Source organism: Streptomyces sp. M-16, assembly GCF_052114405.1.
Classification (GTDB): domain Bacteria; phylum Actinomycetota; class Actinomycetes; order Streptomycetales; family Streptomycetaceae; genus Streptomyces.
In genome coordinates, this window is record NZ_JBFRER010000017.1 from 1 (window position 1) to 54,927 (window position 54,927).

The 54,927-nt window shown below is 73.6% G+C and carries 54 protein-coding genes and 1 tRNA gene (1 of these 55 only partly in view); 26 read left to right on the plus strand and 29 right to left on the minus strand.

Annotation, left to right across the window (positions count from 1 at the left end; translation table 11 throughout):
* Nucleotides 1-409 precede the first annotated feature (409 nt).
* Entirely contained in the window at nt 410-769 is a 360-nt protein-coding gene (locus tag AB4039_RS10565) for a hypothetical protein (protein WP_266844683.1), read from the plus strand.
* 128 nt (nt 770-897) lie between these two features.
* Nucleotides 898-972 (plus strand) — tRNA-Trp (locus tag AB4039_RS10570).
* Nucleotides 973-1,031: 59 nt separating this feature from the next.
* Here the strand turns inward: AB4039_RS10570 and AB4039_RS10575 are convergent.
* On the minus strand, nt 1,032-1,763 hold the full coding sequence (locus AB4039_RS10575; RefSeq protein ID WP_266844684.1) for a hypothetical protein: 732 nt from the start codon (nt 1,761-1,763) through the stop codon (nt 1,032-1,034).
* 355 nt (nt 1,764-2,118) lie between these two features.
* The gene (locus tag AB4039_RS10580) at nt 2,119-3,069 is read right to left on the minus strand and encodes a virginiamycin B lyase family protein (RefSeq protein WP_442270556.1); all 951 of its coding nucleotides are present in this window, start codon (nt 3,067-3,069) and stop codon (nt 2,119-2,121) included.
* Between the two features lie 183 nt (nt 3,070-3,252).
* Between AB4039_RS10580 and AB4039_RS10585 the strand changes: the two genes are divergently transcribed.
* Nucleotides 3,253-5,424: a hypothetical protein gene (locus AB4039_RS10585; RefSeq protein WP_442270557.1), complete on the plus strand. Its 2,172-nt coding sequence runs from the start codon at nt 3,253-3,255 to the stop codon at nt 5,422-5,424.
* A gap of 151 nt (nt 5,425-5,575) precedes the next feature.
* Here the strand turns inward: AB4039_RS10585 and AB4039_RS10590 are convergent, their stop codons facing one another.
* The 6 genes from AB4039_RS10590 to AB4039_RS10615 all read right to left on the minus strand — a co-directional run bounded on the left by AB4039_RS10590 (nt 5,576) and on the right by AB4039_RS10615 (nt 13,732).
* The gene (locus AB4039_RS10590) at nt 5,576-6,247 is read right to left on the minus strand and encodes a TetR/AcrR family transcriptional regulator (RefSeq protein ID WP_266844690.1); all 672 of its coding nucleotides are present in this window, start codon (nt 6,245-6,247) and stop codon (nt 5,576-5,578) included.
* Nucleotides 6,248-6,332: 85 nt separating this feature from the next.
* Nucleotides 6,333-7,535, minus strand: a complete 1,203-nt coding sequence (locus tag AB4039_RS10595) for a cytochrome P450 family protein (protein ID WP_266844691.1) — start codon at nt 7,533-7,535, stop codon at nt 6,333-6,335.
* Between the two features lie 116 nt (nt 7,536-7,651).
* Complete coding sequence (locus AB4039_RS10600; protein ID WP_266844692.1) at nt 7,652-8,887, minus strand: glycosyltransferase; 1,236 nt, start codon at nt 8,885-8,887, stop codon at nt 7,652-7,654.
* A gap of 828 nt (nt 8,888-9,715) precedes the next feature.
* A complete protein-coding gene (locus tag AB4039_RS10605) occupies nt 9,716-11,452 on the minus strand; it encodes an alpha/beta hydrolase (protein WP_442270558.1) in 1,737 nt (578 codons plus the stop codon).
* A gap of 130 nt (nt 11,453-11,582) precedes the next feature.
* A complete protein-coding gene (locus AB4039_RS10610; protein ID WP_442270559.1) occupies nt 11,583-12,425 on the minus strand; it encodes a hypothetical protein in 843 nt (280 codons plus the stop codon).
* A 74-nt stretch (nt 12,426-12,499) separates the two neighbouring features.
* On the minus strand, nt 12,500-13,732 hold the full coding sequence (locus AB4039_RS10615) for an FAD-dependent oxidoreductase (protein WP_266844696.1): 1,233 nt from the start codon (nt 13,730-13,732) through the stop codon (nt 12,500-12,502).
* A 378-nt stretch (nt 13,733-14,110) separates the two neighbouring features.
* Between AB4039_RS10615 and AB4039_RS10620 the strand changes: the two genes are divergently transcribed.
* Nucleotides 14,111-14,341 carry a hypothetical protein gene (locus AB4039_RS10620; RefSeq protein ID WP_266844697.1) on the plus strand — a complete coding sequence of 77 codons (231 nt, stop codon included), beginning with the start codon at nt 14,111-14,113 and terminating at the stop codon, nt 14,339-14,341.
* 199 nt (nt 14,342-14,540) lie between these two features.
* Here AB4039_RS10620 and AB4039_RS10625 read toward each other — a convergent pair whose 3' ends face one another.
* From AB4039_RS10625 to AB4039_RS10640, 4 genes are all read right to left on the minus strand, one after another.
* Nucleotides 14,541-15,911 carry an FAD-binding oxidoreductase gene (locus AB4039_RS10625; protein ID WP_266844698.1) on the minus strand — a complete coding sequence of 457 codons (1,371 nt, stop codon included), beginning with the start codon at nt 15,909-15,911 and terminating at the stop codon, nt 14,541-14,543.
* A 198-nt stretch (nt 15,912-16,109) separates the two neighbouring features.
* Complete coding sequence (locus tag AB4039_RS10630; RefSeq protein ID WP_266844699.1) at nt 16,110-16,274, minus strand: hypothetical protein; 165 nt, start codon at nt 16,272-16,274, stop codon at nt 16,110-16,112.
* A gap of 152 nt (nt 16,275-16,426) precedes the next feature.
* Nucleotides 16,427-16,579, minus strand: a complete 153-nt coding sequence (locus AB4039_RS10635; RefSeq protein ID WP_442270560.1) for a hypothetical protein — start codon at nt 16,577-16,579, stop codon at nt 16,427-16,429.
* 281 nt (nt 16,580-16,860) lie between these two features.
* Nucleotides 16,861-18,510 carry a hypothetical protein gene (locus tag AB4039_RS10640; protein ID WP_442270561.1) on the minus strand — a complete coding sequence of 550 codons (1,650 nt, stop codon included), beginning with the start codon at nt 18,508-18,510 and terminating at the stop codon, nt 16,861-16,863.
* Nucleotides 18,511-18,869: 359 nt separating this feature from the next.
* On the opposite strand from AB4039_RS10640, the gene AB4039_RS10645 reads away from it, so the two are divergent.
* The 4 genes from AB4039_RS10645 (at nt 18,870) to AB4039_RS10660 (ending at nt 22,350) form a co-directional block, all read left to right on the plus strand.
* Nucleotides 18,870-19,403, plus strand: a complete 534-nt coding sequence (locus AB4039_RS10645; RefSeq protein WP_266844704.1) for a cupin domain-containing protein — start codon at nt 18,870-18,872, stop codon at nt 19,401-19,403.
* A 178-nt stretch (nt 19,404-19,581) separates the two neighbouring features.
* Complete coding sequence (locus tag AB4039_RS10650; RefSeq protein WP_442270562.1) at nt 19,582-21,072, plus strand: MFS transporter; 1,491 nt, start codon at nt 19,582-19,584, stop codon at nt 21,070-21,072.
* Nucleotides 21,069-21,668 carry a TetR/AcrR family transcriptional regulator gene (locus tag AB4039_RS10655; RefSeq protein ID WP_266844708.1) on the plus strand — a complete coding sequence of 200 codons (600 nt, stop codon included), beginning with the start codon at nt 21,069-21,071 and terminating at the stop codon, nt 21,666-21,668. Before AB4039_RS10650 ends, AB4039_RS10655 begins: the two co-directional genes overlap by 4 nt.
* A 124-nt stretch (nt 21,669-21,792) precedes the next feature.
* Nucleotides 21,793-22,350 (plus strand): pyridoxamine 5'-phosphate oxidase family protein, encoded by a 558-nt coding sequence (locus AB4039_RS10660; RefSeq protein ID WP_266844709.1) that lies wholly within the window; start codon nt 21,793-21,795, stop codon nt 22,348-22,350.
* Between the two features lie 19 nt (nt 22,351-22,369).
* Here the strand turns inward: AB4039_RS10660 and AB4039_RS10665 are convergent, their stop codons facing one another.
* Nucleotides 22,370-23,257: a LysR family transcriptional regulator gene (locus tag AB4039_RS10665; RefSeq protein ID WP_266844711.1), complete on the minus strand. Its 888-nt coding sequence runs from the start codon at nt 23,255-23,257 to the stop codon at nt 22,370-22,372.
* A 124-nt stretch (nt 23,258-23,381) separates the two neighbouring features.
* Here AB4039_RS10665 and AB4039_RS10670 point away from each other — a divergent pair, with 124 nt between their 5' ends.
* Nucleotides 23,382-23,897: a cupin domain-containing protein gene (locus tag AB4039_RS10670; RefSeq protein WP_442270563.1), complete on the plus strand. Its 516-nt coding sequence runs from the start codon at nt 23,382-23,384 to the stop codon at nt 23,895-23,897.
* A 63-nt stretch (nt 23,898-23,960) separates the two neighbouring features.
* Here AB4039_RS10670 and sigJ read toward each other — a convergent pair whose 3' ends face one another.
* Nucleotides 23,961-24,911, minus strand: coding sequence for an RNA polymerase sigma factor SigJ (gene sigJ, locus AB4039_RS10675; RefSeq protein ID WP_442270564.1), 951 nt, complete (start codon nt 24,909-24,911; stop codon nt 23,961-23,963).
* Between the two features lie 167 nt (nt 24,912-25,078).
* Nucleotides 25,079-25,639 (minus strand): SixA phosphatase family protein, encoded by a 561-nt coding sequence (locus tag AB4039_RS10680; RefSeq protein WP_266844716.1) that lies wholly within the window; start codon nt 25,637-25,639, stop codon nt 25,079-25,081.
* A 107-nt stretch (nt 25,640-25,746) separates the two neighbouring features.
* Here AB4039_RS10680 and AB4039_RS10685 point away from each other — a divergent pair, with 107 nt between their 5' ends.
* The 8 genes from AB4039_RS10685 (at nt 25,747) to AB4039_RS10720 (ending at nt 31,426) form a co-directional block, all read left to right on the plus strand.
* Nucleotides 25,747-26,142, plus strand: coding sequence for a hypothetical protein (locus tag AB4039_RS10685; protein WP_266844718.1), 396 nt, complete (start codon nt 25,747-25,749; stop codon nt 26,140-26,142).
* Nucleotides 26,143-26,192: 50 nt separating this feature from the next.
* A complete protein-coding gene (locus tag AB4039_RS10690; protein WP_266844720.1) occupies nt 26,193-26,579 on the plus strand; it encodes a VOC family protein in 387 nt (128 codons plus the stop codon).
* Between the two features lie 122 nt (nt 26,580-26,701).
* Nucleotides 26,702-27,376, plus strand: a complete 675-nt coding sequence (locus AB4039_RS10695; protein ID WP_442270565.1) for a YoaK family protein — start codon at nt 26,702-26,704, stop codon at nt 27,374-27,376.
* A gap of 39 nt (nt 27,377-27,415) precedes the next feature.
* Nucleotides 27,416-27,970 (plus strand): hypothetical protein, encoded by a 555-nt coding sequence (locus AB4039_RS10700; protein ID WP_442270566.1) that lies wholly within the window; start codon nt 27,416-27,418, stop codon nt 27,968-27,970.
* A 105-nt stretch (nt 27,971-28,075) separates the two neighbouring features.
* The gene (locus AB4039_RS10705; RefSeq protein ID WP_442270567.1) at nt 28,076-28,813 is read left to right on the plus strand and encodes an ArsR/SmtB family transcription factor; all 738 of its coding nucleotides are present in this window, start codon (nt 28,076-28,078) and stop codon (nt 28,811-28,813) included.
* 105 nt (nt 28,814-28,918) lie between these two features.
* Nucleotides 28,919-29,896, plus strand: coding sequence for a DMT family transporter (locus AB4039_RS10710; protein ID WP_442270568.1), 978 nt, complete (start codon nt 28,919-28,921; stop codon nt 29,894-29,896).
* On the plus strand, nt 29,893-30,825 hold the full coding sequence (locus AB4039_RS10715; protein WP_266844729.1) for a 2-dehydropantoate 2-reductase: 933 nt from the start codon (nt 29,893-29,895) through the stop codon (nt 30,823-30,825). Before AB4039_RS10710 ends, AB4039_RS10715 begins: the two co-directional genes overlap by 4 nt.
* Nucleotides 30,826-30,919: 94 nt before the next feature.
* Complete coding sequence (locus AB4039_RS10720) at nt 30,920-31,426, plus strand: hypothetical protein (RefSeq protein WP_442270569.1); 507 nt, start codon at nt 30,920-30,922, stop codon at nt 31,424-31,426.
* 94 nt (nt 31,427-31,520) lie between these two features.
* Here the strand turns inward: AB4039_RS10720 and AB4039_RS10725 are convergent, their stop codons facing one another.
* Nucleotides 31,521-31,868, minus strand: a complete 348-nt coding sequence (locus AB4039_RS10725; protein ID WP_266844733.1) for an STAS domain-containing protein — start codon at nt 31,866-31,868, stop codon at nt 31,521-31,523.
* Between the two features lie 365 nt (nt 31,869-32,233).
* On the opposite strand from AB4039_RS10725, the gene AB4039_RS10730 reads away from it, so the two are divergent.
* Together AB4039_RS10730 and AB4039_RS10735 are read left to right on the plus strand one after the other, a co-directional pair.
* The gene (locus tag AB4039_RS10730) at nt 32,234-32,701 is read left to right on the plus strand and encodes an ATP-binding protein (RefSeq protein WP_266844735.1); all 468 of its coding nucleotides are present in this window, start codon (nt 32,234-32,236) and stop codon (nt 32,699-32,701) included.
* A 173-nt stretch (nt 32,702-32,874) separates the two neighbouring features.
* The gene (locus AB4039_RS10735) at nt 32,875-33,111 is read left to right on the plus strand and encodes a chaplin (protein ID WP_266844737.1); all 237 of its coding nucleotides are present in this window, start codon (nt 32,875-32,877) and stop codon (nt 33,109-33,111) included.
* Between the two features lie 62 nt (nt 33,112-33,173).
* Here AB4039_RS10735 and AB4039_RS10740 read toward each other — a convergent pair whose 3' ends face one another.
* The 3 genes from AB4039_RS10740 to AB4039_RS10750 are packed head-to-tail and all read right to left on the minus strand — an operon-like array spanning nt 33,174 to nt 36,654.
* Nucleotides 33,174-33,527, minus strand: coding sequence for a UBP-type zinc finger domain-containing protein (locus AB4039_RS10740; RefSeq protein ID WP_442270570.1), 354 nt, complete (start codon nt 33,525-33,527; stop codon nt 33,174-33,176).
* Nucleotides 33,524-34,981, minus strand: coding sequence for an ATP-binding protein (locus AB4039_RS10745; RefSeq protein ID WP_266844741.1), 1,458 nt, complete (start codon nt 34,979-34,981; stop codon nt 33,524-33,526). The genes AB4039_RS10740 and AB4039_RS10745 overlap by 4 nt, the downstream gene beginning before the upstream one ends.
* Entirely contained in the window at nt 34,978-36,654 is a 1,677-nt protein-coding gene (locus AB4039_RS10750) for an FAD-dependent oxidoreductase (RefSeq protein WP_442270571.1), read from the minus strand. Before AB4039_RS10750 ends, AB4039_RS10745 begins: the two co-directional genes overlap by 4 nt.
* A gap of 421 nt (nt 36,655-37,075) precedes the next feature.
* Here AB4039_RS10750 and AB4039_RS10755 point away from each other — a divergent pair, with 421 nt between their 5' ends.
* Together AB4039_RS10755 and AB4039_RS10760 are read left to right on the plus strand one after the other, a co-directional pair.
* Nucleotides 37,076-37,480, plus strand: coding sequence for a hypothetical protein (locus AB4039_RS10755; protein WP_266844745.1), 405 nt, complete (start codon nt 37,076-37,078; stop codon nt 37,478-37,480).
* Between the two features lie 340 nt (nt 37,481-37,820).
* The gene (locus AB4039_RS10760) at nt 37,821-38,675 is read left to right on the plus strand and encodes a 2OG-Fe(II) oxygenase (RefSeq protein ID WP_442270572.1); all 855 of its coding nucleotides are present in this window, start codon (nt 37,821-37,823) and stop codon (nt 38,673-38,675) included.
* 22 nt (nt 38,676-38,697) lie between these two features.
* Here AB4039_RS10760 and AB4039_RS10765 read toward each other — a convergent pair whose 3' ends face one another.
* From AB4039_RS10765 to AB4039_RS10805, 9 genes are all read right to left on the minus strand, one after another.
* Nucleotides 38,698-39,360 (minus strand): spherulation-specific family 4 protein, encoded by a 663-nt coding sequence (locus tag AB4039_RS10765; protein WP_266844748.1) that lies wholly within the window; start codon nt 39,358-39,360, stop codon nt 38,698-38,700.
* Nucleotides 39,357-40,274: an NAD-dependent epimerase/dehydratase family protein gene (locus AB4039_RS10770; protein ID WP_266844750.1), complete on the minus strand. Its 918-nt coding sequence runs from the start codon at nt 40,272-40,274 to the stop codon at nt 39,357-39,359. The genes AB4039_RS10765 and AB4039_RS10770 overlap by 4 nt, the downstream gene beginning before the upstream one ends.
* A gap of 7 nt (nt 40,275-40,281) precedes the next feature.
* Nucleotides 40,282-40,995: a sugar phosphate nucleotidyltransferase gene (locus AB4039_RS10775; RefSeq protein ID WP_266844751.1), complete on the minus strand. Its 714-nt coding sequence runs from the start codon at nt 40,993-40,995 to the stop codon at nt 40,282-40,284.
* Nucleotides 40,996-41,089: 94 nt separating this feature from the next.
* Entirely contained in the window at nt 41,090-42,091 is a 1,002-nt protein-coding gene (locus AB4039_RS10780; RefSeq protein WP_266844753.1) for a GDP-mannose 4,6-dehydratase, read from the minus strand.
* 57 nt (nt 42,092-42,148) lie between these two features.
* Nucleotides 42,149-43,612, minus strand: coding sequence for a hypothetical protein (locus AB4039_RS10785; protein WP_442270573.1), 1,464 nt, complete (start codon nt 43,610-43,612; stop codon nt 42,149-42,151).
* A complete protein-coding gene (gene pelF / locus AB4039_RS10790) occupies nt 43,609-45,342 on the minus strand; it encodes a GT4 family glycosyltransferase PelF (protein WP_442270574.1) in 1,734 nt (577 codons plus the stop codon). Before pelF ends, AB4039_RS10785 begins: the two co-directional genes overlap by 4 nt.
* 102 nt (nt 45,343-45,444) lie before the next feature.
* A complete protein-coding gene (locus tag AB4039_RS10795) occupies nt 45,445-47,589 on the minus strand; it encodes a hypothetical protein (protein ID WP_442270575.1) in 2,145 nt (714 codons plus the stop codon).
* Nucleotides 47,590-48,001: 412 nt separating this feature from the next.
* Entirely contained in the window at nt 48,002-48,526 is a 525-nt protein-coding gene (locus tag AB4039_RS10800; protein WP_442270576.1) for a hypothetical protein, read from the minus strand.
* 473 nt (nt 48,527-48,999) lie between these two features.
* On the minus strand, nt 49,000-50,574 hold the full coding sequence (locus AB4039_RS10805; protein WP_266844921.1) for a purple acid phosphatase family protein: 1,575 nt from the start codon (nt 50,572-50,574) through the stop codon (nt 49,000-49,002).
* Between the two features lie 298 nt (nt 50,575-50,872).
* On the opposite strand from AB4039_RS10805, the gene AB4039_RS10810 reads away from it, so the two are divergent.
* The 4 genes from AB4039_RS10810 (at nt 50,873) to AB4039_RS10825 (ending at nt 53,309) form a co-directional block, all read left to right on the plus strand.
* Nucleotides 50,873-51,247, plus strand: coding sequence for a hypothetical protein (locus AB4039_RS10810; RefSeq protein WP_266844762.1), 375 nt, complete (start codon nt 50,873-50,875; stop codon nt 51,245-51,247).
* Nucleotides 51,248-51,488: 241 nt separating this feature from the next.
* Complete coding sequence (locus AB4039_RS10815; RefSeq protein ID WP_266844922.1) at nt 51,489-51,890, plus strand: ArsR/SmtB family transcription factor; 402 nt, start codon at nt 51,489-51,491, stop codon at nt 51,888-51,890.
* Between the two features lie 105 nt (nt 51,891-51,995).
* The gene (locus AB4039_RS10820; protein WP_442270577.1) at nt 51,996-52,556 is read left to right on the plus strand and encodes a DinB family protein; all 561 of its coding nucleotides are present in this window, start codon (nt 51,996-51,998) and stop codon (nt 52,554-52,556) included.
* Between the two features lie 393 nt (nt 52,557-52,949).
* The gene (locus tag AB4039_RS10825) at nt 52,950-53,309 is read left to right on the plus strand and encodes a subtilase-type protease inhibitor (RefSeq protein WP_266844923.1); all 360 of its coding nucleotides are present in this window, start codon (nt 52,950-52,952) and stop codon (nt 53,307-53,309) included.
* 80 nt (nt 53,310-53,389) lie between these two features.
* On the opposite strand, the gene AB4039_RS10830 is transcribed toward AB4039_RS10825, so the two are convergent.
* Nucleotides 53,390-54,292 (minus strand): class I SAM-dependent methyltransferase, encoded by a 903-nt coding sequence (locus tag AB4039_RS10830; RefSeq protein ID WP_442270578.1) that lies wholly within the window; start codon nt 54,290-54,292, stop codon nt 53,390-53,392.
* A gap of 88 nt (nt 54,293-54,380) precedes the next feature.
* On the opposite strand from AB4039_RS10830, the gene AB4039_RS10835 reads away from it, so the two are divergent.
* Nucleotides 54,381-54,927, plus strand: partial view of a TetR family transcriptional regulator gene (locus AB4039_RS10835; protein WP_442270579.1) — the 5' portion only. It continues 59 nt past the right edge of the window; 547 of the gene's 606 nt are visible here — the first part of the coding sequence; it begins with the start codon at nt 54,381-54,383; its stop codon lies beyond the right edge, outside the window.

A 54,927-nucleotide genomic window follows, 5' to 3' on the forward strand; every position in this document is an offset into this window, starting at 1 on the left:
CCCCGACCCCCTGGCAAAGACCCCACCTACTACCGACCCTCGCAGCAGGGGACCCACCGGCCCCCTCCGTCACACCGCCCGGGAGCCGGTCCCGGAGGGTGCGCACGGGCCGTCCGGGTACTACGACGCCGCTTCGTATGTGACCTGGGCCCTATGGGACGGCTCACCGCCGGACCCCCCGAACCTCACCCGGTGTCACCGTGCGCACCCCTGTGCGTGGCGGCGAACCGGCAGGGGCCGCCCCGCCCTCACCACCACAACCGATCGGCCCGGCTCCGCGTCCTACACGCAGAGACGTCCCCGGTCAGCCGGTCCGGGAGGACGCCGACCCTGGAGGGGCATCATCGATACGCTCGCCGCACACCGACCCCATCCGACCGCGGGGCGCCGCCGCAGGGCCGCGATCGGCATGGCGCTGCTGGGCGGCGTGGCGGGTGTCGTGCTGACCGCCGTCGTCATGACGGTCCTGTGGTGGCCGCGGACCGAGGTGACGTACCGCAGCACCGCTCCCTCGGCGGTGCTCTACCAGGACGGGGTACCGCACTCGCTGGCACTGGTGCACAGCCACACCCTGTCCGGGCGGCACTCCTACCGGATGGTGATCGGCAGGGAATCCGTCGGGACCTACGGGCACTGGGTGGACGTCGACACCGCTCTGGGGAAGGACGGAATCGAATCCACCACGTGGACGCAGGACGGGGTGCGTGTCCGTTTCCCGACCGGCCACGAGGTCTTCGTCCCCGCCCGCTTCTTCCTGTACGGCAGGTGACGCGCGGGCTCGGCACCGTCGGGGAGGCGGCAGGGGCGGTGCGGGCCTGCCGGGCGGCCTCGGAACCCACCCTCCTCGGCGGCGCCGGAAGGGGCGGGTCCCGCAGTGGCTTACGATGCCGGACGGACGGGGCCGTAGCGCAGAGGTCGTCGCGCGCGGTCTCCAAAACCGCGAGGACGCCGGTTCGAATCCGGTCGGCTCCGTCCCTCCGGCCGGCCGGGAGGCTTCGCGTCCAAGCTCCCCGGCAGCGGCCGGCCGGCGGTCATGCCGGGGCGTTCCAGGCGGTGGTCAGCCCGTCGAGCCACGCGGGTGGCAGCTCCGCCGCGTCCCATTCCTCACGCAGTTCCCCAGGTACGGTCGCGAGCCGCTCCAGCACCGCGAGGCTCGTGGCGGAGTGGAGGAGCGAGTAGCGGCCGTGCACCGTGATGGCGCTGTCCGGTCCGAACGCCGCGAACATCCGCTCCAGTCGGGGCCGGTGGGCCGCGGCGAACCGCGTAAGCCGCCCGGCGTAGCCGGCCCGCTGGCGGACCGTCATCGTGGCGAGGACGGCGGCGAGCACCTCCTCGGTCACCTCCGGGTCCAGTTCCGAGACCGCGGTGAAGGACAGGTACAGGGGCGTGAGCGCGACGCGTGCCCGTTCCACCTCCATGCGCCCGGCCCGCGGGCGCTCCCCCGCCGGGCCCTGGTGCCCGTCCTGGCCGACGACCCGCTGGAGCGTCCGCTCGGCGACGGCGCCGAGTTCCTCCAGCGTGTCCCCGGCGCCGTCGAGCCAGCCCGTCGCGTACTCCTCGCCCTTGTCCCCCGGAGCCTCGCGGCCGCTGCCGCCGAGCTCCTCGTAGGCCAGGGCGAGGGCGCCCGCCTCCACCAGCCCGATCAGCTCCCGCGCGTCGCCGGAAGGGACCCCTGCCCGCGCGAGGAGCTGCAGCAGCGTCGTGCGCGCGTTGTCGACACTGGCCTCGTCCGGCCACTGCCGTCCCTCGTCGGCCGTGCTCATCGGATCCTCCTCTTCCCTCGGGTGGCGCGGTATGTCCAACGAGACCGCTCCTCCCACGCTCCAACGCCCGACAGCCCGACTGTGCTCCCGCTCGGTCGCCCGGTCCCGCTCGGCGCCGTTGCGGGCGCGAGGGCACGTGGGCGTTGACGACCGGGCCTGTGGCCGGGCACCTGGAGGCTATGACATCAGGTCGTCGGGCCGACGGAGGGAGGTGCCCCCGGGGGAGCCACCCACAGGGCCGGGGCCGGCGTCCCCGTACAGCCGTACGGAAGTACGGCTGTACGAAGGACCGTTGGGGGGCGCCCGCGTCGGCCCGGTCACCCGCAACGGACTCCGCCGCCCCGGGTGATCGGCACTACGGCGCCGGCCGGGCGGAACGCGGAGGGAAGGCGAGGCCGGTCGGGGTGGCCAGGCCGGTGGAGTTCACGGTGGTCTGGGCGCCGTCGGAGAGGCGGACGCGGACGACCCGGTTGTTGAAGGCATCGGCGATGTAGAGGGCGCCGTGGTGGTCGAGGGCGAGGCCGAGCGGGCTGCTCAGGCCGGTGGTGGGCACCGTGGTCTGCTCGCCGGTTCCCGCCGCGATCCGCACCACGCGGTTGTTGCCGCTGTCGGAGACGTAGAGGTCRCCCGCGGCGCTCAGGGTCAGGCCGGTGGGCTGCGAGAGGCCGTTGGTGGGGACGGTGGACTGCCCGCTCCCGTCGGCGGGCACCCTCACCACGCGGTCGTTGACGAAGTCGGAGACGTACAGGTCCCCGTCGGGTTCCAGGGCCAGCCCCCAGGGGTGCAGCAGCCCGCTGGTGGGAACGGTGGTCTGGCCGCTGCCGTCGGCCGGCACCTTCACGACGCGGTCGTTGAAACTGTCGGCGATGTAGAGGTCGCCGGCGGAGCCGACGGCCAGGCCCAGGGGGCGCGAGAGGCCTTCGGTGGGCACGGTGGACTGGCCGCTGCCGTCCGGGGTCGACCGCACCACCCGGTTGTTCCCGGTGTCGGAGACGTAGAGGCTGCCCGTGCGGTCCCAGGCCAGCCCTGTCGGGCGGACCAGGCCGTCCAGGGAGAGGGTGCTCTGGCCGCCCCCGTCGGCGGGCAGCGTGACCACGCGGTTGTTGCCGTAGTCGGACACGTACAGCGGCGGTCCGGTGTGCGGGCCCACGTCGTGGAGCCGGTCGGCGCCGGCCGCTCGCGCGGGCAGCGCGCACAGCAGCAGCGCTCCGGCGAAGGAGGCCAGACGCCGGATCAGCCGCCTCCGGGTGCGGCCGGCGGGCGCCTGGGGTTCGGGGACGTGCGACTCGGCCGTGACGCGTGCCACGTTTCACCCACCTGTTCCGAAAGGGCCGGCCGCGTGTCGGACCGGTCGGGTCGGGACGACCCTAGGCAGCCGCCGCGGGCCGGGCGGAAGCCACGCCACCGGCCGCGCCGCGGGCCACTCCAATGCACGGGCGCGTTCGAAAACGTGTAGGTGTGCCCCGTGCGGTTCTGGGATCATGCCCGGATGATCCACCCCCTCGAACGCCTGGTCGTCCGGCACACCCACCGCCTTCCCGTCCCCCACGGCCCCCTCGGCCAGGGCGGCGGCGCGGCGCGGCAGTTCGACGCCGCGCTGATGTCCGTGGGCTTCAAACTGTCGGGCGCCCTGCTGGAGCGGCTGTCGGGGCTGTCCGCCGAAACGGTCCTCGACACCGCCGCGCGCACCCTGGACACCGTCCGCGAGATGGTGGGCGACCACGTACGGCACAACGTCTACTTCGTGGACTTCCCGGCCAACGTGCCGGACACGGCCGACTTCTGGGAGCGGTGCGTCGCCGAGGCGCTCGCCGACGACGCCTCGCGCGACGGTACGCTCGCCCGGCTCCGCACGGGTGTGGTGGACCTGCTGACCCTCCCGTCGTACGGCAACTACCGGCACACGCATGCCGAGATGCTCGCGGCGCACGAAGAGCTGATCGCCGCCGCGGGCGACCGCGTCACGGTCCTGCACCCGGGCGGCACCCCGGACGAGGAGGTCACCGCCCTGTACCTGGCGCTGGCGGGCAGCACCACTCCGCTGGGCGAGGAGGGCCTGCGCGACCTCGCCGCGCTCGCCGGGCACTGCGTCGACGGCCCCCGGCCCGAGGCGATCCCCGTCCGGGAGAACCGCGCCGTCGTCAACCTGGCCCGCCTCGAAGCCGGCGCGGACCTCCTCGTGGACACCGTCACCGATGTGCTCCGGCTGGCCTGCGCGCTGTCGGGCGGCGACGTGACGCTGGTGGAGCCGACCCGGCTGCGGTCCCTGTCCAGGCCGGTCCGCCGCGCCCTGCTCGCCTGCCTGGACACGGTGGTGGCTGCTGCTCCGGCCAAGCTCGCCGACGTCACCGCGCACCGCGAGGCGTTCAAGCGCCTCGGCGAGCGCCTCCACCCGCACGAGTACCCGCGTTGGCCGCACGCCGGCCGGGTGTTCGCCGTCGCGCGGGGCGAGGAGGAGGCCCGGTCGTTCGACAGCAGGGTCGAGGAGCTGCTCGCAGCGGACGACGTCACCGGGGCGGCGCGGCTGCTGACGGCCGCCCCGGGCCGGCTGCTGCGGTCCCTGGACCGGCTGCTGCGCGCCTGCCGCACCCAGGACGAGCGCGATGCGGTCGTGGCAGCCGTCGAACAGAGCGTTCCGCAGGTGGCCGGACGGGTCCTGCTGGCGGTGCGCGAGCACTTCCACAACCGCGCGGACGAACTCGGCGGGCGCCGTGTCTTCGTCAACCGCCAGGGTCGGGCCTGGGTCGCCACGGACGACCGCGCGCCCGTGCCGTCGCGCGAGCGCGAGCGGCTGATCGGAGTCCTGGACGCCGAGACGCGGCGCCGTCTTCCGCAGGCCGGGCACCTGCTGATCGACCCGGACGTCCTCGACGTCGCGCTCCCGCTCAGCGGCAGGGCGACGGCCGCCGGTCTCGGGGTGCTGCCGCGCGGCTCCCTCTCACCGGTCGACGGGGAACTGCTGCGTTTCTTCGTCCACTGGAAGCAGACGAGCCGCAGCACCGACTACGATCTGTCGGCGCTGATGCTGGACGCCTCGTACGAGACCCTGTCCTGGCTGTCGTTCACCGCCCTCACCGATCTCGGCGGCGAGCACTCGGGCGACATCACGGACGCGCCCGACGGCGCCTCGGAGTTCATCAACCTGCGTCTGGACGCCGTGCGCGGCACGTTCATCGTCCCGCAGGTCAACATCTACTCGGGAGAGGGTTTCGAGGAGACCGAGGAGTCGCTCTTCGGCTTCATGCTGCGCGACGCCGATCAGGAGGGCCGCCCCTTCGAGCCGCGCACCGTACGGATGAAGTCGGAGCTGCGCGGCCCCGGCAGGGTCGCGCTGCCGTTGGCGTTCGTGCGCGGGGACGACGGCCGCTGGCGCGCCAAGTGGCTCCACCTGTACCTCCGGGGGAACCCGAACGCCAACATGGTCGAGGGGAACCGGGTGTCGGTCGCGGTGCTGGTGCGCGCCCTCGTCGAACGCGAGCCCCTCACGGTGCGGTACCTCACGGGGCTGATGGCCGAGGGAGCCACGGCCGTCACGGTGTGGGACGGCAAGACGGTTCCGGACGGGCCGGTCACGTACATCGGCCTGGAACGTCCGGACGGGCTGCACACGGATTCCGTGGTCGTCACGCCGGAAAATCTCCGTGTCCTGATCCCCGGCTGACTGATAGCGTTCGATTCGGCGAGGCCATGGACGGGCTTCCTTCTCCACTACCTGAAATAGCCCCTCCGCTTTCCTCGCCCTCGACGTCGCGCCGGGGTGCCCCAGGGCATCCCGGCGTCGTCGCGTTCGTCCCCCTCCCGGGACCTCCCCCTCAGCCCTGGCGGTGGGGGCCGAGGTCGAGGAGGACGGCGGCCAGGTCCTGCGCGGTCATGCCCGGGGCGGGCAGCTCCGCCGTGGGGCGCTCCCCGGCCCGCAGGCCGTCGAGGAAGAGCGCCAGTTGCCGGCGCCAGGCGTGCGGGGGCCCTGCGACCGCGAGGGAGGGAACGGAGCGTCCGAGCGTGGCCAGGCCCAGGAGCACGTCCTCGACGGTGATGTCGGGGCGCATGGCGCCGGCCCGTTGGGCGCCGTCCACCAGCAGGGTGATGGTTTCGTGGTTGTGGGCGTGGACGGAATCCAGGGAGGTCACGCCCTCGATGGCGGTGGTCATCAGGTCGTTCGCACCGCGGTCGGTGGCCAGTACGGTGAAGACCGCCTCCAGGTAGCCGGCCAGCCCGGCCCACGGGTCCGCCGCGCGCCGCGCTTCGTCTCCGGCCGCGATGGTGTCCAGCAGGGCGTCCTGGAACACCGCGTCGATCAGGGCGGCGCGGGTGGGGAAGTTGCGGTACAGGGTGGCGTTGCCGACGCCTGCCCGGCGGGCGATCTCGTCGAGGGGGATCTCCAGGCCCTCCGCGGCGAAGGCCTTGCGCGCGGCGGCCAGGAGCAGCTCGCGGTTGCGCAGTGCGTCGCGCCGTACCGGCGCGGGCCGTTGGGTGCCCGGTGTCATGTCCACTCCTCGTGTCGCCGGCGGCGCGTACGCATGTACCGGGGATCGCTGTCCGGTACGGATGCTAGCGGCCCCGCGCGGAGCGTCACGCATCGAGCCGCCGCGACCAGCGCACCGGCAGCGCGGCGACGCCCCGGAGCATGGCGCTGGAACGGCGCTCCGGTGAATCGGGGTCACCGGCCAGGGCGAGGTCGGGCATCCTGCGCAGCAGCGTCTCCAGGGCGATCCGGCCTTCGACGCGGGCGAGGGGCGCGCCCAGGCAGTGGTGGATGCCGTGGCCGAACGCGAGGTGCCCGCGGGCCGGGCGGCGGATGTCGAAGCGGTCGGGATCGGGGTGGTACCGGGGGTCGCGGGAAGCCGAGGCCAGGGAGAGCATGAGGCTGTCGCCCGCGGGGATGTGGACCCCGTCGATCTCCACCGGTTCGGCGGCGTGCCGGAAGGCCGCCGCCGCGACGGGCCCGTCGTAGCGGAGCACTTCCTCGACGGCGCCGTCGAGCAGGCTCGCGTCGGCCCGCAGCGCGGCGAGCTGGTCCGGGTGGCGGAGCAGGTTGAGGACGCCGCCCGAGATCAGGTTGACGGTGGTCTCGTGTCCGGCGACGAGCAGGAGGAAGGCCATCCCGAGCAGTTCCTCGGGCGAGAGCCCGTCCTCCTCGGCGGAGGCGCGGACCAGGGCGCTCATCAGGTCCGCCCCGGGGTCGCCCGCCTTGGCTGCGATCAGCGAGGCGAAGTACGCGGCCATCTCCCCGCCGGCCGCGGCGGCCGCGGCGGGCGAGGTCGGCGCCACGAGCTCGGTGGACCAGGCGTGGAAGTGGTGCCGGTCGCCGGAGGGAACCCCGAGCAGCTCGCAGATGACGGTGAGCGGCAGCGGGAGGGCGTATCCGGCGACCAGATCGGCCGTGCCGGCCGAGGGGAAGGCGTCGAGGAGGCCGTCGGCGATCTGCCGGACGCGCGGCCGCAGCGCGTCGATCCGGCCGGCGGTGAACTCGCGTGCGACCAGGGACCGCAGGCGGGTGTGCCGGGGGGCGTCGGTCTGCAGCATGTTCAGACCGATGGCGTTGCCGCCGTCGCTCTCCCATGACGAGGAGTGCCGTATGTCGTTGCGCAGGCGGGGGTCCGTCAGCGCGGCCCGCACCTCGTCGCGTCCGAGGACGAGCCACACGTCACCGGTCCCGGGCACGTGGATGCGGTGGACGTGGCCCTTCTCGCGCAGTGCGGCGTAGGCCGGGTACGGGTCGGCGATGACGTCGACTCCCGCGGGAGCGAGTTCCTCAAGCGTCGGGGCGGGCATGGCAGTTCCTCCCTGTCGGTAAACGGGGAGATGTCCCCGCTTCATGTGGGGAACGGTAACACGAAGCGGGGAGCACTCCCCGGTTAAGGGCGACAGGTCCGGCGGACGCGTGCGGGTCAAGCGGACGCGTGCGGCCTTTCCGGGCCGGCCGCGTCGAGCAGCAGTCCCGCGGCCACGGCCGCCCCGTCGGCGCGGAGGGTGGCGGCCACGGCCCGCGCCCGCGTACGGGTTTCGGGGGTCAGGGCCGTGGACAGCGCGGCGGACAGCGATTCGACGGTCGGCGCCGGGTCGTGGTGGGCCGAGCCGATGCCGAGCTCGGCGACCCGTCCGGCCCAGTACGGCTGGTCCGCGATCCGGGGGACCACCACCTGGGGGGCGCCGGCCCGCGCCGCCGCCGTGGTGGTGCCCGCGCCCCCGTGGTGCACGACGGCCGCCACCCGGGGGAACAGGGCCTGCTGGTTGACCTCGCCGACCACGAAGCAGTCGGCGGCGTCGTCGATGGGGGCGAGGTCCGCCCAGCCGCGGGCCAGGAGCACGCGGCGGCCGTGCGCGCGGACGGCTTCGGTGGCCACTCGGGCGATGTCCTTCGGTGCGTGCGCGGCCATGCTGCCGAAGCCCACGTACACGGGCGGTGCGCCGGCGTCCAGGAACGCCCGCAGCCCTTCCGGGAGCGGACGGCCGTCGGGCAGGATCCACGCCCCGGTCTGCACGACGTCGAGGTCCGTCATGCCCCGCGACGGGCACAGGGTCGCGTCCGCCGCCAGCCACGGCCGGTCGGTGAAGACGTGGTCGCGGACGTTGTCCACCGGTGGCAGACCGATCGACGCCCGATGGCGGGCCACCGCCTCGCCGTACAGCGCGTTCACCCTCTGGGCGTCCTGTTCCCACAGCACCCGGTTGTCGGTCTCGTCCGGCGGGGACGCCGTGCCCGGCCGGGACCCGGGCGGGAAGTGCCGCGACGGAATGCCGAAGACGTGGAAGCAGGCGTACACGTAACGGATGCCCAGCTTCTCGGCCACGTCCCGCGCGCCGGCCGGCATCAGACCGGCCGCCACCAGCACGTCGCACCCCTCGGCCGCCGCGGTCAGGGCGTCGAACCGCGCGGCGACCAGCTCGGGGGCGAGCCGGAACGCGTCCTTCGCCGTCGGCGGCTCCGTACCGGCCACCACCGAGCGCACCGTCGGGCCGAGCGGCACCAGCGGCACCCCGACGCGCGCCAGCAGCGCCGCGAACTCCTCGTCGGGCGGCGCGCACACGCGCACCTCCGCACCCCGCGCCCGCAGTTCCACCGCCAGCGCCACCATCGGTTCGACGTCCCCGCGCGATCCCCACGCCGTCAACAACACACGCACTTCGCGACTCCCGTTTCCGCAGGTCATTGGCTTTCGGCCGCCGATTCTCCGGGATGACCGGGGTCTTGCCGCAAGCCCCCCGGTGCGCTATACGTTGAAGAGGGAGGGGAGTTGGTCCCAGCCACCCTCGCCACGGTCACCCCGGATCCGGGCTCCGCGCCGCGCCTCCGGGACCTGACGGCACCCCCGCGTTGAGTCCGACCGCGGTCGGCGGCATCGCTGGAAGATGCGGGCGCGCGTGTGGTGGGTCAGGTTGTCGAGGATCTCGCGCAGCCCTGTGCCACGGACGGCCGGCAGGCGCACCAGGGTGTGCTCGAACGCTCCCGGGTCGACCCGCAGCGGGTGGTGGGGGCGTTGTGGGGGCGGGTCGTCGCGGTCCCGCGAGGACGGCGCGCCGCACGGGCGGTCCCGCGGGCAGCAGGGCGTCGAGGGCGCGTCGGAACACCTCCTCGACCAGGCCGTCCGGGATGGCCACCGGCCGGCCTTCCGGGGCCGCCAGCAGGTGGGCGGGGGCCCGGCCGGCCGCCGCCTCCCACCGCGGGCTCCACGACCACCAGTGGTTCGACCCCCGCCGCGCTCCCCATGTGGTGATCGGCTCGAACGGGGGCGTGCCCTTCCCCTCCGTCAGCAGCTCCGTCCAGGACAGCGGTAGGGCGTCGGCGCCGTCGACGGGGCGGCGGCGCACGGCGTCCGGGGCGAGCCAGACCGCCTGCCAGAGCGAGCAGTCGTCGATCCGGCTCGCCACGGGCAGGCCGCACGCATCGCAGGCCATGTTGGGGCCGTCGGCCCCGTCGAGGCCGCAGCAGTAGCCCCCGGCCCTCTCCGGGATCAGCCGGGTGCCGCGGGTGTCGCCGGGTGCGCGGCCCGCGGCGTCCACGCACCGGTGTACGCCCTGTCCGACGGCGCGCCCGGCGCCGTCGTCATCGGGGTGGGGATCCTGTCGTGCGTCTCGTCGGCCTCGATGCCCGCGGTGCTGCGGGCGAGCGGTTCCGGGGGCGTCTCGTCCGCGCAGACGGTGCCCCGTGCGGGCAGGGCCAGGGTGGCGAGGTAGGCCGTGACGAGGGTGCTGACGCACTCGCTCCGGTTGTAGGCGGTGTGTCCTTCGGCGGCGAAGGTCAACAGGCGGCCGTTGTCGAGGGTCCGCGCGAGGGCCACGGCGTCCCGATAGGGAGTGTCCGGGTCGCCGGTCGTGCCGAGGACCAGGATCGGGGCCGAGCCGGCGGCGCGGTAGGAGCCCTCGTAACGGCTCGGGCGCTCCGCCGGCCACTGGGCGCAGGTGGGCGCGTGGTTGTGGTCGTAGGTGGGCGGCCCGAGGCCGATGGGGGGTCCCAGCAGGGGGGCGGTGGCGGTGTGGGCGCCGACCAGGGCGCCCAGGAGCGGCCGGCCGGACGGGTAGAGCCGGTCGGCGCATTCGACGGCCAGGTTGGCGCTGAGGAAGTCGAAGGACGCGGGTGAGGGCGGGTTCAGCAGGAACGAGGGCCGGCGCGTCCGGGCCGCCTCCAGGGCCTGTCCCAGGTGGGGCCAGACCTCCTTGCCGGAGTTGATGTTGAACATCAGCCGGTAGGCGAGGGTGTAGCCGGTCGCCCGGCGTCCACTCGCGGTGACGACGGGGTGGGCGTCCAGGTCCCGTTCGAGCGCGTCGAAGGCCCGTCGGGGATTTCCCTCGCCGAATCCGCAGGTGGTGGCCTTGCGCGCGCACCAGTCCAGGAACCGGCCGACCGCCGCGTCGAGGGCCTCGAACTGCGCGGCGTCGTAGGCGTACGGCACTTCGGCGTAGCGCCGCGGATCGTAGGCCCCGTCGAGGACCATGGCGCGCACGCGCCGGGGGAACCGGGCCGCGTACACGGTGCCGACGTAGCTGCCGAAGGAGCGGCCGTAGAAGGTCAGCGTCTCCTCGCCGAGGGCCTGGCGCAGCAGGTCGATGTCCCCGGCGTTCGAGCCGGTGCCGATGAACGGTACGAGGTCACCCGACCGTTGCCGGCAGGCGTTCGCGAAGTCCAGGCCCTGGCGGACGGCGCCCCGCAGGGCCCCGGGGCCGGGTACGCCGCGGGCCGCATCGACGGCGGCGGCGTACTCCCGGTCGTTCCAGCACTCCACCTGTCCGCTGCGCCCCACCCCGCGCATGTCGTACCCGACGACGTCGAAGGCGTCGCGCAGGGAGGCGGGGAGCGCGTCGTAGCTGTCACGGGTGAAGTCGACACCGGAGGTGCCGGGTCCGCCGGGGTGCAGCACGAGGACGCCCGTGCGGTGGGTCCGGTCGGGTGCGAGCCGCCGGGTGACCGCGAGCGGGATCGTGGGCCCGGTGGGGTGGCGGTAGTCCAGTGGCACCCGGGCGGTCGCGCACCGGAAGCCGTCGCCCGGGGCGTCGCCGGCCTCCCCCTCACAGGGGCCCCAGGACAGGGCGGGGACGGGGACGGGGAGGACGGCGGCCGGGGGCGCCGCCGTGGCGCCCCCGGGCGTGCTCCCGAGGAGTGCGGTGACCGCGATCAGGACGAGGGCCGTTGCCCACGCCACTCGTCTGCGCGGGTCATCGGCCGAGCGGGTCTGCGTGCACCGGGTCTGCATACGGCGAACTCCCTCTGTCCTGCGTCGCGACAGGGGCGGCACACGGGATCGGGGGAACGTGTGGCGCCCGCGCTCGACCGAGCGGCAAGGACAGCCTCCCACCGTGGGGCCCGGCGGGTCGGACGGTGCCTCAGCCCGTGCCCTCGTGGGCGCCCACCCTCCGGGCCACCTCGTCGTGGAGCGGCTTCATGCCGTCCACGAGCCGCTGGAAGTCGGCGGTGCGGCCGTCGGACCACTGGCCCAGGGCGACCACCATGACCCGGCCGTACCCCGAGAAGGACTGCACGAGCCCGCTGTCCGCGGGCAGGGCCGGCAGGCCGGAGCCGGCGGGCGGGGCCTGGACCGCCACCTGGTAGTCGTCGAAGGCCATCCCCAGTTCGGTCACCACGCGCAGCGTGTCCCGCTGGTCCTTCATCGTGAAGACGGCCATGTTGAACTGGTTGTTCCGGTCGTCCTTGTAGAAGGCGATCTGCTCGCCGACGCAACCCGCGCCGTCCTTGATCATGGCGGCCAGCCGTGGTCCGACAYTGCCCGGCTCCGTGCAGGATTCCAACGCCTTCGAGCCCAGCCGGGTGAAGGTGGCACCGGAGGCGCCCTTCACCTCCGCGGGGAACAGGTCGGCGAGCGGCGTCATCGGCCGCGTGTCGATGACCGCGGCCTGCGCGCCCCGCTTCGGCGCGGTCGACGGCGCGGCCGGGGCCGCCCCGGTGGGCGTGGACGCGGTCTGAGCGGGCGCGGCGGTGCCCTCGTAGGGGGACGACCCGGTGTACTTCAGCACGGCGAGGGTGGCGCCCGCCGCCGCGAGCGCCAGCGCCAGGTTCCGCGGCCACACCCGCCTGGGCCGGGGCGCGGGCCGCAGAGCGGATCCATTCGTTCCGTCCGCTCCTTCCGCTTCGAACCGGCGGACGAAGTCATTCCACTCATCGTCGTCCCGGCCGCTGCGACCGTTGGGCATCTCATGGTTGTTCGGCACCCATGAACCCTAGTGATCAGCCCGCGTCGACTGAATAGCCCCAGGTCACAGCCTCATTACTCTCTTCGTTGGGTTCAGCGGAGCGATTCCTTCGGGGGGCGCTCGCGCAGGGCTCCGTATCCGATGAAGTAGGCGGGGATCCGGTTCAGCCACCGCGAGTCGGTGACGAGCTCCGTCATCCGTTTGGCCCGCCGGGGATCGCCGAACGCGGTGCGGCCCGCCAGCAGCGGTTGGATGACCTGGGCGTGGGCGAGGCGCTGGAGGCCTTGGGTCGCCACGGTGGTCGGCCAGCGACGGAGTTGGACGCGGCGCACGTCGTGGAGTCCTACGGTGCCCTCGCGCAGCGGACGCACGAGGTGACGGGCCGCGGCCACCGCGTCCTGCACGGCGAGGTTGATGCCGATGCCGAAGACGGGTGACATCGCGTGGGCGGCGTCGCCGATGCACAGCAGCCCCGGCCGGTGCCAGCGGCGCAGGCGGTCGAGCCGTACGTCGAGGAGTTTCACCTCGTCCCAGGAGGTGACGGCGTCGCTCCGGCCGGCCAGCCACGGAACGGCGGTCGTGAACCGGGTCATGAACCGCTCCAGGCCCTCCGCGCGCCGCTCCGCGTCGGTGCCCTTGGGGATGAGGGCCGCGCACTGCCAGTAGTCACCGCGGTCGATCAGCGCGGTGAAGAACCGGTCGCCCAGGCCGCCCACGAGTCCGCTGGGGTCGTCCTCGTGGCGCGGCAGCCGGAACCACCAGGCGTCCATGGGGCAGGGGAAGTCCTCCAGGCCGAGTTCGGGCAGGGTTCTGGCCAGGGAGCCCCGGCCGTCGCAGGCCACGGTGAGGGTGGCCCTGAGCTCACCGGTGCCGCCGTCCGCGGTGCGGTAGCGCACGCCCGTGACCCGCCCGCGCTCCGTGAGGTAGGAGGTCGCCTCGGTGTCCATGCGCAGGCGGAAGGAGGGCTCCCGGCCCGCTTCGTCGGCGAGCAGGTCGAGCAGGTCCCACTGGGGCACCATCGCGATGTAGTTGTACTTCCCGTGGAGCGCGCCGATGTTCCCGACCGTGACGAGGGACCGGTCCGGCCCGATGGGGAGCTGCACCGAGGTCACCCGGCGCTGGGGCAGTCGGGCGAACCGTTCGGCGAGGCCGATGTCGTCGAGGAGCGACAGGGTGGAGGGGTGCACGGTGTCACCGCGGAAGTCGCGCAGGAAGTCGCCGTGCTTCTCCAGCACCGTCACCTCCACCCCGGCCCTCGCCAGCAGCAGCGCCAGCACCATCCCGGCCGGCCCGCCTCCCACGACGCAGCACGTCGTACGCTCCACACCGCCACCTCCTTCGCGGGGATCGGGCGAGCCCCAGGAGACGTATACCGCACGGGGAGAGCCGGTTGCGGTACCGGCGGCGCCGGGCTCCGCCGTCGGGGCGGCCTTCGGCCCGAGGTGACGAGTCGCGTGGAGGTGGCTAGCATGGGAGAAGACGGCCGAAACTGCGGGATCCGCTCTCAGACCGCAGTGATGCGCGAGGGCTTGGGAATTCGCGTGCCGACAGGGGGTCCGTGGCTCTACGAAGCCACGTTGACGGCGGGTGCGTACTCCTCACATGTATTCGGCCACAGGAAAACTCCGTGCGGTTTCACGGAAGGAGGCAGAACGAATTCGTGCCGCCACGCGTGGCACAGCTGCAAGAAGGGTTCTGAAATCATGCAAGCACTCAGAGTCAAGCGGCTCTTCGCCGTGTCCGCCATCGGTGTTCTGATGGCCGGCGGCGCGGCGCTCGGCGCCGCGGGTACGGCCTCGGCGGCCATGCCCACCCACTCCGTCACCTACAGCCACGGCGGCGGGGGTTGGGACGACGACAACGGCTACAACAACGGTGGGTACGACAACGATGACGACTGGGGCGGAGGCGGATGGGACGACGGCGGCTGCTGACGAACCGAGCCGCACGGTGCGGACCGTCGAAAAGACGGTCCGCACATAGTCGTGTCCAAGTGCACATAGTCGTGTCCAAGTCCAGGAAGGGTTCGATCGCCCGCCGGGCGAGGCGCAGCTGATCCGGGTGCGGGCACACCGGGACGACGACGCGTGGGCAAGGTCCCGAGGCGCGTAGGCGAGGTCCCGAAGGGACGGCCTACGGCTTGATGTTCTGGTTCAGGTGGAACAGGTTGTCCGGGTCGTAGGCCCTCTTGGCCTCCACGAGCCGGTCGTAGTTCCCCTTGTAGTTGGCCCGGATCCGGTCCTGGTCGTCGTCGGCCATGAAGTTGACGTAGCCGCCCTCTTCGGAGTGCGGAGCGGTCGCCTCGTAGTAGGCGCGCACCCAGGCGGTGTTGGCCTCGTTGTCGGCCGGGTCGGGCCACATGCCGGCGATGACCGTGGCGAACGAGGCGTCCCGGTAGGCGAAGGCCGTGGCGTCCTGCGGGACGTCGTGGCAGGCGCCGTTGATCGGGTAGATGTGCACGGTCGAGTTCACCACCGGGACCCGGGGACCGTGGACCAGGTGGGCCTCGATCGCGGCGTCGGTGAGCTCGGTGACGAAGTTGGCCTTCCAGTAGTGCTGGAGTCCCGGCGGCACCAGGGCGTCGAAGGCACTGTTCAACGCGGGATAGGGCATCGGCCCGACGTGCTCGGCGACCACGGGTGCGAACTCGCGGAACTGCTGCACGGCGCGCTCGCCCTCCGCGATCGGGCCGGCCCAGCAGGCCACGATCAGGATGAAGGTGTCCCCGTGCCGGTCCTCGGGGATGAACGGCAGGGGCGGGGCGATCTGGAAGGCGGGGAAGCCGCCCAGCTGCCGCGGTGCGTCGGCGATGAGCTCGCGGTACCCGCGCAGGACCGCGCCGGCGTCGGCCAGTTCGAAGAGCATGGGCCCGCCGTAGACGTCCTGCACCGGCGCCAGCCGGAATTCGAGCGAGGTCACCGCTCCGAAGTTCCCTCCCCCGCCGCGCAACGCCCAGTAGAGGTCCTCGTTCTCGTCCTCGCTGGCGACCACCAGCCGGCCGTCGGCGGTCACCACGTCCGCGGAGATCAGGTTGTCGCAGCTCAGGCCCTGGCCGCGGCTGAGGTAGCCGATGCCGCCACCCAGGGTGAGCCCGCCGACACCGGTGGTGGATATGATCCCGCCGGTCGTCGCCAGGCCGAAGACGTGCGTGGCCGCGTTGAAGTCGCCCCAGGTCGCACCGCCCTCGGCGCGCGCCGTCCGCTCACCGGGGTCGACGCGGACTCCCCGCATCCCGGACAGGTCGGCGACGACGCCGTCGTCGCAGGTACCGAAACCGGGCACGCTGTGACTGCCGCCGCGCACCGCGAGGTCCATCCCGTTCTCCCGGGCGAAGTCGACCGTCGCCATGACGTCGGCGGCACCGGCGCAACGCACGACGACCGCCGGCTTCCGGTCGATCATGGCGTTGTAGACCTTGCGCGCCTCGTCGTAGGCCGCGTCCTCGGGGGTCACGACCGCGCCGCGCACCCGTTCGCGCAGCTGGTCCAGGGAAATCTTTGCCATGGCCGACGCTCCTCGCAGCACCCGCGCGCACACCGGCGCCGACCGCCGGGGTCCCGGGCGTCTCTTTTCACGCTACGCCGATGGGGCCATCCCTCAAGCGGGGACGTGATCGGGCGTTCGCTGAGCGGCCCGGAGCACCGTCCGACGGTCGGGTGCTCCGAAGGGCCGTGCGACCGGCTCCGCGCGGGGCGGGACGCCTCACGCCCGGGCGGCCGGCCCGCCGAAGCACTTCGCGTACTGCTCGTTCGAGAGGATCAGCGGTTTCCCGGCGTCGTACGGGCAGGGGTCGTCGGCCCGGGCCGGCGGGCGGAGCGACGATGCGGACAGGAAGAGGGACAGGCATGCGGCCAGGCAGACCGCCACTACTGCCGCCGTCGGAACGGTCCTTCGGCGGCTCCGGCAGGGCCGTGCGCCGTGCGCGTGCGAACGGAAGGGGGTCACAGGACGGTTGTAGCCGTCTCCCGCGCGCCGGCGCGCAGGAACGGCCGCCGCGTCACCCGCCCGGCCGTCCCGGTTCACCGTGCGAACGACACGTCGTTCAGCGCGGCGGCGGGGCGTTCCGGGTGGTCGTGGCCGGTGGTGCGGGCGCGGGTGTACTCCGGTTCGCCCAGGGCGTCCCGGAGCCGGGCGGCGGCCCGGTCGACGTCGAAGCGTTCCGCGGGTGGCACGGTGTGCCGACGGACTGCCGCAAGGTGTGGGCGGCGCCCGGGAGTTCACCGGCGCGGAGCAGGCCGGCCCGCCGGTGCGCGGGAGTCGGGGCGGGGGCGGCCGGGTGGTGGGCCCACCACCGCGCCGACTCCCTGACGGCTGGGGCACGGGTCCTGCCCGTGGTGGACCGCGCGCCGGCCCGCCGGGACGGTCCGGCGGGCGTACCCGTCGGCTGAAACGGGCGGCCGTACCGGTCGGCCGGATGCGGGCGGCCGCCCGTCGGTATCGGCGGCGGGGTGGGTCAGCGGCGGCCGGCCGCCTGCCAGGGGGCCGGGCGGGCCGTGGCGGTGGGGCCGTAGCGCTCGTAGTAGTCCTGGAGGAGGCCGGATTCCTCCAGGACGGCATCGGCCCAGGAACGGTCCAGTCCGGGCGGGGCCTGCCGGGTGGCGACGGCGCAGGCTCCGGTGAGCATGCCGGCGTAGACGAGGTCGGAGTGGAGGTTGCTGATGCTGTCCGTCTCGTGGAAGTTGACCGGCCGGCCGCCTGCCAGCACGGTGACGTCCACGCCGCCGGGGAGCGTGTGGGTACGGGACGAGGGGCCGGTGACGGAGCGGGCCGCCGGGTTCCGGGCGGCCAGGGCGTCGAGTGCGGGGAGGTCGAATTCGATGTCGCGGCTGCTGACGCTCGCGAGGTAGGCGGGGCGCCGGATGGCTTCGAACTCCCGGGTCGACATGCTGGTGCGACCGGTGACTCCGAAGACCAGCAGGGGCTCGTGCCGTTCCAGCAGGGTGGCCAGGTCGCGGTCCGTGACGTAGCCGCTCTCGTGGGCGTCGATGAGGTGGAGGATGTCGGCGTCGTGGACGGCGACCCGCATGCGGCGCTGGGTGAGGAGGGCGGCGATCTGGGAGCCCACGTTGCCGTAGCCGATGACCAGCGCGGGCTGTCCCTCCATCTTCAGGACGGGCAGCAGCTCCAGAGCCGTGGTGACGGCCTTCTCGGCGATCCAGTACGACTCGATGCGCCCCTTGAGCCGGGACTGGGCGACCGAGAACACCGGGAAGGGCAGCTCCCTCTCGCGGCCCCGGAGCTTGTAGATCCCGGACATGGTCTGTTCCACCACTCCCGCCCAGTCCGACGCCCGGCCGCCACCGGCGCCGACTCCCGCTCCGGCGGGCGTCGGGGAACCTTCACGGGCCCGGTCCAGCAGTGCCGGTGCGACGTAGCCGCCGTCGTCCAGGGCGAGGCAGCGCAGGCCGAGCCGGCGGGCGCGGCCGGTGTGCTCCTCGACGGCCCGGGGATCGGTGGCGTCGACGACCCGTACGCCCTGATCGACGAGGTGGCCGTGGACCCGGTGGCGCCACTGGTAGGCGTAGTCCTTGCGCAGGACCGTCATCGCGTCCAGCGGGGCTCCGAGCTCGGCGAGGCAGCCGACGAGGTGGACGAGGTCGGTCAGGAAGTGCCCGGTGACCAGTACCGCGAAGCCCGCGAGGGGCTTCCCGTGGCGCAGGCGCCCGACGGCGGCACTCATCAGGGGCAGCTCGCCCGCGACCCGCTCCACTTCGGGCGCGGAGAAGGGCTGGCGGTGCCAGATCTCGGCCCAGTGGTCCAGCGAGGCCGCCGACGGTGCCGCGCCGCGGCCCGAGAGGCGGAGGTTCAGGCGCAGCGGAGACGTTCCCGCACCGGCGCCGCGCATCTCGGTGGAGACGAACATCGATGCCTGCAGGCCCGGTCCGAGGCGTGCCGTGAGTTCACCCCCGGCAGCGACCGCTACGGCTCCCGGGCCGGCGGCCTCGCACAGGCGCCGGGCCGCGCGGTGCAGGAGGTGGGGGCCGTCCTCCGGGGCGGCGGTCACCTCGACCGTGGTCGCCGCGAAGGAGACCGGGCCGTCGGCCGGCGGTGCCACGTGGCGTTCGGGCCGTCTGACGGTCAGGGTATTCGTTTCCCGTTCCATTCGAATTCCATCCGTTCCACCTGGCGGCAGCCGTCCGCCGCACCACACGTTCGATGTCGCCGTGAATTGAGGACGTGGTGTCCGGCATACGTTCGGACGCTAGCCCTCAGATAAATTCGACGGTGCTGGATTGAGCGCCCTGCGTGGGAAGATGGGCATCGAGCACGGGACCGAGAATACGGGCGGAAGGGAAATTCCCACCGCAATATCGCTGGATCTCTTCTCGAATTCCTCTGGACCGGGAGAGCGCGGGGAAGGCTCGGTTCATCCTCGATCCGAATCCATTATCGTGAATCCGACGGCCGCACGCCGTGGGCCGTTCACCGGTCCGGTCAGACACCCGACCACAGGAGGACACCGTGCCCGCGGCACACGATTGGATCGACGCCCTCGGCCTGGAGCCGCACGTGGAGGGCGGGTACTTCAGGCGGACCTTCCAGGCCGACCACCGCCCCCCGATCCGGACACCGGAGGGCGACCGCTACACGATGACGTCCATCCACTACCTGCTCACCCACTGGTCGCCGATCGGGCACTGGCACCTGAACCGTTCCGACATCCTGCACTTCCACCACCACGGCGATCCGGTCACCTACCACCTGCTGCACCCGGACGGCCGGCACACCACCGCCGTCCTCGGCCAGGACCCGGGCCGGGGACACGTCCTCACGCTGGCGGTCCCCGGGGGCGTCTGGAAGGCCTCGCACCTCGCCGCGGGCGACCACGGGCTGATCAGTGAGGCCGTCGCGCCCGGATTCGACTTCGCCGACATGACCCTCGGCCGGGTCGACGACCTGCTGCGGCGGTTCCCGGGGCATCCGGAGCTGATCCGCCGCTACTGCCGCCCGGCCGAGCCGGCCGAGCCGGCCGGACCTGCCAACGCCGCGGTCTGACCGGAGGACGGAGCCGACCACCGGGACCGGGGAGGGTCGGGACGCACGGAAGGCGTGCGCCGAGGGGTGCGCCGAGGGGGTGCACAATCGTTCACCCCCGGGTGTACAGTCGTTTACCCATGGGGTGAACAGTTGTGCACTCACCCGGCGCCCGCTCTCGCCACCCGTCTGGAGCAGCATGCCCTCCGCGATACCCGCCCCCCGTCCGGCCTCCGCCCGATCCCGGTTCGTCGTCCCCGTCCTCGCCTTCTGCGGCATGGTCGTCGCCGTCATGCAGACCCTCGTGGTCCCGCTCCTGCCGCACGTACCCGAGCTGACGGGGGCGAGTCCCGGCGCCGCGGGCTGGCTGGTCACCATCACCCTCCTCACCGGCGCGGTCTTCACCCCCGTGCTCGGCCGCGTCGGTGACATGTACGGGAAGCGGCGCGTGCTGCTGGCCTCGCTGGGCGTGCTCACCCTCGGTTCCGTCCTGTGCGCGGTCAGCTCCGACATCGGCGTCCTGATCACCGGCCGGGCCCTGCAGGGCGCGGCCCTCGCGGTGATCCCCCTGGGCATCAGCATCATCCGCGACGAGCTCCCCGCCGAGCGGGTGCTCCCCTCGATCGCGCTGATGAGCTCGACCCTCGGCATCGGTGCGGCGATCGGCCTGCCGGTGGCCGCGGTGGTCATGGAGAACTTCGACTGGCACACCATGTTCTGGGCGTCGGCCGCCCTCGGTCTGCTCGATCTGCTCCTGGTGCTCCGGATCGTCCCGGAGTCCCCCGTGCGCTCCCCCGGACGCTTCGACCTCCTGGGAACCCTCGGCCTGGCGGGCTCCCTCGTCGGACTGCTGCTCGCGATCACCCAGGGCGCCGACTGGGGCTGGAGCTCCGCGCGCACGCTCGGGCTGCTCGGCGGGTCCGTGGCGGTGGGCCTGCTGTGGGGCCGGTTCGAACTGCGCACCCGCTCCCCGATGGTGGACCTGCGGGTCTCCGCCCGGCCCGCCGTCCTGCTGACCAATGTCGCGGCCCTGCTGATCGGCTTCGCCTTCTACGCGAACTCCCTCGTCACCGGCCAGTTGGTGCAGGAACCCACCAGCACGGGGTACGGGCTCGGTGCCTCCCTCGTGGTCAGCGGCCTGTGCCTGCTGCCCGGCGGCCTCGCCATGGTCGCCCTCTCCCCCGTCTCGGCACGGATCTCCGCCGCCTACGGGCCCCGTGCCGCGCTCGCGATCGCCGCCGTCGTCATGGCGGTCGGCTACGTGCTCCGCTTCTTCACCAGCCACAGCCTCTGGCTGATCGTGGCCGGGGCCACCGTGGTCGCCTCCGGGACCGCGATCGCCTACTCGGCGCTGCCCGCCCTCGTCATGCGGGCCGTGCCGGTGAGCGAGACGGCCTCCGCGAACGGGCTGAACACCCTGATGCGTTCGGTCGGCCAGGCCTGTTGCAGTGCCGTGGTCGCCGCCGTGCTGGCCCACGTGACCTTCGTGGCCGGCAGCCGTACCGCCCCGACCCTGCACGCCTACCTGTTGATCTTCCTGATCGCCGCCGGAGCGGCGCTGGCCGCCCTCGTCGCCACGCTGTTCCTGCCGTCGGACCGGCCGGGAGCCGGTGCCCCACGGGCCACCGGCGGGCGGGGCGGTACGGTCACGGTGACACCGTCCGTGACCGCCGCCCGGGAGAGCGCATGAGCACCACCGACGAATCCACCCCGACCGGGTCGGCCACGGCCGACGGGGCGTCGGGCGCCGAGACCGGACGCGACGCCATCGTGCGGGCCGCGCGCCGGGCGTTCACGCTGCGGCCGTACGCCGAGGTCACCATGCGCGGCATCGCCGCCGCCGCGGGGGTGAGCCCGTCCCTGATCGTGAAGCGGTTCGGGAGCAAGGAGGCCCTGTTCAACACGGTCGCCGACTTCCGGACCGCCGCCGACGAACTGTTCGCCGCGCCGCCGGCCGCGCTCGGCCGGCACCTGGTCCTGACCATGGTCGAGCTGCGGGACCGGTTCCGCGGTGACCCGCTGCTGCGGGTCGTGTTCTCCCTGGGCATCGAGGACGAGCGCACCCTGCTGCGGGCACGTTTCCGCGAGCAGGTCACCGACCGGCTGGCCGCGTCCCTGACCGGCCCCGACGCACAGCTGCGGGCCGAACTGATCGCGGGCCAGCTGCTGGGGCTGGGCGCCACGCTCAGCCTGCACCGGCCGGACGGCGCGGGTGCCCGCACCAGCGCCGACCGGCTGGCGGACCTGTACGCGCCCGGCCTCCAGCGGCTCATCGACGGCTCCTGACCCCGCCGCCCCGAAAGCGGCGCGGGAAGGACGGCGCCGGGAGGCGCCAGGAGGGTGGTGTCGGGCGCCCGAGGGTTTCGGTACGGGCCGACGGTCGTTGGTGGCGTGAGGAAGGAGATCCGCCATGTCGACACGAGAACCCTCGAAGCAGCCCACGACCGAACTCGACGCCCGCTACAGCTCCGCGCTCCGTCCCCGCCCAGGGGCCGCGGACGTCACCGCCACCGAATGGTCCGAGGCCCAGCGGCACCTGGAGGCCGCCGAGATCTTCTGGGCGTCCACGGTACGGCCCGACGGACGGCTGCACGTCACACCCGTGATCGCCGCCTGGCACCGGGGCGTGCTGTACTTCTCCACCGGCCCGGACGAGCAGAAGGCGAAGAACCTCGCCCGTGACGGGCACTGCGCGCTGACCACCGGAGGGAACTCGCTCACCGCGGGGCTCGACCTCGTCGTCGAGGGCAAGGCCGAGCCGGTCTCCGAGCCGTCGGTGCTGGAGGAGGTGATCGCCGCGTACGAGGCGAAGTACGGGGCGCACATCACCTCGCCCGAGGGCACCTTCCACGGCATCGGGGACGCCTTCCGCAGGGGCGACGTGACGGTGTTCGCGGTGGCTCCGGACACGGCGTACGGGTTCGGCCGGGACGACGGGGTCTACAGCCACACGCGGTGGACCTTCTGAGCGGCGGCCCCCCGCCCCGTCAGGCGCCGGGCGGGGCCGCCGCCGCCAGGAGCGCGCGCAGGGCGGCCCCCGGTGGGCCGGGCAGGACGGCGAGCGAGGTCGTGACGCCCGGGGCCGCCAGCGGGCGAACGGCCGTGCCGGCCACCTCGGGAAGGCCGCTCACCCGGTAGAAGACCGTCCAGGAGGGGGCCCGCTCGCCTTCCGCCCCGATCGCGGTGAGGGTGTCCTGGAGGTCGGTGAACGGCGGACCGGACGGCGGGGCGGCTCCGGTGGCCGCCCGCAGCGCGGCCGTCACCAGGTCGTGGAAGGGCGCGTTGCGCTCGCGGGCCGCCAGCCGCAGCGGGAGGTCCGCCAGGTCCCCCAGCGCGGGCCGCGGCAGGGCGGCGGCCGGGTGCCCGGCGGGGAGGGCCACGTACAAGGGGTCCTCCCAGAGCGGGAACAGTTCCAGACCGGGGGCCGCGGGCAGGGCGCGTACCAGGGCGGCGTCCAGGGCTCCGCTGCGGACGGCGGCGAGCCGCTCGGAGACCGCCAGGCTCCGGACCCGCACCCGGACTTCCGGGGCCAGTTCGGCCAGGCGGGCCAGGAGTCGGTAGACCCTCTGCCCCGGCCCGCGCACGGTGCCCAGGCGGAGGGTGCCGGTGCCCGCGGAGGCGAGGTCCGCCGCCACGCGCCGGGTCCGCTCGGCGGCGTCGAGCACCGCCCTCGCCTCCGGCAGCAGCCGTTCGCCGGCCACGGTGAGGGACACCCGCCGGGTGGACCGCTCGAAGAGGGTGAGGCCGAGTTCCCGTTCGAGGCGGCGCACCTGCTGGCTGACCGCGGACTGGACGATGTGGAGCCGTTCGGCGGCGCGGGCGAAACCGCCCTCCTCCGCCACCGCCACGAAGTACCGAAGTTGCCGCAGTTCCATCCCGCTCCCCCTCATGCGTCCATTCGTCACGATCGATGATCGCCGCAGTGCGCAAACGGCTCTGGTTCGCGGCCTCTTCCCCGGGTCGAATGGAGGCGTCGAACCGGTACGGAGGAGAGGATCCATGGACATGACGGCGGACGGGAAGCGGAGCACGGGAACGGCCACGGCCACGGCCACGGCGACGGCGGTGGCGGTGGCGGTGGCGGTGGTCGTCCGGGCGGAGGACGCCGAGTACGTGCCCCTGCCGCACGGCGGCGGATTCACGCTGCTCACGGACGGCGCCCCGCTCGGCGCCAACCGACTGGCCCTGGGGTCCGGCGCGGCCGGCGCCCGGCCGCACTTCCACGCCCGCTCGGCGGAGCTGTTCCACGTACTCGCCGGCACGGTGGAGTTCCGGCTGGACGGCGCCGTCGAGACGGTCGGCGCGGGGGGCACGGTCCTGATCCCGCCGGGCGTGCCGCACGCCTTCGGCGCCACGGCGGACGGACCGGCCGAGCTGCTGGCCGTCCTGGGCCCCGCGGTCGAGCGGTTCGACTACTTCCGGGCGCTCGGCCGCGTCCAGCACGGCCTCCAGTCCTTCGACGACCTGCTCCCCGAACAGGAGCGGTACGACGTGCACTTCGTCGACCGCGCCTGACGACGGCGGCCGGGGGCGCGGGCGATGTCCTCGGTCCGGGCAGACCCGCGCCGCAGAGCCCCGTCACGCGCTCCACGGCCGGAGCTTCTCGGGGTTGCGCACCACCCAGATGTGCGTGATCCGGTCGTCCGCGACGGCGAACGCGGCCACCGTCACCGTGGCACCGCCGTACTGGGCGACCAGACCGGGGCTGCCGTTGACGGAGCGTTCCAGGAGGTTCAGGCCGGGTGCGGGGGCCCGGCCGGCCATCTCCACGATGTACCGGGCGATCCGCTCGCCGCCCACGACCGGACGGAGCACCGCGCCGACCCGGCCGCCACCGTCGGCGGTCATCGTGGCCGCCGGGTCGAGCAGGGCGACGAGGGCGGCGATGTCCTTGGCCTCCCACGCCTGCTTGAAGTCCCTGATGACGCCCGCCCGCTCCGCCGGCCGGGACACGGGAGCCGGTGCGGCGCCGATGCGGCGGCGGGCCGACGCGGCCAGCTGCCGGCACGCCGCCGGCGTACGGCCGACGATCGCGGCCACTTCGGCGAACGGGTAGCGGAAGACGTCGTGCAGGATGAACGCGACCCGTTCGGCCGGGGTCATCGATTCCAGTACCACCAGGAAGGCCATGTCGACCGACTCGTCCAGGGTGACCCGGTCGGCCGGGTCCGCCGGGTATCCCCCGCCGTCACCGGGCTGCCCGGCCGCCCATTGGGCGCGGTCGGGCAGCGGCTCCGGTATCCACTCGCCCACGTAGCTCTCGCGCCGCGCCCGCGCCGATCCGAGCACGTCGAGGCAGATGCGGCCGGCCACCTTCGTCAGCCAGGCGCCGGGCGACTCGATGGCCTCCTGCTGCTCGCGGGACATGGCGTACCAGCGGGTGTAGGTCTCCTGCACGGCGTCCTCCGCCTCGGCCAGGGAGCCGAGGAGCCGGTAGGCGAGGTTGATCAGCTGCCGGCGCTCGCTCATGATCGCGCTCAGGGCCGGATCGGTGGGGGCCTCGGGCTCGCGGTGGGATCGGGTGGTCATGGTCTCGTCGGCTTCCTCGTTCGGTCTGCGTGCGTTCCACCGTCTTCGACGGAACACGGCCGCGAAATGTCAGGCCGGCGCGCCCTGTCCGTCGCGCTCGGACGATCATCACCCGTACGGGGCCGCCCGGAGGAGCCGGTACGCGGACCGCGTGAGGAAGGGGCGGATCAGCGGCCCGGTGCCCAGAAGGCCGTCAGGGTCCCCGTGCCGGGGGTCAGGGCGTCCCAGCCGCCCGCGAGGTCCACGACGGCGACCCCCGCCGTCGGGAAGCCCGCCCCGAGTGCCTCCAGCAGTTCGGGGCTGCCGGACCCGCACAGCGCCGAAGCCATCTCCTGCACGCCGGGATTGTGGCCGATCAGGGCCACGCACCCGAGCCCCGCCGCCCGTTCCGCCAGTACGGTGACCATCGCGTTCGGCGCCGCGCCGTACAGCCGCTCGTCGTGCACGGCGTCCGGGGGGTCGGCCAGCGCCGGGGCCATCAGCTGCCAGGTCTGCCGCGTGCGGCGCGCCGGGGAACACAGGACCAGGCCGGGCGCGAGTCCGGACTCCGCCAGCCACCGGCCCGTCCGGGCGGCGTCGGCCCTGCCGCTCTCGCTCAGGGAACGCTCGAAGTCCTCGACCGACTCCTTCTTCGGCACGGCCTTGGCGTGCCGCACCAGCAGCAGCCGGCACCCGGAGGCCCCCGCGGGGGCCGAGGACGTCGTGTGTGGCGCGGGGCCCGAGGGCATGGCCGTCTCCTTCGCCGCGGGGTACGGGTACACGGTCATGGTGCGGTGGCCCGGGAAGGTGCGCACCCTCACACGCGCTCGACAGGCCCGGGGCTACGCTGCGCAGGATGGAACGCGCAGAGGTACTCAAGCGGGTGATCGGCATCCTCACCGAGGCCCAGGACATCCGCCGGGCCGTCGAAAGCGGACAGGACGCCACCGGTGAGGACTCCGGAGACGGCCACGGGGACGGTCCGGCGGCCACGGCCGGTGTGGCCACGACGCTGCTGAACGAAATGCTGCCGTCGATCAGCGTCCCCGCCGACGCCTCCCCGCAGCAGGTGGCGGCCCTGGTGGCCCAGGCACTGGGCCCGGCCCTGCACACGATGGTCTCGGGATTCAGCCTGGCGTTCACCAGCCTGGCCATCGCCCACGACAACGGCCGTACGGACCTCTCCTCCATCGAGGTGCTCCAGGAACTGGCCCTCGAAATCGAGGCGGGCACCTACGACGAGGGGCCGTAGGGGCGTGCCAGGCTGTCGGGAGCGCGGGTGAGCGAAGGGGAGTCCGGAGCATGGTGCACGTACTGGGCAGCCGCATTCTGCTGCGTCCCACGGATCCCGAGCGGTCGCGGACCTTCTACGGCGACACGCTCGGTCTCGCCGTCTACCGCGAGTTCGGCACGGGTCCCGAGCGGGGCACGGTCTATTTCCTCGGCGGCGGCTTCCTGGAGGTGTCGGGCCGCGCCGACGAACCGCCCGCGCCCGGACTCCGCTTGTGGCTGCAGGTGGCGGACGTCCGGGCGGCGTACGAGGAGCTGAGCGGCCGGGGTGCGCAGGTGCTGCGGCCCCCGGTGCGCGAGCCCTGGGGGCTGATCGAGATGTGGATCGCCGACCCGGACGGCGTACGGATCGCCGTCGTGGAGGTGCCCGCGGACCATCCGCTGCGTTTTCGCCCCTGAGCGGCCGCGGGCACGGCCAAGGAGCCACGGCGGCGGGGCACGCGCCGGTCGCGGCCCCCGCGCCCGGATGATCCACTGGGGGGCATGGACGCCGACGCGGGGCCCTCCCGGAGGGGCACGGGGTGAGCGCGCAGCGGCGCCGGCCGAGGGGGTGGCTCTTCCCCGAGGGGCACGCCCACGCGCACCTGGGGCCGCTGCTGTTGGTGCTGACGTTCGCCAGCGGTCTGGTCGACGCGGTGAGTTTCCTCGGGCTCGGCCGGGTGTTCGTGGCGAACATGACCGGCAACGTGGTCTTCCTCGGCTTCGCGTTGAGCGGTGCGGCCGGGCTGTCGGCCGCGGCGTCCGCGACGGCCCTGGCCGCGTTCCTGGGCGGAGCCGCGGCGGGCGGGTGGTGGCGGCGCGACGGGCCGCCCGCCCGGCTGTTCGCCCCTCTGGTGGCCGGGCAGGCGGCGCTGGTCGCGGTGGCGCTGGCGGCTCTGGGGTGGGACCTGGGCCGGTACCCGGTGCTCGTTCCGCTGGCGGCCGGGATGGGGCTCCAGAACGCGGTGGTGCACCGGATCGGGCTGCCCGATCTGACGACGACCGTGGTCACGCGGACGCTGACGGGTCTGGCCGCCGACCGCCGGCGGCCGGCCGCGCCCCGGCGCGCCCTGTCGGTGGCGGTGCTCGCCTGCGGGGCCCTCGCCGGCGGCCTGCTGCTCTCCGGGCCCGGGCCGGGGTGGGTGCTGGCGCTCGTACTGGTGCTGCTGACGGCGGTCGCCACGGCGGCGGCCAGGGCGGGCGGGTCCGAGGGCTGAACCCCGGAGGGGGCGGACCCGTTCGTCTACGCTGGCGCCATGGGTCACGAGGACGTCGGCGACGACGGACACGACGCCGGGTCCGACCGGCCCGCCGCCGCCGCTACCGCGACGGCCGAGGCGTCCGCCGCGCGGCTGAAGGAACGGCTGTACGCGACCATCACGATGATCTCCGTGGTGATCGGCCTGGCCGCGTCCGAGCACGTCGCCGTGCTCGGCGCCACGGCCACCGTGCTCACGGCGGCCGTCGGGCTGTGGCTGGCGACCCTCGTCGCCGACCAGCAGGCCCACCGGGTGGTCCACGGCCGGCTCGCCACCGGCGCGGAGCTGCGGCGCATGCTGTGGGTCGGCAGCCCGCTGCTGCTGTCCGCGGTCGGCCCGCTGATCCTCATCTGCTCGGCCGCCCTCGGCGTGATGGAGTTGACGACGGCCCTGTACGCCGCTGCCGGGGTGAACGTCGCCAGCCTCTTCGGTTGGGGGTGGTACGGAGGGGTCCGCATGGGCAGCGGTCCGACGGTCGCCCTGCTGGCCGGTGCCCTCGACGCCGCGATCGGCCTGTCCGTGGCCCTGGTCAAGGCCGCCGCCGGGCACTGAACCCCGCCGCCCGGAGCGGGGACGGCCGGTTGCTGAGCCCCGAGTCGGCCTCCGGGAGCACCCGATCATTCGGCGATTGCCGAAGCGATGGGGCATTCTGGAGGGATGAACACACTGCCTTTCGGTACGCCTTCGGACGACGCACCGGCCCCCGCCGCCCGCCTGGCCTCCTTCGCCGCAGCCCTGGCCGACGAGACGCGGGCCGCCATCTGCATGACCCTGCTGGAGGGGCGCGCCTGGACCGCGGGCGAGCTGGCCCGGATCACCGCCGTGGCTCCGTCCACCGTCAGCGGCCATCTGGTCCGGCTGCTCGACGCGGGCATCTGCGTCACCGAGCGGCAGGGCCGGCACCGTTACGTGCGCATCGCCGACGCGGCGACCGCCCGCCTCGTCGACGCGCTCGCCTCGTACGCGATCCCCGGCCGGGACGCGGCGCACGCCGTCCCGGTGGTCGCCGCGCCCGACCCGCTGGCCCGCGCCCGGACGTGCTACGACCACTTCGCCGGGCGGCTCGGCATGGCGGTGACCGACGCGATGGAGCGGCGCGGGCTGCTGCGCACGGACGGCGTGTTCGAGCTGACGGACGACGGGCGGGCCTGGTGCGCCGCGGCCGGCGTCGACCTCGGCGGCGGGGGGCGCAGGCCGCAGGTCAGTTCCTGCCTGGACTGGACCGAGCGGCGACGCCACCTGGGCGGCCTGGCCGGGGCCCGGCTGCGCGCGCGGGCCCTGGAGGGGCGGTGGGTGGTGCGTGCGGAGGGCGGCGGGCGGGCGCTGGAGGTCACCGCGGCCGGGGAGCGGGCCTTCGGCGGGCTCCTGGGGATCACGCCTGACGCGTGGAGCTGAATCCCCTCCGGGGGCATGCCGGAAGCGATGGCGGGAGCAATGGCGGGAGCAATGTCCATCAACATTTCGGTCGACACCGAAATGTTCAGCCTCTAGGGTGGGCGCATGACGTTCCGCTCCCGCCCCCTCCTGCCCGCCGGCCTCCTCACGGTCGGTGCCGTCTCCTTCACCGTGTTCGCCTGGGCCTCGGCCTTCGTCTCCATCCGCAGCGCGGGCGCCGCCTACTCCCCCGGCGCCCTGGCCCTCGGACGGCTGCTGGCCGCCTCGCTGACGCTGGCCGTCCTGCTCCTCGTACGCCGTCAGGGCCTGCCGCCCCGCACGGCCCTGCCCGGCATCCTGCTGTCCGGCGTCGTATGGTTCTGCGGCTACACGGTCGCGCTGAACTGGGGGGAGCGGCTGGTCGACGCGGGGACGGCGTCCCTGCTCGTGAACACCGGCCCCATCCTCATGGCGCTGCTCGCGGCCCGGTTCCTCGGCGAGGCGCTGCCTCCGCGGCTGCTGGCCGGCATGGCGGTGTCCTTCGCCGGCGCGGTGGTCGTGGGCCTTTCCATGTCCTCCGGTGACGCCGGCTCCACCCCGGTGCTCGGAGTCGTGCTCTGCCTGCTCGCGGCGGTCGCCTACGCGACCGGCGTCATCGCCCAGAAGCCCGCGCTCTCGCACGGAACACCCCTGCAGATCACCGCGTTCAGCTGCCTGACCGGGACCGTGGCCTGCCTGCCCTTCGGCGGCCGGCTGCTCACGGAACTGCCCGGGGCACCCGTGTCCGCGACGCTGAACATGGTCTACCTGGGCGTGGTTCCGACCGCCCTCGCCTTCACCGCGTGGACCTACGCCCTGGCCCGGATGCCCGCCGGAAAGCTGGGTGCGACGACCTATGCCGTCCCGGCGGTGGTCGTCCTGCTGAGCTGGGCCCTGCTGGGCGAGGTGCCGGCCTGGCTGACCCTCCTCGGCGGGGCGCTCTGCCTGGCCGGCGTGGCGGTCTCCCGTTACGTGCCCCGCTCCCCGCGCAAGGGACCGGACCACGCTCCCGGTGCCGCTCCCCTTCCCACCCACGTTCCCTCCCACGAAAGGCAGTCCTCATGAGGATCCTCACGGTCGGCGCGGGCGCCGTCGGCGGCTTCTTCGGCGCCCGGCTCGCCACGGCGGGCCAGGACGTCTCCTTCCTGGTCCGGCCCGCGCGCGCCAAGGCCCTGGAAGCCCGCGGCCTGCGTGTCGAGGGCCAAGGGGAGGAGCTCCGCCTCGCGCCCCGGCTGGTGACGGCCGACGCCCCGGGCGGCCCCTACGACCTGGTCCTGCTGTCCGTGAAGGCGACCGCCCTGCACGCCGCGCTGGCCGACATCGCGCCCGCGGTCGGCCCGGACACCGCCGTCATCCCCCTGCTCAACGGGATCGCCCACCTCGACGCGCTCGTCGCGGCCCTGGGGGACGCGGTGGTCCTCGGCGGGGTCGCGAAGGTGGTCACCACCCTGAACGCGGAGGGCGACATCCTGCGCATGGCGCCGCCCGCGGTCATCCTGACCGGCGAGACCGACGCCCGGCCCTCCGGACGGGTCGACGGGATCCGCAGGATCCTGACCGAGGCGGGAATCGACTCACCGGCGACCGAGGACATCGTCGCGGCCATGTGGCACAAATGGGTGTTCATCTCCACCCTGGTCGCCCTGACCTGCCTGATGCGCGGCACGGTCGGCGAGATCAACGCCGTTCCCGGCGGCGCCGCGCTCGGGCCCGCCCTGCTGGCCGAGGCCGCGGCGGTGTCGCGCGCGGCCGGTCACCCCGTGCCCGAGGCCGAACTCGCCTTCACCCGGGCGACCGTCACGACCCCCGGCTCCCCGCTCACGCCCTCCCTCTACCGTGACCTCGTCGCCGGGGCCCGCACGGAGGCGGACCACGTCCTGACCGACCTCACCGTCCGCGCCCGCGCGCTGGGCGTGTCCACTCCCCTGCTGGACCTCGCCACCCTCCACCTGCGCGTCCACGAACACCGCCGCGCGGCGGTCCGCCCCCTGTGACGAGGCGGCCGGCGCCTCACCCGGATGCGCGGACCACTGGGCATCCGGGCCGCCGGGCCGTTGACTGGGAGGCCCGGAACCCCTTGGAGGCGTGGTGGCGGCGGACGTGTGGAGGCGCGGTGCGGCAGGCGTGCTGCTGACGGTGATGGCCTGCGGCGCCACGGGCTGTTCGGACGGCGGCGGCAGCCCGTCCGGCGCCGTGTCGAGCGCCGCCGCGGCGGTGAAGTCCGCGGGCGAGGCGGTCTCGTCGGCCGCCGCCGAGGCCGGGAAGGCCGCCGCGTCCGCGGCCGCCGTGGCGAAGGACAAACTGGCCGAGGTCAAGGACGGGGTCAACGCCAAGGAACAGGTGACCCTGGGCCCGGTCGCGACCGAGGGCGACGGGTACACGACGGTCCCCGTGACGGTGCGCAACACCGATGACGGCAAGAAGTCCTTCGCGGTGCAGGTCGAGTTCAAGGACGAGGGCGGCAACCTCCTGGACACGGTGGTGGTGACGGTGGCGGACGTCCCGGGGAAGGGCACCGGGCAGGGCACGGCCCGCAGCACCCACAAGCTGTCCGGCACGGTGACGGCGCAGACGGGCACGGCGCTGCGCTACTGAGGCACCCGCGCGGGACGCTCCGTAGGGGCCGCGGGGCACACGACCGCGGCGGCCGGGCCGATGACCGCTCCGGAACAGGAACCGGTGGGGGCGGTCAGGGCCCGCCGACGGCGTCCTCGACGTCCGGGTGGAGGGACAGCACCGTGTCGGCGCCCGTGAGGGCGAAGAGGCGGCGCAGCCGGTCACCGGGGGCGGCGATGCGCAGGGCCGTCATCTGGTGCACCTGCAGCAGCAGGTTCAGGAACGACGAGTCGCCGAAGGTGACGCCCGCGGCGTCGAGCACCACCAGTGGATGCCGGTCGGCGGCGGAGACGAGCGCCTCCCGGAGAGGGGTCAGCGTGTCCTGGTCGAGTTCCCCGCGCGCGGTCACCACCCATCCGGCTCCGGCCGCGCGGCGTGCTGCCACCACGCCGTCGTGGTCCGTGTCCCGTGCCCCGGCCATGTACGCCTCCCGGATCGTCACCTGCAAGGCCCCCGGAGGCGAGTATGCCTGTTCATCGGCCCGACGAGGGCACCGAGGGCCGCGCCGGCCGGCTCCGGCGGCCCGACAGCGCCTCCCCGCAAGGCGGTTGGAGGAGGTGTGAGAGAACGGCAGGGCGGGACGTGGAAGTCCGGGCGGTCGGCGATGCCGCCGGGCCGGGCCGGGATCACCCCTCGGACGGCGGCCTCACACTGAGGATGCGCACGGCCACCCGCTGACACCGGTGGTCGCCTACACTGTCACCGGCATTCCCGGATGTTCCCGGGCGCGGGGGGTACACGAGACGTCCGGAGACCGGCGTCAACGGGTGGGGGTGGGAGGGCACGATGGAGGCCATCGGCACGGCAACCGGCGATCCGCTGCCCACCGGGCCTCCCCCCGTCGTGCGGCAGCGCCGCCGGCTCGCCCTGTCCGGCGTCCGGGGCCACGTGGCCAAGGGCCGCGACTTCACGCGCCAGGCGCTGCGGGACTGGGGCTGGGACGGGACCGAGACCTCCGAAGACGCCCTGCTGGTCGTCTCCGAGCTGCTGGCCAATGCGTCCCTGCACGCCGGGGGCTGCACCGAACTCGCCCTCACGGGCGGCGAGTTCCTGCGGATCGAGGTCTTCGACGGCTCGACGACCCCTCCCCGCCGCCAGCCCGCCCCGCGGCCCGGCCTCCCGGGCGGCCACGGCCTGTACATCGTGGAGCGCGTCTGCGATCGCTGGGGCACCCGCACCCATGAGGACGGCAAGGCCGTGTGGGCCGAGATCGAGGCGTCGCGACTGACGTCGGGCAGGTCCACCGGCCGCTGACCGGGGCCACTGACCTGGGGACCGGCCGCTCCCGGCCCGGCCCCGGGCGCCCGGCACGACGGGCGCGTCACCCTGAGCTCCGCAACACGCCCGGGTCGGGTGAATGCCCGACGGGAGGGCCCCGCACGCGGTGTGATCCTGCTTCGACGTTCCGTCATCGACATTGGAGTGACATGCGCATCCGCACCGCCATCGCCGCCGCCGCCCTCGCCGCGGCCGGCATCCTCGGCGCCACCGGCACCGCCATCGCAGACGCCAACGCCGAAGGCATCGCCGTCGGCTCGCCCGGCATCCTCTCCGGCAACGTGATCCAGGTGCCCATCCACGTGCCGATCAACCTCTGCGGCAACAGCATCAACATCATCGGCGCCCTCAACCCGGCCGCCGGCAACGCCTGCATCAACACCTGATCGCGGTGTGGCCGTCGGGGCGCGGACCTGTCCSCACCCCGACGGCCCCCGGTGGCGGGCGTTCAGCGGTGCAGCAACCGTGTCCAGTCCTCGGGGACCCGGTCGGCCGGGCCCGGTACCGGCTGCTCCGCCGGATGCGCGACCGGGGGCGCGAGGTCCGGGCCGGACGCGTACAGCTCGGCGCCGTCGTAGTCCCAGAACCAGTCCTCGGCCGGTTCGAAGCTCCGCACCAGGGGATGGCCGCTGGACTTCCAGTGGGCGGTGGCGTGCTGGGCGGGTGAGGAATCGCAGCAGCCGATGTGGCCGCACTGGGCGCAGCGCCGCAGGTGGAACCACCAGCCGCCCGCCCTCTCGCATTCGGCGCAGCCGGTGCCGGTGGGCGGGACGTTCGGGTCGATTCCGTCGATGCCGGTCATACGGGCTCCTCGGTGGTCTCGGGTTCCGGGGTGGTCAGCGGCAGCAGTACCTGGAAGCGGGTGTCGCCCGGCGCGGACTCGACCTGGAGGCTGCCGTGGTGCTTGTTGACGATGATCCGCCAGGAGATGTCCAGGCCGAGACCGGTGCCCTCGCCGACCGGTTTGGTGGTGAAGAAGGGGTCGAAGATGCGGCCGCGGACGTCGGCCGGGATGCCCGGGCCGGTGTCGCGGAACTCCACCAGCAGCCGGTCGCCCTCGCGTGCCGTGCGGACGGTCAGGGTGCCGTCGCCGCCGGTGCTCCCGATCGCGAAGACGGCGTTGTCGACGAGGTTGGTCCACACCTGGTTGAGTTCCGCCGGGTAGGCGGGCACGTCGGGCAGGGAGCGGTCGTATTCCTTGACCACCCGGATGCGGTTGCCGATCTTGCCCGACAGCATCAGCAGGGTGCTGTCGAGGAGTTCGTGGACGTCGACGGACCGGTGCGGGGCCCGGTCGAGCTGCGCGTACTGTTTGGCCGCGTCGACGAGGTGGGAGATGCGGGTGGTGGAGTCGTCGATCTCGTCCATCAGCAGCTCGGTCTCGACGGTGTAGTTGAGCCATCCGATGGCACCCGGCAGGATGTCCTCGGCCACGGTGGCCGCGACCTGTTCCAGCCAGTCCGTGTCCAGTCCGGCCTGGACGAAGGTCGGTGCGATCCGCCAGCCCTCCGGAATGCCGTGGTCTTCGAGCCAGTCGGTGAGTTCGTCCTCCCGGTCGGACGCCTCCAGGGGACTCAGTACCGGTGCCTTGGCCACGCGTTCGGCGGTGCGTTCCTGGATGTCGATGAGCTCGGCCAGCGCCTCGCGGGAGTAGGGGCCCCGGGCGATGACGGCCAGCTTGTGCCGCATCTTGCCGACTCGTTCCCGCAGGGTCGCGGTGGCCCGGACGGCCGCCGCGGCCGGGTTGTTGAGCTCGTGGGTGAGTCCCGCGGACAACGAGCCGAGGGCCAGGAGCCGTTCGCGCTGTCCGATGGCCCGCTGGGTGTTCTTCGAGCCGAAGAAGAGTCCCTCCAGCAGGTGCGCGGCCATCGGGAACCACTCCCGCATGACGTCGGCGAAGGACTGCGCGGGCAGGACGAAGAACCGGGTGGGCTCGGTCACGCGCATGGAGTTGGTGTAGAGCTGCGGGACGCGGTCGCCCAGGTAGGCCTGCATGGCGCCGGAGTACACCCCGCGCTGGGAGGTGCGGCTCACCTCCACGTCGTCGCCGCCGACCCGGCGGTACAGCACGACGGTGCCCTCGATCATCACGTAGAAGCAGGTGGCGGGCTCGCCCTCCGTGTACACCGGGCCGGGGTCGAAGCACTCGACCCGTCCCTCGGTGCACAGCCTCCCGAGCTGCTCGGGGGTGAGCTTCTCGAACAGGAACAGCGTGGCGATCTCCTGCGGGGCGCAGGGCACGGCCCGGCCGCTCACGACTGCTCCAGGTAGCGGTGGACGAGCATCACGGCCATGGCTCCTTCTCCGACGGCGGACGCGACGCGCTTCGCGGACTGGGCGCGGGCGTCGCCCGCCACGAACACGCCGGGAATGTTGGTCTCCAGGTGGTAGGGCGGCCGGTCCAGTTCCCACTCGGCGGGCGGCCGTCCGTCGGGGGTGAGGTCCGGCCCGGCCAGGATGAAGCCGCGTTCGTCTCGCAGCACCGTGCCGTCGAGCCAGTCGGTGAGCGGGGCGGCGCCGATGAACACGAACATCCACTGGGCGTCGATGAGTTCGGACGTGCCGGTGTCCACGTCGCGCAGCGTCAGCTGCTCCAGGTGCCCGTCGCCGTGGGCCTCGTCGACCACGGTCCGGGTCCGTACCGTGATGTTCGCGGCGCCCTCGATCTGCTGGATCAGGTAGTGGGACATGGACGCCCTCAGGGACTCGCCGCGCACCAGCAGGGTCACCGATTTCGCGCCCCGTGCCAGGTACATCGCGGCCTGTCCGGCGGAGTTGGCGCCGCCCACGATGTAGACGTCCTGGCCCTGGCAGGAGGCGGCCTCGGTGAGGGAGGAGCCGTAGTACACCCCGCAGCCGGTCAGGGTGTCGCAGCCCGGTGCGTGGAGCTGGCGGTACGACACGCCGGTCGCCAGGATGACGCTGTGCGCGGCGACCGCCGTGCCGTCGGAGAAGCGGACGACGCGCGAGGCGCCGTTGACCTCGAGCCCGGTGACCTCACGGGCGGTGAGGATCTCGGCGCCGAACCGGCCGGCCTGGCGGCGGGCGCGGTCCGTGAGCTGTGCGCCCGACACGCCGTCCGGGAAGCCGAGGTAGTTCTCGATGCGGGAACTCTGCCCGGCCTGCCCGCCGGTCGCCGACCGTTCGACGAGTACGGTGCGCAGCCCTTCGGACGCGCCGTAGACGGCCGAGCCCAGGCCGGCCGGACCGCCGCCGATCACGACGAGGTCGTAGAACGCGGCGGCCGGGGTCGTCGCGAGTCCCACGTGGGCCGCCAGCTCGGTCGCCCCCGGCTCGACGAGCACGGCCCCTTGCGGGGTGATCACCAGCGGGAGCCGCTCCCCGTCGGCCCCGGCGGCCTCCAGCAGGCGCCGCCCCTCGGGTTCGTCGGAGGAGTACCAGCGGTAGGGCACCTGGTTGCGGGCCAGGAACTCCCGCACGTCGGAGGAGCGCGCCGACCAGCGGTGTCCGACCACCTTGGTGGCGGGCACGGGCCGGTAGTCGCTGGTGCGCCAGGCGGCGAGGAGGTCGTCGACGACCGGGTAGAGCTTCTCCTCCGGCGGGTCCCAGGGTTTGAGCAGGTAGTGGTCGAGGTCGACGACGTTGATGGCGTCGATCGCCGCGTTGGTGTCGGCGTAGGCGGTCAGCAGGACGCGCCGAGCGCCCGGGTACACGGAGAGGGCCCGTTCGAGGAACTCGATGCCGTTCATCTGCGGCATGCGGTAGTCGGCCAGGATGACGGCCACCAGGTCACCCCGCAGTTTCAGCTCGCGCAGCGCCTCCAGCGCCGACTCCCCGGACTCGGCGCGTACGACGCGGTACGTGGCGCCGTAGCGTCGGCGCAGGTCGCGGGCGACGGCGCGCGAGACTCCCGGGTCGTCGTCCACGGTCAGGATGACGGTCCGCGCTGTGTCGGCGACCTCTGCCATACGTCTCCCACCCGCCCGAGCGTCCCGGTCCGGCGGCACGGCGAGCCGCCCGCGCCGGTTGCGCCCATCGTATGTTCGATCGTCCCGGTTCGCCGTGGGACGCCCCGGACCGTGTACGGGCGGGTACGTCCTGCTTCGCCGTGGCCGCCCAGGCGGCGCCGATGTGAGGGGACCGGCGCGCGCGGGCTTCGCCCCGGGTGCCCCGGCCGGCTTCGTGCCCGTCGGGGGCGCGGGCGTCCCCGGGCCGTGGTGGACGTGCCGGGGCGCGACGTGGTCCTGCGCGGCGGCCGGATCGCGGCCCGGGACGGCGCCCTGGTGCGGGCGCGGCCGGCGGCCCCGCCGTAGCCGAGCGCTCCGGTACGGATAATGGCACCGCCCGGGGTTGCGGGCAGCGTGCACCGATCCGAGGGATGAAGTACCGATGACGTTCCAAGAGGGCCTGCGGGTCGAGCTGGCGGCGGACACCCGGCTGAGCGACAGCGTCGCGATCACGGACGCCCCGGAGGAAGGCCCGGAGGGATCGACGGGCGGCGCCGTGGGGTCCCTGTGGCTGGCGGCGGGCACGCGGGGGACCGTGGAACGGGTCGTCCGGCACGACCGGCCGGGCCGGGGGGCCCGCGAGTACGAGCGGCTCGCGTCGCTGCTCGATTCCTTCGGCCGGGACATGCCCACGCAGAGCAGGAAGCAGCTCGAAGAGCAGATCGCGGCCCTGGAGCCCGAGTGGACCGCCTACCGGCAGCAGCGGCTGCGCGTGACGCTCCGCGTCCGCTTCGACAACGGGTTCATCCTGGACGGCGTGCCCGAGGGCTTCTTCACGGCCGCCTGACCGGTTCGGCACGGCCGGTCCGGCGCCGGCCGGTCGGGCTCGGGCGGAGTGCGGTGCGCGGTGCGCGGGGATCACGTTCCGCCGCGGACGAGGCGCAGGATCTCCCCCGGTGTCGAGGCGGCCGATCCGGTCGGTGTGCAGCTGGGTGAACCGGAGGACTCCGTCGGGGCCCGCGGTGATGAGGGAGGGGCCGCAGCAGCCCGAGTCGAGCGGGAACTCGTCGAGCCGGCCCTCGGGCGTGAGCCGGGCGATCCGGCCGGCGTGGGCACCGTGGACGTTCCCCCGTGCGCCCCCCTGTGCTCCTTCGCCGTGGCCCGCGGCGCGCGTACGGTTCCGGGCCATGAGCGGATTCGCGCAAGAACCGGCCGCTGCGACGGAAATCGGCACCCGGGTCCTCCCTCCCTCCGACCGGTGGTCCCCGGCGCTCGTGATACCGGCGCCGGTGTGCCGCTTCGAGAACTTCCTCGGCGCCGAACGCGCCGACGCCCTGCTGGAGTACGCGATCGGGCGACAGAGCGACTTCACGGCGGGGACCGTGCTGGACCCCCTGACCGGAGAGGAGTCCCACAAGGGGAGGGACTCGCTGGTGCTTCCCGTGACCAGTGAGGTGTTCAGCCGGCACCTCGCCGACTGCCTGCCGCTCGTCCGGGAGTCCCTCGGCCACCGGGCCGCGCTCGACCGGTCCCTGACGGTCCTGACGGCGCACGGCGACGGCGGACACTACGGCATGCACACCGACGCGTCGCGGGTCCGAGACGTGAGCACGGCCGTGTCCGCGGTCTACTACCTCCACCGCCGGCCCCGCGGCTTCGGCGGCGGCCAGCTGCGCCTCCACGACACCGTGGTCGACGGCCACCGGGCGCGGCCGGCGGAGACTTACCGCACGATCGAGCCCGAGCACGACACGATCGTCTTCTTCCCCTCCGCCGCCTTCCACGAGGTCGTCCCGTCAACCTGCCCCAGCAGGCGGTTCGCCGACCACCGGTTCACCCTCACGACGTGGATCTCCGGCCGGGGGTCCGCGCCGGGGCCCTCCGGCGCCGGGGCCCGGATCTGGCGGTGGCTGGCGGGCGCCGCCGAGGGCACCCGCCCGCTCCGCGGGGCCGCGGCGGACCACGAGGGCGCCGGCTCCGCCCCGCTGCCCTGCGCCGGCGCCGCCACCCTCCGGGTCGCCGAGGGCCCCGCCGCGGGGTGAGGCGGGGCCGCCCGGCGGGACGTCAGGTGCCGGGGGTGGTCAGGGCCGGGGTCGGCTCGGTCCACGGGTTGGGGAGGTGGCCGGTGACCGGGCCCGAGACCGCCGCGCCGCGCTCGCCCGCGGTGCGCACCGCGAGCGGGACGAGGGCCTCGGGGACCCCGTGGACGAGGTGGCAGAAGCGCTCCGGCGGGTGGCGGGCGGTCCACCCGGGCCGGCTGAACGCCGACACGTACGTGGTCCAGTCGCCCTCGAAGGTGACGACCAGGTCCGCCAGGCGGAGGTAGCCGGGGTCCGGGTGGACGCCCGGGTTGAGGACGACGGTGCTCGCCCCCAGGCTGCGCAGCGAGCGGACCAGGCGGCGGCAGGCGCGCAGCCCCCGGCGTTCCGCGGTCACCCGGTCCAGGAAGCAGCCGTCGACCCCGTACCACTCCCGGTAGCGGAGGATCTCGTAGTTGACCTCCGCCCCGTCCCGCCGCCCGTACGCGGTGTCGACGTATCCCAGCAGCCGGGCGCCGGCCGCGTGCAGGGCCGAGGCGGCCGCCGTGAACGCCGGATCGGGGCGCGGGCCCGGACCGCTCGCGGGGTTGAGCACCACCGCGTAGGTCCGGGGCGCGGCCCCGATCAGCCGCGCCCAGGCCCCCGGGTCCTCCGCCGGATGCACGTACAGCGGAACCAGCAGGGTCATCGCGCGGGGCTGCCGCTCCGGTTGGCCGCCTCCCACAACGAGGCCAGCATGTCGTCGAGTTGACGGGCCGGACGCCACCCCAGTACCCGGGCCGCCGCAGTGACGTCGGAGCACTGCCAGGACACCTCGGCCGAGCGGGCCGAGCCGGGGGCGCCACCCGTGTTCTCCTCGATCCGCCCCCGGAAGCCCGCCCGACGGGCCAGTCCGTGCACCATCTCACGTACCGGCGCGGCCTCGCCGGTGCTGATGTTCAGCACCGACTGCAGCGGACCGGGGGCGGTGACCGCGAGTTCCACCGCTCGGGCCACGTCCCGCACGTCCACGAAGTCGCGGTACGCGGACAGGTCGCCCAGCCGCAGCACCGCCGCCGGGTCCTGCCCGGCCTCCCGCAGCAGGGCCGTGAGCCTGCCGGGCAGACCGGTGGCCGGTGCGCCGGGCCCGACCGGGTTTCCCACGCGCAGCACCACCGCGTCCAGGCCGGAGGTGGCCACCGTGACGGTGCCGGACAGTTTGGTGGCTCCGTACGGGGTGACGGGACGGGTGGCCGCCGACTCCCCCACCCGGACGCCGAACGCGCCCGGCCCGTACTCGGCCGCCGAGCCCAGGTGGACCAGGCGGGCCTGCGGGGCGGCCTCCCGCAGGGCCGCGCACAGCACGGCGGGGCCGCGGGAGTTGACCTCGGCGAGGGTGACCGGGTCACCGCCGGTCGCCCCCGCGCAGTTCACCACGGCGTCGGGAGCCGCCCCCGCGAGGGTCCCGGCCAGCCGTTCGGTCCGGTCGGTGGCGAGGTCGATGCCGAACCCGGCGCCGGGCGAGCGCCCGGCGTCGAGGACCCGTACATCCGGCAGGGCGCCCAGCCGGTCGGCGACGTGCGCGCCGAGATAGCCGGTGCGTCCCAGGACGAGAATGCGCATGACGTGCTCAGGCTCCCTTGAGCAGCAGGGACTTGCGGCTGGTGAATTCGGCGTTGGCCCGGTCGTAGTCGTCGGGGCGGCCGATGTCCAGCCAGTAGCCGTCGAACTCGTAGGCGTGCGGCGGGTTCTGGGTCTTGAGCAGGTCGAGGACGAGCTCGTCGAAACCGAGCGGCAGGCCGGGGGTGTATCCGTCGAGGGTCTCGCGGCTCAGACCGTACACGCCCATCGACACGCGGTAGTCCATGCTGGGCTTCTCGGTGAAGCCGACGACGCGGGTGGCGTCGGTGGTGAGCACCCCGAAGTCCACGTGCACCTTGCGCGGGTAGGTGGCGATGGTCAGTGGCGCGCGCGAGGCCTCGTGGCGGCGCAGCACGTCGGCGTAGTCGAGGTCGGTGAGGACGTCGCCGTTCATCACGAGGAATCTTTCCGGGAGCCGGTCGCGGAGGTTCAGCAGCGGGCCCATGGTCCCCAGCGGGCTCTCCTCGGTGGCGTAGTCGACGGCCATCCCCCACTGGGACCCGTCGCCCACGTAGGCGCGGATGATCTCGCCCAGGTGGCCGATGGCGATGGTGCAGCGGGTGAATCCGGCGGCCGACAGCTGGCGCAGCACGATCTCCAGGATGGCGTGCTGGTCGCCGATGGGGACGAGCGGCTTGGGGAGGGCAGTGGTGTAAGGGCGCAGCCGGACGCCCTTGCCGCCCGCCAGGATCACTGCGTACATGGGGAGTTCCTCCATCAGTCGTGTGACGAGCCGTGGTGGGGGGACGTGGGTATGGCGGTGGGGAGGGCGTGGGGGGGGTGGGGGTCCGGAGGGGTCAGACGTTGTAGATGCCGGTCTTGTACCGGGCGAGGTTGGCCGGGTCGCGGAAGAACTCGACGGTGTGCGCCAGGCCTTCCTCCAGGCTGTGGGCCGGTTCCCAGCCGGTGGCGGCGGTGAGCCGGCTCGCGTCCGCGACGAGCCGCATGACTTCGGAGGCGGCCGGCCGCAGTCGCTCGGTGTCCTCGCGCACCTCGATCGGAACCTCCATCACCTTGCCGATCAGCGCCACCAGGTCGCCGACGGAGATCTCCGTGCCCGTACCGGAGTTGAAGGTGCGGCCGACCACCTGCGCGGCGGGGGCGGTGCCCACCGCGAGGAACGCCGCGGCGGTGTCCTTGACGTAGCTGAAGTCCCTGGTGGGGCGCAGGTCGCCGAGGGTGATGACGCGCTCCCCGGCCGCCACCTGGCCGATGACGGTGGGGATCACCGCGCGCATCGACTGGCGCGGGCCGAAGGTGTTGAAGGGCCGCAGGGTCACCACGGGGGTGTCGAAGCTCGCGTGGTAGCTGTCGGCGAGCCGGTCGCCGCCGGCCTTCGAAGCAGCGTACGGGGACTGGGTGTTGATGGGGTGGTCCTCGGTGATCGGGACGGTCTGCGCGGTGCCGTACGTCTCGCTCGTGGAGGTGTGCACCAGGCGCGGTGTGCCGAGCGCGCGGACGGCCTCCAGCACGTTGAGGGTGCCGGTGACGTTGGTGTCCACGTAGCTGTGCGGGGCCCGGTAGGAGTACGGGATCGCGATGAGGGCGGCGAGGTGGTAGGCGCAGTCGGCGCCGTCCAGGAGCCCGCGGACCGAGCCGGGGTCGCGGACGTCGCCGAGGACGATCTCCACCTGGTCGAGGACTTCGGGGGCGAGGGTCTCCAGCCAGCCGTAGGAGGAGAAGGAGTTGTACTGGGCCATGGCCCTGACCCGGTAGCCGCGGGCGACGAGGGACTCGGTGAGGTGGGAGCCGATGAAGCCTTCGGCTCCGGTGACGGCTGCGAGCGGTGCGGAGGTCAACCGACCTCTCCTTTCGATGGGTGGTACGGGTACGGGTACGGGGTCGGGCGGGGGGTGTCAGGCATGGGAGGCGGGCCGGCCGAGGAACCGCAGCGCGCAGCCGATCAGGCACAGCGCGGCTCCGGCGCAGCAGAGCGGCAGGACGGACGGTCCCGGGGGCAGGCGGAACAGGGTGACCGCGCCGGCGGCGCCGGCGGCCCCGAGGCAGATCAGGGCCGGGGTCCAGGCCACCGCGAAGGCCTGGAGCAGCAGGGCGGTCCACAGGGTCGCGGCGAGCAGGGGCAGGGTGGCGGGGCCCGCGCCGGTGAGCAGCGCGGCGGGCACCAGCGGGAGCGTGTAGAGGAGCAGGCACAGGGCCAGGACACCGGCCGACCGCAGCCGGAAGCCGACGGGGCTCCCGGACGCGCCGAGCGCGGCGGCCGACAGGCCCCGGTAGCGGTAGAGCAGCCATTCGGCGGGACCCATGCTCACGGTGAGCACGATGACCGCGTACGGCTCGCGACGGCCCGCCAGCAGCACCAGCAGGGCGGCGGCCAGGCCGAACAGGCCGTAGGGCAGGGAGCGCGGCAGCGGCGGCCCGGCGCCCTCGCCGGCCGCGGGTGCGGCGGCGTACTCGGTGCGCAGGGTCCGGCCGGCGACGGCGAGCGTGGCGGCGAGGGCCAGGAGGGTGAGTCCGGCGCGCAGCAGTGGGCCGGGTTCCCACCAGGGCAGTACGGCGGCGCCCGCGGCGAGCGGGGCGAGGGCGGCGAGCAGCAGCGGTTCCCGGCCCAGGACGAGCAGTACGCCCGCGGCGGCCAGGTAGAGGGACTGCGCGGCCGCCGCCCAGATCACCGGGGAACCGTGGGCGGGGACGGCGGCGGCCGCGGTGGCGAGCGCGGCACCGAGCGGTGCCCCGCGCAGCAGGGTGCGGGCGGCCTCGCGCCGGCCCGCCACCATCCACAGGTAGGCGCGGTGGCCGAGGGCCTGGCCCCACGCCCAGGAGACGACGCCCGCGACGACGAGCGCGGCGGCGTGCTTCCCCGGTTGCCACAGCGGTGCGGTGAGCAGGTAGGCGAGGGCGGGGAGGGCGAACAGTACTCCGCGCAGCAGGCAGCGCAGGTGGTCGGGGCGCCACGGGTCGGCCGCGCGGGCCGGCTCCGGGAAGACGCGGGGCACCCGCTCGTACAGCGCCGTGGCGAGGGAGAAGATGTCTGGGTGGCCGTAGCACTGCCGGATGGTGTCGGCGGAGAGCCCGTCCGCCTCCAGGAGCGCGGCCACCTCGTACGGGTGGACGGCCGGTCCTACGCGGTCGGCCATGTCGGCGGCGAGCCCGTTGACGGCCTCGTCGGTCCGGGCGGGTCCGGGCAGTCGCAGCCCCAGGGTGACGGCCTCGCCGTCGTGGCCCGGGGCGGTCCCGCGCGGGCCGGGGGTGAGGGGGTCCGCGCCGCGGCGGCGTGTGGCCGGCCGTTTGGGCACGGCCAGCCGGAGCGTCAGGGTGTCGTCCTGCCCGCGGCGCGGTTCGAGGTCCATGGGTCCGCTCATCCGGCCAGGCTCCCCGTGCCGGAGACCGCCGACGCGGTGCTCTCCTCGGGGGCGTCCGCCCTGGCCCAGGAGGGTACGGGGCGACGCGGACGCGCACCCGCCGGGGCGGCCGGCTGCGGGGCGGGCGCCTGCGCGACGGCCGGTCCCGCGGCGGCCGGTCCCGTGGCGGCCGCCGGTGCGGAGGCGGCCGTCGGTACGGGGGCGGGTACCGGTACGGAGGCCGGTGCCGTGGGTGTCTGCGCGGGTACGGGTACCACCGCGATGCGGGGCGGGGCCGCGGCGGACCGGGCGAGGGCGGGCAGTTCCAGGTAGATGGAGCGGAAGGTGTCGATGGTCTGGCGCAGTGTGAACTGCTCGATCACCCGCAGCCGGGCGGCCTCGCCCATCGCCGCGCGCCGCCGGGCGTCGGCGAGCAGTTCCACGGCGGCGGCGGCCATGGCGGCCGGGTCCCGCGGCGGCACCACGAGGCCCGCGTCGCCGACGGCCTCCCGTACGCCGCCCACGTCGGTGGAGACGGTGGCCCGTCCGCACGACATGGCCTCGATGAGGGTGAAGGGGAAGCCCTCGCTGATGCTGGAGAGCATCACGACGTTGCCGGCGGCGTAGGCGTCCTTGATGTCGTCGACCCGGCCCTCGAAGACGACGGCGTCGGCGTGCCCGAGCTCGGCGGCCAGTGCCTCGCACCGTTCCCGGTAGGCCTCCCCGCCCCGGGGGGTGCYGCCGAAGAGCCGCAGCCGGGCCTCCGGTACCTGACGCCTGACCAGGTCGAAGGCGCGGATCAGGGTCTCCAGGTCCTTGATGGGGTCGACCCGGCCGGCCCAGCTCAGCGTGGGGACCTCGGGCTCGGGCCCGGCCGGTGGGAAGGCTGCGGGGTCGACGCCGTTGTAGACGGTGCGTATGGACTCCGGGGCGGCGCCTCCCTCCTCCTCCCACAGCCGGTTGTAGCGGTTGCCGGGGGTGATCAGGGCGGCCCTGCGGTAGCTTTCCTGCGCCAGCAGCCGGAAGAAGCCGAGCACCAGGGCCTTGACCGGCCAGCGGTAGGGCGCGGTGCGGTAGCCGATGTAGCGTTCACGCAGGTAGACGCCGTGCTCGGTGAGCAGGAGGGGCACGTCGTGCCGTTCGAGTCCGGCCAGGCCGGGCAGTACGGCGACGCCGCCGCTGACCGCGTGTGCGACGCCGTCGCTCGGCGGTGGCGCGGCGAGCGGGCGCAGGGCGTGTTCCAGCAGGGTGGTGGCGGTGAGCGCGTCGCGCAGGGTCGGACGGGCCTCGCGGACGGCCAGTCCGGGGCGGTTCCACACCGCGGCGAGGATGGTGATGGCGCGGTGGCCGCGCAGGAACGGGCTCAGCTGTCCGTCCGCGGCGGCGCGCGCCATCGTGTAGAGCGCGGGGGCGAACCCGTCCTCGGCCCGCGGGTCGAGGAGCGCCGTCAGGAACCGTTCGTACGCGGCGGCCAGCCGCCGCTCGGCGCGCCCGCGGGGCCGCCGGCCTTCCGGCGGGGCACCCCACATGGGGACGGAGCGGACGCTGTGGACGTGGGCGGGCAGGTCCCAGGCGAGGGCTTCGCGGCCGGTTCCGGTGACCGCGATGACGTCGAAGTCGAGGTCGGGCATGCCCTGGACGAGCTGGTCGCACCAGACGCTGACGCCGCCGTGACTGTGCGGGTAGGTGCCTTCGGTGAGCAGGGTGACGCGTGTCGCTCCGGGGCGGCGCGCGCCGTGGTGAACGTGCATGGGTGGGCTCCACGGCCGGAAAGATGTGGGGGTGGCCGCGGTCGGTGGACCTGGCCGTCCCGGCCGCGCAGGGGCGGCCGGGACCTCGCGTGCGCCGGTCGGTCAGCCCCGGGGGGCTCGGGAGCCGCCTTCGCGCACGGCCGCGGGGAGCTCGGTGCGCGGGGCGGGGGCGGTCTGCGGAGCCGGCCGGGAGAAGGCGGCGGCTCCGGTCCGTGCTCCGGTGGCGGTGGCGGACGCCGGAAGGGTGAAGGCGAGCGGCGTCCCGGCCGAGGCCGTCCAGCCGGAGGCCCGGCCCGCGTAGGGGCTGCCGAAGGCGGCGGTGCCCTGGCGGCTGCCGGCGAGCAGGGTCGCGGGTGCCGCGAGGCCGTTCGGGGCCTGGACGGTGACGGTGTCACCGATGCGGTAGGCGGTGACCTGACCGGCCCTGACGGCGTCCTTCCAGGCCGCGCGGCGCTGGAGTTCGACGCCGATGTCCTTCATCCGGAGGTTCTCCACGGGGGTGTTGTCCGCGAAGAGGGCGGCGTACCCGTCGAGGACCCCGCCCAGGACGGGATAGGCGATGCGCTCCTCGGCGAGGTTGGACTGGTGGATGAAGTGGGGCTTGGGGTCGTTGGAGAGGACGTGGCCGAGGGCGGTGCGGATCTCCTGCGGCGCGATGTACTGCGCGTACCCGGTGGCCGTGTCCAGCGGGGCGGGCAGGCAGGTGGTGGTGTCGGCGTGGTCCTCGCAGATGCCGCTGCCGCCCTGGGAGCGGCGGGTGTAGATCCAGTTGTACTCGTCGGCCTGCTCGACGGCCTTGCCCGCGTTGTAGAAGACGTTGATCGGGTAGCGGGCGACGGTGGCGGCCGGGCCGACGGGCCGCTGGTCGGGGTCGCGGGAGTTGTCCGAGGCGAGCCACTTGACGCCGTTGTCGGCGAGGGCGAGCGCCAGGTTGGGGTTGTCCTGCGGCTGCTGCGGGAGCAGTTTCATGCCCGAGTGCTCACCGGTGACCAACTCGTCGTTCTGCAGGGGCAGTCCGGAGGTCTGGCCCCAGACGCGGTTGGTCGCGATCTCGTCGCTGATGGCGGCCCTGGTGACCCACTTGGTGGCGCCGCCCGGGAGGGTGGCGCACTTCCACGGCACGGCGCTGACGTCCTGCTCGCAGCCGAGGTAGGCGTGCGTGTAGGTGTGGTTGACCCAGCGGAAGCGGTCGCGCTGGGCGATGAGGGTGTCCGCGAGCTCGTCGGCTCCGTTGTTGTCCTCGCGCTGGTCCAGGCTGCCGGCCCCGTTGTAGACCATGTCGAGGGTGAAGCGGTGGGCGGTCTGCCACTCGGCAGTGTACGTGGCGTCCGCTCCGGTCATGCGGATCGGGTTCGGGGTGCCGGCGCCGTTCGCGCAGTCCACGTCGCCGGGGGTGCAGTTGAGGGCGCTGTCCCAGCGGTCGTCGGCGGCGAAGACGTCGTCGACGTGCACGGCGAAGTAGTTGCGCGAGGCGCCCAGGTGGACCCCGCCGGTCATCCACTCGACGATGCCGCGGGCCAGCAGGCGGAACTGCTGCTGGTACTGGTTGTAGACGAAGGTGACGACGAGTTCGCGCCGTCCGTCGTGCCGGTACTCGCCGACCAGCGAGCCTCGTCTCGGCGTGCCGGGTATGGGTGCGTCGACGTAGGTGGTGAAGTCGGCGCCGGGGGCGGGCTGGGCGAGGTAGGCGTAGCTCTCGCCGACGGCGGGCGAGTTGTCCTCGAAGGGGACGGCCCCGTCGAGGTAGGCGAAGGGGCCGCCGAGGCCGGCCGCGGTGACCCCGGCGCGCACCCCGTCGAGGCTGCCGGCGTAGCCGCCGGAGGCGAAGTACTGGAGGCCGACCTGGGGCCGGGAGTAGGTGTAGGCGTCGACCTGGGGGATGCCGTACGTGCGCTCGTAGGCGCTCAGGGCCGTCATCTCGGCCGAGCCGGCCGGGAAGGGGTTGTCGTTGGGCATCACCACGGCCTGGTACTTGGCGCGCGGCCGGCCGTCCAGGGTGTCGGCGAGGAAGGCGGCGTCGATCGTGGACCGCCCGCCCCGGGTGAGGTCGACGGTGGTGTACGGCGTTCCGGCCGAGTCCAGTTCGGCCGCGATGGCGGCGGTCGACGGACCACCGTCGCTCACCACCAGCACCCGCAGGTCGGTGCGGGGCGCGGGGTCGTCGGCGTGTGCCGGTCCGGCCGGTAAGCCGAGCGCGGCGATGAGCGTGCCCACCGTGAGCACGGCGGTGCGAATGGTCCGCTTCATGCGGTGAAGTCCCCTCCCAGGCAGGGGTGAGCACGGCTCGCACGGAGCGGACGCACCCCCTCGCGCGACGCCGGCGCCCCCTCAGAAGCCAGTCGTCGACGCATCCGTCGCGTCACATGGTGATGTCTCTGTGTAGCGTTTGTGATGGTGTCGCGAAAACCGGCGGAAAACCGCAGGCGCACAATGGGGGCGCAATCAAGGGACGGGCGAGGGGACCGGAGCGGGTTCCGGTTGTCCCGTGCGCGAGGGCCCGGAGGCGCGCAGGCGTTGCGCGCTGGTCCGGGCCCCGAGTGGTGCACCTTCGCGGACCGTGGCGGTCCACCGGTCGGGCTCCGATGGCCGAGACCATTCGAACACCCGATCTGCAGTTATTTCAAGCCATCGCCATCTCGACGGGCGGGCGGGCGGTTCGTCAGGCGCAGAGCACGCGGGTCTCGGGCGTGTACACCGGACCGCCGGTGGCGTTGCTGCTGTCGCTGAACTCCGCGTAGTAGTAGCTGTAGAAGCCGATGTTGCCGTTGCAGCCGGAGTCGGCGGCGATCTGGAGGGTCAGCGTGACGGTGCGGCTCTGGCCGGGCGGGATGGTGGCGCCGTAGTTGCCGCCGAGGTTGGCGGGACCGGTGCCGGCGCAGGAGGTGCTGCCCGAGGCGGTGGCGACGGAACAGCCGGTGAAGCCGTACTTGAGGTCGGGGCGCTGGGTGGTCAGCCAGGTGGGATCGATCGTCTGGTAGACGAACCAGACGTCGTAGCTCTTGTTGTTGGTGAGCGTCATCGACAGCTGCACGGTGCCACCGGGCGTGGTGGTGGCACTGCTCGTGCTGAACGTCAGCGCGGCCGGCGCGGGGTCTGCGCTCGCGGCGGGGGCGAGGCCGAACACGGCGAGGACGAGGGCGAGGACGGCGGCGAGGCCCAGACGGCCCGTCAGAGGTGATCTCATGGCCCGGGAGGCTAGACAGAACACGCGTACGCCGTCTGCCCCGTCCGGAAGGGCGCGTCCGCGGATCGGCCTGAAGTGCCCCTCCTGCGAAGGGCCTGCGGGGAACCCGTGAAGGAAGATCACACACCGTATACCGGCAGCGCACGCACCGTGCGCAATGTGTGGGACGGGATCGGCCCCCCGGGGCGGCACGGGGTCCGGCGCTTTGGCTCACACCCGACGCAGGGGCGGGCCCGGAGCCGCTTCCCGGCCCGCCGCGGCCCCGGCGTTCCCGGCCAACCCGGCGGGTTCCGGCCTGCGGCACGTGCCGGGGGCCCGTGCGGCGGGCCTGACCGCGTCCGGCGACCACGTCCGGCGGATGCCGTCGACGGCATGCCGAAGCGCCCCTGCTCACCGCTTCCCGGCGGGGGGCGGTGAGCAGGGGCTGCCGGGGCGGCGCGGACCGGCCGCCCCCGGACTACCGGGCCACCGGACTACCGGCCGCGCTGGATCTCGAAGTGGTCGACGCGCTGCCCCGTCTCGGCGAGCGCGCTGACCTTCATCCGCGGGTGGGACCCGGTCTCCACCTCCACCGCGAGGAACGAGTAGTTGGTGTACCGGACCCGCGACCACTCGACGGTCTCGGTCGCCTTCGCACCGCCCTTGGCCCAGTGGTAGGTGTCCACGCTGTCGCGGTCCGCGACGTGGCCCTCGTAGGAGTCGGGGACCGGGAAGCTGTACAGCGAGCGGCCCGCCGCGCCGGCCGTGACGTACACGATGCCGTCCCGGGTCGGGTCGGTGCGCTCGCCGATCGGCACCTTGCGGCCGACCCGGTTGGCCTTGATGGCGTCGGTGCGCTCGTACACGTGGTTGTGGCCGTTGATGACCAGGTCCACCGTGTGCTTCTCGAACAGCGGCACCCACGCGTCGCGGACACCGCCCTCGGAGGCGTGCGAGCTGGTGGTGGAGAACGCGCAGTGGTGGAAGAAGACCACGATGAAGTCGACGTCGCGGTTATGGCGCAGCTCGCCGAGGCGCCGGTCCAGCCAGGCGGTCTGCCTGCCGCCGCTGATGCCGAAGTTGGCGGGGATCTCGTACGAGACGTCGTTGGCGTCGAGCGCGACGACGCCGACGTTGCCGTGCACGAAGGAGTAGGCGCCGGGCTGGTTGACCGGGTCCGGGCCGTTGTCGGGCAGGGACCAGCGGGCGTTCTGGCCGCCGTAGCCCTGCGGCGAGTACCAGGCCTCCATGTCGTGGTTGCCGGTCGTCACCATCCACGGCACGCTCTTGGCCACCGACTCCGTCTGGGCCAGGAACTGGTCCCAGGCGCGGGCGTCGTAGGTGTCGCCGGGGGCGCCCGCGCCGGAGGAGTCGGCGTAGCAGATGTCGCCCGCGTGGAGGTGGAAGGCGGGGTTCTGGGCCAGCAGCACGGCGTCGTTGGCGAGGGCGTGGTAGCTGACGCCCTGGTCCCCGAAGGCGGTGAAGGTGAAGTTCTCGGCGCGTGCGGGTGCGGTGGTGAAGGTGCCGAGGGTGCCGAGGTTGCGGTGGTCGGCCGGGTCGAACCCGTCGTGGCCGACGCCGTAGTAGTACGTCTGGCCGGGCCGCAGCCGGTCCAGGCCCACGTGCAGGTAGAACTGCTCGGCGGCCGCGATCTTGCCGCCGTTGAAGACGGGGGTGCTGAGGTGGCGCACCTCGGCGTCGATCTTCCGGCTCAGCGCCCACGGGCTGGTGCCGATGCGCAGGTACGGCTTCTTGACGGCGAAGGGCACCTGCCACGAGACGCGCATCTGGGTCTTCGGGTCTGCGCCGTACTGCAGGTGGCGTCCGAAGGGGGCGGTCAGCGAGCCGTCGACGCCGCGCCGCTCGGAGGAGGCCGGCAGCGCGGCCGGGGCCGCGTAGGCGGGCGAGGCCGCGCCCGCACCGAGGCCGACCCCGGCCACGGCGGCGGTGACCGCGCCCGCACGCAGTGCGCCGCGCCGGGTGAACCGGGCGCGCAGGTAGTCGTGCTGCTCGGCCATGCTCATACCGGAGGCGAGCTTCTGAGGGATACCGAAATCGGGTACGTCCAGGTCCATGGCGCGAACATCCTCTCCTCGGGCGACGTGAATCCCACCACCGGGTGAACGAAGGGGATACGGACCCCCATGTGACGTCCAGAATCTTCGCGAACGAGCCGCAGATCACGCGGGAGACAGGCCGTGGCACGGCGTACGTGCCCCGCACGGGGCACAGGGGAGGTTTTCCGCCAGTTCCCTCATTCCCCGCCCGCCGTGGAGCCCGCTCAGTAGCGTGAGCTCCGCTAACAGTCCGGCCCCGCCTACGACATGGGGGCCGGGCACAGACGTGCGAGTGAGGGAGCGGGCGCCGATGGCGAATGTGGAAGTGTCCCTGAAGGAGATCATGACCTCGGTCGAGGGCGCGCTGGGGGCGGCGCTCGTCGACTACACCAGCGGGATGGCGCTGGGCACCCTCGGCGGCGGCAAGGACCTCGACCTGATGGTCGCCGCCGCGGGCAACACCGATGTGATCCGGGCGAAGGTCCGCACCATGCAGATGCTGGGACTGCAGGACGAGATCGAGGACCTGCTGATCACGCTCGGCAGCCAGTACCACCTCATCAGGCTGCTGGGGGGCAACGGGATGAACAGCCTGTTCCTGTACCTCGTGCTGGACAAGGGCAACTCCAACCTGGCCATGGCCCGCCACCAGCTGAAGCGCGTCGAAGCGGCACTGGAGCTGTAGCCGGGGTGCTCCGGGCCCACGCATGCCCACGAGTTGAAGATTTCTTCAACTCGGCATATCTGAAAGCAGTCAAACTCGGGCAGGCGTGGGCCCCGCGGGCGCAATGATGGGCACGACGACGGACATGACGACGGACACGACGGGCACGACGACGGGCACCTGGACGGGCACGAGGGCTGTCCGACCGGAACGCCGGTGCGGAGGAGCACCGTTGCAGGCGATGGCAGGAGCACGCGTGGGAATCCAGGTACCCCTGTACCAGGCGAAGGCCGAGTTCTTCCGCATGCTCGGGCACCCCGTCCGCATCCGCGTCCTGGAGCTCCTGCAGAACGGTCCGCGGCCCGTGCGCGAGCTCCTCGCCGAGATCGACGTGGAGCCCTCCAACCTCTCCCAACAACTCGCCGTGCTGCGACGGTCGGGCATCGTCGTGTCCATCCGCGACGGATCGACGGTGAGCTACGCGCTCGCCGGCGGCGACGTCGCCGATCTGCTGAGAGCGGCCCGCCGCATCCTCACGGAACTCCTGGCCGGCCAGAGCGAACTCCTCGCCGAACTGCGGCAGGGCGACTCCAGGCCGGCCCGCACGGGCGTGGAGACCCGCACGGGCGTGGAGACCGGCACGGGCGCCGGCGCCGCTACGTGACGCGCGCGGGGTGACGGGGCACCCCGTCGGCCGACGCCGCCGTGCCACCGTCCCCGCACCGGAACTCGGTGGCGGGCCGGACCGGCTCGGGCGATCATCGACCGCATGGACGACCAACCCGAACGATGGACCCAGGCGACCGTCTACCCCGACATGTGGGCCGACCCGGACGACGACCCCCGCAACAACGAAGGGGTGAGCCCGGACGGCGAGTTCGCGAACCTGCTGGACTTCCTGACCAACTACCGCATGACCCTGCGCATGAAGTGCGAGGGCCTGGACCCGGAGCAACTGGCCCGCCGGTCGGTGCCGCCGTCGACGATGTCGCTGCTCGGCCTGCTCCGGCACCTGGCCGAGGTGGAACGGGACTGGCGCAACTGGATCACCGACGGCGACCCGCTGCCGAAGCTGTACGGCGCGCGCGACTCCGACTTCCACGGAGCCGTCGCCGAGCAGGCCGTGGTGGACGCCGCGTACGCCGATCTGGATCGCGAGCAGGCCGCGACCGACGCCGCGCTGGCCGAACACCCGGACCTGGGCGCGCGCGTGGGCAAGGACGGCATCGCGATCCGGGAGCTGCTGGTGCACAGGGTCGAGGAGTACGCCCGCCACTGCGGCCACGCCGACCTGTTGCGCGAGTGCGTCGACGGAAGGGTCGGTCAGTAACACCCCCGCGCCGGTCGGGCGGCGGCGAGGACCGCGCTATCCGGACAAGCTGCATGGCCGCCCGGTGAATCACGGGCGGCCGACAGTACGCCGACGCGCCAAAGACAGCAGGTCACCGGCCACGAAGCCGGGCGCCCGCGCGTCCGCGCGCGGTCGGCGCACCCCGACTGAGCTGCCCGAACGACCATTCGGTTGCCGGTATGCGGACGGTGTGTCCGTAAATCGGTCATCGATGTGCGTCTCCCCTTCGGATCAGACAGGCTCAAGCACGTAAGGAAGCGGTTCCGAAAAGCAGAATCGCATCCAGCCTTTGAATCGAAAGAGAGTCTTGTCGTGCGTCGCATCGCTACCGTCTCCGCCGCCGCCCTCCTCTGCCTGGCCGGAGTGACCGGCATGGCCGAGGCCCGGCCCGCCAGCCTGTACGCGCCCTCCGCCCTGGTGTTCTCGGTCGCCCAGGGCGACGACGCGGCGGCCACCGTCTTACGGGCGTCCACCCTCAGCTGCGCGCCGGCCGCCACGGGCACCCACCCCGACCCCCAGGCCGCGTGCGCCGCCCTCAAGTCTGCCGGCGGCACGCTCGACCGCCTGCTGACCGCGCCGAACCCGGACCACGCCTGTCCCATGCACTACGCCCCCGTCACCGTCACGGCCGACGGCGTGTGGCAGGGCACCCGCGTCGCCTGGAAGCACACCTTCTCCAACGCCTGCGAGATGTCCGCGACGGTCAACGGAAACGCCGTCTTCGCGTTCTGACCCGGTCGCACACGGAAGGGGGCGGAGGCGGACCCGGGCGCACCACCGCCGCTCCGCCCCGCCGTCACACCGTCACTCCGTCACACCGCGGGCTTTCGCGCGGTGACCAGCCAGGAGGAACTGCGCAGCCGCACGGCGCCGCCGCTCTCGTAGGGGTGCAGCGCGTCGGCAAGGGTCCGGCGGGCGCGTTCCGCCTCCGTCGGCCCGACCTGGTCGAGGAGGTGACGGCCGGGGCCGGAGTCCAGCAGGAACGCGGCCGCGTCCTCGGCGTCGCGCCCCCAGTCCCCGTACGCCTCCACGCCTACGGACTCGACGGCCTCGAAGCCGGAAGCCTCCAGGATCGCGGAGGCCCGCCCGGGGGTCGCGAGGGAGAACATGCCCGGGGCTCCCGGCACGCCGAACTCCCCCACCGGAAGGATCCCGCGCAGGGTGGCCAGCGCCCGGAGCCAGTCGTTCTCCTCGGGCAGCGCGGCACAGACGAAGGACAGGCGGCCGCCGGGACGCAGGGCGCGCCCGATGTTCGCGAAGGCCGCCTGCGGATCCGCGAAGAACATGACGCCGTACCGGCTGAGGGCCACGTCGAAGCCACCGGGGGCGAACGGGTGGACCTGGGCGTCGCCCCGCGAGAAGACGACGTTGGCCGTCCGCTCGTGTGCCGCGCTCGCCCGCGCCCGTTCGAGCATCGGGGCCGACAGGTCCAGGCCGAGGGCCGTGCCCTCCGCCGCCAGGCGGGCGGCGAGCCGGGTCGTGCGCCCGGCTCCGCAGCCGATGTCCAGGACCCGGTCGCGGAGCGCGATCCCGGCGGCGTCGAGGAGCGGCTGGTTGAACCCGTCGTTGACGGCGTCCCAGCGGTCCTGGTGACGGGCCCAGAAGGCGCCTTCGTAGCCGTTCCACGCCTGCTCCTGGTCCTTGTTGGCCACGCCGCCGGCCTGCTCCGCCCGAGCGGTCCGGTCCGCTCGGTCGCCTTGGTTCACCTGATCCATCGGGTGCCTCCACGCCATAGAATGGGCAAGTGCCCAAAGAGTATGGGCGAGCGCCCATACTGGCAATCGGCTTTCGGAAAGAGGTTCCATGTCTCCGCGTGGAGTGGCGATCCCCGACCTGCGCGAGCGGCTCTTCGCCGCCGCCGAACGGGTCGTGGCCCGGTCCGGCGCCGCCGCCCTGACCAGCCGGGCGGTCACCGACGAGGCACAGTGCGCGAAAGGGGTCCTGCACGCGCACTTCCCGGGGCTGGACGAGTTCGTCGCCGCGCTCGTCCTGGACCGTTTCTCCCGCAGCGTCCGCGGTGCGCAGGCCCTGGCGGACCGGGTGGGACGGGGCACCGTCGCGGACAACCTCGTCGACTTCGCGGCGGCGCTGCTGGACTCCCTGGATCCTGCGGTCGTCGGCCTCGCGATGACCCGGCCCGCCGCTTCCCTGCACACGCGACGGGCGCTGGAGGCCGGGGAGCCGGGGTTCGCGGCGATGCAGGAGTCCGTCGCGGGCTACCTGGAGGCCGAACGGGAAGCCGGCCGCGTGCCAAGGGGCGCCGACCCGCACATCCTCGCACTCGCGCTCGTCGGTACCGTCCACCACCTGCTGATGACGCGTTCCCCGGACGCCGACTTCGACGCACGCG

What these genes read in the sequence shown, in the direction of transcription:
- AB4039_RS10680 (WP_266844716.1), bottom strand. Translation starts at nt 25,639, where the DNA reads ATGCCCTCGGGCCCCGCGCCACACACGACGTCCTCGGCCCCCGCGGGG.
- AB4039_RS10825 (WP_266844923.1), top strand. Translation starts at nt 52,950, where the DNA reads ATGGCCGAGGCCCGGCCCGCCAGCCTGTACGCGCCCTCCGCCCTGGTG.
- AB4039_RS10590 (WP_266844690.1), bottom strand. Translation starts at nt 6,247, where the DNA reads ATGACACCGGGCACCCAACGGCCCGCGCCGGTACGGCGCGACGCACTG.
- AB4039_RS10575 (WP_266844684.1), bottom strand. Translation starts at nt 1,763, where the DNA reads ATGAGCACGGCCGACGAGGGACGGCAGTGGCCGGACGAGGCCAGTGTC.
- AB4039_RS10565 (WP_266844683.1), top strand. Translation starts at nt 410, where the DNA reads ATGGCGCTGCTGGGCGGCGTGGCGGGTGTCGTGCTGACCGCCGTCGTC.
- AB4039_RS10685 (WP_266844718.1), top strand. Translation starts at nt 25,747, where the DNA reads ATGGAACGCGCAGAGGTACTCAAGCGGGTGATCGGCATCCTCACCGAG.
- AB4039_RS10655 (WP_266844708.1), top strand. Translation starts at nt 21,069, where the DNA reads ATGAGCACCACCGACGAATCCACCCCGACCGGGTCGGCCACGGCCGAC.
- AB4039_RS10795 (WP_442270575.1), bottom strand. Translation starts at nt 47,589, where the DNA reads ATGAAGCGGACCATTCGCACCGCCGTGCTCACGGTGGGCACGCTCATC.
- AB4039_RS10705 (WP_442270567.1), top strand. Translation starts at nt 28,076, where the DNA reads ATGAACACACTGCCTTTCGGTACGCCTTCGGACGACGCACCGGCCCCC.
- AB4039_RS10710 (WP_442270568.1), top strand. Translation starts at nt 28,919, where the DNA reads ATGACGTTCCGCTCCCGCCCCCTCCTGCCCGCCGGCCTCCTCACGGTC.
- AB4039_RS10715 (WP_266844729.1), top strand. Translation starts at nt 29,893, where the DNA reads ATGAGGATCCTCACGGTCGGCGCGGGCGCCGTCGGCGGCTTCTTCGGC.
- AB4039_RS10810 (WP_266844762.1), top strand. Translation starts at nt 50,873, where the DNA reads ATGGCGAATGTGGAAGTGTCCCTGAAGGAGATCATGACCTCGGTCGAG.
- AB4039_RS10740 (WP_442270570.1), bottom strand. Translation starts at nt 33,527, where the DNA reads ATGACCGGCATCGACGGAATCGACCCGAACGTCCCGCCCACCGGCACC.
- AB4039_RS10820 (WP_442270577.1), top strand. Translation starts at nt 51,996, where the DNA reads ATGGACGACCAACCCGAACGATGGACCCAGGCGACCGTCTACCCCGAC.
- AB4039_RS10670 (WP_442270563.1), top strand. Translation starts at nt 23,382, where the DNA reads ATGGACATGACGGCGGACGGGAAGCGGAGCACGGGAACGGCCACGGCC.
- AB4039_RS10665 (WP_266844711.1), bottom strand. Translation starts at nt 23,257, where the DNA reads ATGGAACTGCGGCAACTTCGGTACTTCGTGGCGGTGGCGGAGGAGGGC.
- AB4039_RS10650 (WP_442270562.1), top strand. Translation starts at nt 19,582, where the DNA reads ATGCCCTCCGCGATACCCGCCCCCCGTCCGGCCTCCGCCCGATCCCGG.
- AB4039_RS10760 (WP_442270572.1), top strand. Translation starts at nt 37,821, where the DNA reads ATGAGCGGATTCGCGCAAGAACCGGCCGCTGCGACGGAAATCGGCACC.
- AB4039_RS10620 (WP_266844697.1), top strand. Translation starts at nt 14,111, where the DNA reads ATGCAAGCACTCAGAGTCAAGCGGCTCTTCGCCGTGTCCGCCATCGGT.
- AB4039_RS10755 (WP_266844745.1), top strand. Translation starts at nt 37,076, where the DNA reads ATGACGTTCCAAGAGGGCCTGCGGGTCGAGCTGGCGGCGGACACCCGG.
- AB4039_RS10770 (WP_266844750.1), bottom strand. Translation starts at nt 40,274, where the DNA reads ATGCGCATTCTCGTCCTGGGACGCACCGGCTATCTCGGCGCGCACGTC.
- AB4039_RS10800 (WP_442270576.1), bottom strand. Translation starts at nt 48,526, where the DNA reads ATGAGATCACCTCTGACGGGCCGTCTGGGCCTCGCCGCCGTCCTCGCC.
- AB4039_RS10660 (WP_266844709.1), top strand. Translation starts at nt 21,793, where the DNA reads ATGTCGACACGAGAACCCTCGAAGCAGCCCACGACCGAACTCGACGCC.
- AB4039_RS10775 (WP_266844751.1), bottom strand. Translation starts at nt 40,995, where the DNA reads ATGTACGCAGTGATCCTGGCGGGCGGCAAGGGCGTCCGGCTGCGCCCT.
- sigJ (WP_442270564.1), bottom strand. Translation starts at nt 24,911, where the DNA reads ATGACCACCCGATCCCACCGCGAGCCCGAGGCCCCCACCGATCCGGCC.
- AB4039_RS10785 (WP_442270573.1), bottom strand. Translation starts at nt 43,612, where the DNA reads ATGAGCGGACCCATGGACCTCGAACCGCGCCGCGGGCAGGACGACACC.
- AB4039_RS10585 (WP_442270557.1), top strand. Translation starts at nt 3,253, where the DNA reads ATGATCCACCCCCTCGAACGCCTGGTCGTCCGGCACACCCACCGCCTT.
- AB4039_RS10730 (WP_266844735.1), top strand. Translation starts at nt 32,234, where the DNA reads ATGGAGGCCATCGGCACGGCAACCGGCGATCCGCTGCCCACCGGGCCT.
- AB4039_RS10605 (WP_442270558.1), bottom strand. Translation starts at nt 11,452, where the DNA reads ATGCAGACCCGGTGCACGCAGACCCGCTCGGCCGATGACCCGCGCAGA.
- AB4039_RS10830 (WP_442270578.1), bottom strand. Translation starts at nt 54,292, where the DNA reads ATGGATCAGGTGAACCAAGGCGACCGAGCGGACCGGACCGCTCGGGCG.
- AB4039_RS10625 (WP_266844698.1), bottom strand. Translation starts at nt 15,911, where the DNA reads ATGGCAAAGATTTCCCTGGACCAGCTGCGCGAACGGGTGCGCGGCGCG.
- AB4039_RS10765 (WP_266844748.1), bottom strand. Translation starts at nt 39,360, where the DNA reads ATGACCCTGCTGGTTCCGCTGTACGTGCATCCGGCGGAGGACCCGGGG.
- AB4039_RS10750 (WP_442270571.1), bottom strand. Translation starts at nt 36,654, where the DNA reads ATGGCAGAGGTCGCCGACACAGCGCGGACCGTCATCCTGACCGTGGAC.
- AB4039_RS10640 (WP_442270561.1), bottom strand. Translation starts at nt 18,510, where the DNA reads ATGGAACGGGAAACGAATACCCTGACCGTCAGACGGCCCGAACGCCAC.
- AB4039_RS10700 (WP_442270566.1), top strand. Translation starts at nt 27,416, where the DNA reads ATGGGTCACGAGGACGTCGGCGACGACGGACACGACGCCGGGTCCGAC.
- AB4039_RS10595 (WP_266844691.1), bottom strand. Translation starts at nt 7,535, where the DNA reads ATGCCCGCCCCGACGCTTGAGGAACTCGCTCCCGCGGGAGTCGACGTC.
- AB4039_RS10725 (WP_266844733.1), bottom strand. Translation starts at nt 31,868, where the DNA reads ATGGCCGGGGCACGGGACACGGACCACGACGGCGTGGTGGCAGCACGC.
- AB4039_RS10735 (WP_266844737.1), top strand. Translation starts at nt 32,875, where the DNA reads ATGCGCATCCGCACCGCCATCGCCGCCGCCGCCCTCGCCGCGGCCGGC.
- AB4039_RS10690 (WP_266844720.1), top strand. Translation starts at nt 26,193, where the DNA reads ATGGTGCACGTACTGGGCAGCCGCATTCTGCTGCGTCCCACGGATCCC.